This is a genomic window from Bartonella sp. AC70YNML (assembly GCF_042196545.1).
Lineage (GTDB): Bacteria > Pseudomonadota > Alphaproteobacteria > Rhizobiales > Rhizobiaceae > Bartonella.
In genome coordinates this window covers 141,124-181,808 of record NZ_JBHIQK010000003.1, presented here as the reverse complement: position 1 = coordinate 181,808, position 40,685 = coordinate 141,124, and the positions used below count along the sequence as shown (strand labels likewise).

38 protein-coding genes, 1 tRNA gene and 4 pseudogenes are annotated in these 40,685 nt (G+C 39.1%); 34 read left to right on the top strand and 9 right to left on the bottom strand.

Annotated elements, in window-relative coordinates; genetic code table 11:
• Positions 1-919: 919 nt before the first annotated feature.
• From ACFIMU_RS04240 to ACFIMU_RS04230, 3 genes are all read left to right on the top strand, one after another.
• Positions 920-1,864 (top strand): YopJ/AvrA family T3SS effector serine/threonine acetyltransferase, encoded by a 945-nt coding sequence (locus ACFIMU_RS04240; RefSeq protein ID WP_375696847.1) that lies wholly within the window; start codon positions 920-922, stop codon positions 1,862-1,864.
• A 336-nt stretch (positions 1,865-2,200) separates the two neighbouring features.
• Positions 2,201-3,127: a YopJ/AvrA family T3SS effector serine/threonine acetyltransferase gene (locus tag ACFIMU_RS04235; RefSeq protein WP_375614474.1), complete on the top strand. Its 927-nt coding sequence runs from the start codon at positions 2,201-2,203 to the stop codon at positions 3,125-3,127.
• A 334-nt stretch (positions 3,128-3,461) separates the two neighbouring features.
• A complete protein-coding gene (locus ACFIMU_RS04230; protein WP_375606486.1) occupies positions 3,462-4,388 on the top strand; it encodes a YopJ/AvrA family T3SS effector serine/threonine acetyltransferase in 927 nt (308 codons plus the stop codon).
• Positions 4,389-5,055: 667 nt separating this feature from the next.
• Here the strand turns inward: ACFIMU_RS04230 and ACFIMU_RS04225 are convergent.
• Positions 5,056-5,403 (bottom strand): hypothetical protein, encoded by a 348-nt coding sequence (locus ACFIMU_RS04225; protein ID WP_375696846.1) that lies wholly within the window; start codon positions 5,401-5,403, stop codon positions 5,056-5,058.
• Positions 5,404-5,545: 142 nt separating this feature from the next.
• Between ACFIMU_RS04225 and ACFIMU_RS04220 the strand changes: the two genes are divergently transcribed.
• The 5 genes and pseudogenes from ACFIMU_RS04220 to ACFIMU_RS04200 all read left to right on the top strand — a co-directional run.
• Positions 5,546-6,208 (top strand): lysozyme, encoded by a 663-nt coding sequence (locus ACFIMU_RS04220; protein WP_375606488.1) that lies wholly within the window; start codon positions 5,546-5,548, stop codon positions 6,206-6,208.
• Positions 6,205-6,441 carry a hypothetical protein gene (locus tag ACFIMU_RS04215; protein ID WP_375606489.1) on the top strand — a complete coding sequence of 79 codons (237 nt, stop codon included), beginning with the start codon at positions 6,205-6,207 and terminating at the stop codon, positions 6,439-6,441. The genes ACFIMU_RS04220 and ACFIMU_RS04215 overlap by 4 nt, the downstream gene beginning before the upstream one ends.
• Complete coding sequence (locus ACFIMU_RS04210; RefSeq protein WP_375606490.1) at positions 6,365-6,577, top strand: hypothetical protein; 213 nt, start codon at positions 6,365-6,367, stop codon at positions 6,575-6,577. The genes ACFIMU_RS04215 and ACFIMU_RS04210 overlap by 77 nt, the downstream gene beginning before the upstream one ends.
• Positions 6,570-6,782, top strand: a complete 213-nt coding sequence (locus tag ACFIMU_RS04205) for a hypothetical protein (RefSeq protein ID WP_375606491.1) — start codon at positions 6,570-6,572, stop codon at positions 6,780-6,782. The genes ACFIMU_RS04210 and ACFIMU_RS04205 overlap by 8 nt, the downstream gene beginning before the upstream one ends.
• 528 nt (positions 6,783-7,310) lie before the next feature.
• A pseudogene (locus tag ACFIMU_RS04200) lies at positions 7,311-7,441 on the top strand (integrase); the annotation flags it as partial.
• A 758-nt stretch (positions 7,442-8,199) separates the two neighbouring features.
• Here ACFIMU_RS04200 and groL read toward each other — a convergent pair.
• Both groL and groES read right to left on the bottom strand, forming a co-directional pair.
• Positions 8,200-9,843 carry a chaperonin GroEL gene (gene groL, locus ACFIMU_RS04195; RefSeq protein ID WP_375606493.1) on the bottom strand — a complete coding sequence of 548 codons (1,644 nt, stop codon included), beginning with the start codon at positions 9,841-9,843 and terminating at the stop codon, positions 8,200-8,202.
• A 58-nt stretch (positions 9,844-9,901) separates the two neighbouring features.
• On the bottom strand, positions 9,902-10,198 hold the full coding sequence (gene groES / locus ACFIMU_RS04190; protein ID WP_005774667.1) for a co-chaperone GroES: 297 nt from the start codon (positions 10,196-10,198) through the stop codon (positions 9,902-9,904).
• Positions 10,199-10,425: 227 nt separating this feature from the next.
• Between groES and fumC the strand changes: the two genes are divergently transcribed.
• From fumC to ACFIMU_RS04175, 3 genes and pseudogenes are all read left to right on the top strand, one after another.
• Positions 10,426-11,814, top strand: a complete 1,389-nt coding sequence (fumC, locus tag ACFIMU_RS04185) for a class II fumarate hydratase (RefSeq protein ID WP_375606494.1) — start codon at positions 10,426-10,428, stop codon at positions 11,812-11,814.
• Positions 11,815-12,707: 893 nt separating this feature from the next.
• Positions 12,708-12,926 (top strand): annotated as a pseudogene (locus ACFIMU_RS04180) (lyase family protein); the annotation flags it as partial.
• A 650-nt stretch (positions 12,927-13,576) separates the two neighbouring features.
• Positions 13,577-14,464: an outer membrane protein gene (locus ACFIMU_RS04175; RefSeq protein ID WP_375606495.1), complete on the top strand. Its 888-nt coding sequence runs from the start codon at positions 13,577-13,579 to the stop codon at positions 14,462-14,464.
• Between the two features lie 1,327 nt (positions 14,465-15,791).
• Here ACFIMU_RS04175 and ACFIMU_RS04170 read toward each other — a convergent pair.
• Positions 15,792-15,876, bottom strand: a tRNA-Leu gene (locus ACFIMU_RS04170).
• Between the two features lie 221 nt (positions 15,877-16,097).
• Between ACFIMU_RS04170 and ACFIMU_RS04165 the strand changes: the two genes are divergently transcribed.
• The 3 genes from ACFIMU_RS04165 to ACFIMU_RS04155 all read left to right on the top strand — a co-directional run bounded on the left by ACFIMU_RS04165 (position 16,098) and on the right by ACFIMU_RS04155 (position 18,111).
• Entirely contained in the window at positions 16,098-16,703 is a 606-nt protein-coding gene (locus ACFIMU_RS04165) for a YqaA family protein (RefSeq protein ID WP_375606496.1), read from the top strand.
• 12 nt (positions 16,704-16,715) lie between these two features.
• Positions 16,716-17,288, top strand: a complete 573-nt coding sequence (locus ACFIMU_RS04160) for a disulfide bond formation protein B (protein ID WP_375614478.1) — start codon at positions 16,716-16,718, stop codon at positions 17,286-17,288.
• Positions 17,289-17,586: 298 nt separating this feature from the next.
• Positions 17,587-18,111 carry a type II toxin-antitoxin system PemK/MazF family toxin gene (locus tag ACFIMU_RS04155; protein WP_375608131.1) on the top strand — a complete coding sequence of 175 codons (525 nt, stop codon included), beginning with the start codon at positions 17,587-17,589 and terminating at the stop codon, positions 18,109-18,111.
• A 1,383-nt stretch (positions 18,112-19,494) separates the two neighbouring features.
• Here the strand turns inward: ACFIMU_RS04155 and ACFIMU_RS04150 are convergent.
• Entirely contained in the window at positions 19,495-19,695 is a 201-nt protein-coding gene (locus tag ACFIMU_RS04150) for a hypothetical protein (protein WP_375615054.1), read from the bottom strand.
• Between the two features lie 293 nt (positions 19,696-19,988).
• Entirely contained in the window at positions 19,989-20,633 is a 645-nt protein-coding gene (locus ACFIMU_RS04145) for a hypothetical protein (RefSeq protein WP_375687644.1), read from the bottom strand.
• Positions 20,634-21,978: 1,345 nt separating this feature from the next.
• On the opposite strand from ACFIMU_RS04145, the gene ACFIMU_RS04140 reads away from it, so the two are divergent.
• From ACFIMU_RS04140 to dut, 3 genes and pseudogenes are all read left to right on the top strand, one after another.
• Entirely contained in the window at positions 21,979-22,788 is an 810-nt protein-coding gene (locus ACFIMU_RS04140; protein WP_375610240.1) for a VIT1/CCC1 transporter family protein, read from the top strand.
• 79 nt (positions 22,789-22,867) lie between these two features.
• A pseudogene (locus ACFIMU_RS04135) lies at positions 22,868-22,987 on the top strand (integrase); the annotation flags it as partial.
• A 446-nt stretch (positions 22,988-23,433) separates the two neighbouring features.
• Positions 23,434-23,970, top strand: coding sequence for a dUTP diphosphatase (dut, locus tag ACFIMU_RS04130; protein ID WP_375696845.1), 537 nt, complete (start codon positions 23,434-23,436; stop codon positions 23,968-23,970).
• A gap of 840 nt (positions 23,971-24,810) precedes the next feature.
• Here the strand turns inward: dut and ACFIMU_RS04125 are convergent.
• Both ACFIMU_RS04125 and ACFIMU_RS04120 read right to left on the bottom strand, forming a co-directional pair.
• The gene (locus tag ACFIMU_RS04125) at positions 24,811-25,389 is read right to left on the bottom strand and encodes a biopolymer transporter ExbD (protein ID WP_375615049.1); all 579 of its coding nucleotides are present in this window, start codon (positions 25,387-25,389) and stop codon (positions 24,811-24,813) included.
• Entirely contained in the window at positions 25,386-26,288 is a 903-nt protein-coding gene (locus ACFIMU_RS04120; RefSeq protein ID WP_375615048.1) for a MotA/TolQ/ExbB proton channel family protein, read from the bottom strand. Before ACFIMU_RS04120 ends, ACFIMU_RS04125 begins: the two co-directional genes overlap by 4 nt.
• Positions 26,289-27,305: 1,017 nt before the next feature.
• Between ACFIMU_RS04120 and ACFIMU_RS04115 the strand changes: the two genes are divergently transcribed.
• Complete coding sequence (locus ACFIMU_RS04115; RefSeq protein WP_375606507.1) at positions 27,306-27,632, top strand: YqjD family protein; 327 nt, start codon at positions 27,306-27,308, stop codon at positions 27,630-27,632.
• Between the two features lie 3 nt (positions 27,633-27,635).
• Complete coding sequence (locus ACFIMU_RS04110) at positions 27,636-28,079, top strand: hypothetical protein (RefSeq protein WP_375610244.1); 444 nt, start codon at positions 27,636-27,638, stop codon at positions 28,077-28,079.
• A gap of 579 nt (positions 28,080-28,658) precedes the next feature.
• Here ACFIMU_RS04110 and ACFIMU_RS04105 read toward each other — a convergent pair.
• Positions 28,659-29,405 (bottom strand): nuclease, encoded by a 747-nt coding sequence (locus tag ACFIMU_RS04105; protein WP_375615047.1) that lies wholly within the window; start codon positions 29,403-29,405, stop codon positions 28,659-28,661.
• Between the two features lie 159 nt (positions 29,406-29,564).
• Here ACFIMU_RS04105 and ACFIMU_RS04100 point away from each other — a divergent pair, with 159 nt between their 5' ends.
• The 15 genes and pseudogenes from ACFIMU_RS04100 (at position 29,565) to virB11 (ending at position 40,204) form a co-directional block, all read left to right on the top strand.
• Positions 29,565-29,915 carry a TrbC/VirB2 family protein gene (locus ACFIMU_RS04100; RefSeq protein WP_375615046.1) on the top strand — a complete coding sequence of 117 codons (351 nt, stop codon included), beginning with the start codon at positions 29,565-29,567 and terminating at the stop codon, positions 29,913-29,915.
• A gap of 18 nt (positions 29,916-29,933) precedes the next feature.
• Complete coding sequence (locus ACFIMU_RS04095) at positions 29,934-30,257, top strand: type IV secretion system protein VirB3 (protein WP_375696844.1); 324 nt, start codon at positions 29,934-29,936, stop codon at positions 30,255-30,257.
• Positions 30,257-32,617 (top strand): VirB4 family type IV secretion/conjugal transfer ATPase, encoded by a 2,361-nt coding sequence (locus tag ACFIMU_RS04090; RefSeq protein WP_375614488.1) that lies wholly within the window; start codon positions 30,257-30,259, stop codon positions 32,615-32,617. Before ACFIMU_RS04095 ends, ACFIMU_RS04090 begins: the two co-directional genes overlap by 1 nt.
• Entirely contained in the window at positions 32,614-33,357 is a 744-nt protein-coding gene (locus ACFIMU_RS04085; protein ID WP_375696843.1) for a type IV secretion system protein, read from the top strand. Before ACFIMU_RS04090 ends, ACFIMU_RS04085 begins: the two co-directional genes overlap by 4 nt.
• A gap of 24 nt (positions 33,358-33,381) precedes the next feature.
• A complete protein-coding gene (locus ACFIMU_RS04080) occupies positions 33,382-33,687 on the top strand; it encodes an EexN family lipoprotein (RefSeq protein ID WP_375606514.1) in 306 nt (101 codons plus the stop codon).
• A gap of 2 nt (positions 33,688-33,689) precedes the next feature.
• Complete coding sequence (locus ACFIMU_RS04075) at positions 33,690-34,109, top strand: EexN family lipoprotein (protein ID WP_375696842.1); 420 nt, start codon at positions 33,690-33,692, stop codon at positions 34,107-34,109.
• A 26-nt stretch (positions 34,110-34,135) separates the two neighbouring features.
• Entirely contained in the window at positions 34,136-34,303 is a 168-nt protein-coding gene (locus ACFIMU_RS04070) for a hypothetical protein (RefSeq protein WP_375696841.1), read from the top strand.
• Between the two features lie 97 nt (positions 34,304-34,400).
• The gene (locus tag ACFIMU_RS04065) at positions 34,401-34,817 is read left to right on the top strand and encodes an EexN family lipoprotein (RefSeq protein WP_375696840.1); all 417 of its coding nucleotides are present in this window, start codon (positions 34,401-34,403) and stop codon (positions 34,815-34,817) included.
• Positions 34,818-34,863: 46 nt separating this feature from the next.
• Positions 34,864-35,760: a type IV secretion system protein gene (locus ACFIMU_RS04060; RefSeq protein WP_375696839.1), complete on the top strand. Its 897-nt coding sequence runs from the start codon at positions 34,864-34,866 to the stop codon at positions 35,758-35,760.
• A 6-nt stretch (positions 35,761-35,766) separates the two neighbouring features.
• Positions 35,767-36,054 (top strand): type IV secretion protein VblB7, encoded by a 288-nt coding sequence (locus ACFIMU_RS04055; protein WP_375696838.1) that lies wholly within the window; start codon positions 35,767-35,769, stop codon positions 36,052-36,054.
• Entirely contained in the window at positions 36,051-36,722 is a 672-nt protein-coding gene (locus ACFIMU_RS04050) for a virB8 family protein (protein WP_375606522.1), read from the top strand. Before ACFIMU_RS04055 ends, ACFIMU_RS04050 begins: the two co-directional genes overlap by 4 nt.
• Before the next feature lie 2 nt (positions 36,723-36,724).
• Positions 36,725-37,579 carry a P-type conjugative transfer protein VirB9 gene (gene virB9, locus ACFIMU_RS04045; protein WP_375696837.1) on the top strand — a complete coding sequence of 285 codons (855 nt, stop codon included), beginning with the start codon at positions 36,725-36,727 and terminating at the stop codon, positions 37,577-37,579.
• Positions 37,580-37,654: 75 nt separating this feature from the next.
• A pseudogene (locus tag ACFIMU_RS04040) lies at positions 37,655-37,915 on the top strand (TrbG/VirB9 family P-type conjugative transfer protein); the annotation flags it as partial.
• 27 nt (positions 37,916-37,942) lie between these two features.
• Positions 37,943-39,130 (top strand): type IV secretion system protein VirB10, encoded by a 1,188-nt coding sequence (gene virB10 / locus ACFIMU_RS04035; RefSeq protein ID WP_375696836.1) that lies wholly within the window; start codon positions 37,943-37,945, stop codon positions 39,128-39,130.
• A 21-nt stretch (positions 39,131-39,151) separates the two neighbouring features.
• On the top strand, positions 39,152-40,204 hold the full coding sequence (virB11, locus tag ACFIMU_RS04030; RefSeq protein ID WP_375606526.1) for a P-type DNA transfer ATPase VirB11: 1,053 nt from the start codon (positions 39,152-39,154) through the stop codon (positions 40,202-40,204).
• Positions 40,205-40,685 lie beyond the last annotated feature (481 nt).

The window sequence follows — 40,685 nt, the reverse complement described above, 5'->3', positions numbered from 1 at the left end:
TTTCATCAATAAAATACCACGGATTTCAAAACCACAATTCTCCCTTCACCTTTCCCCTCCTTTCTCAAAGGAGAAAAAGCATTTACTCAATAAATCTTTATACAGAAACCTTTAGAGACCCCAACAGCCACTCGAAGAGCCATCACGCCTCTAAGCACCCACGAGTCCCCCACCTCGTCATCCCCTCGGAACACCCCCTGCGCAATACCTAAAGCTTTGCCCCCGCAACACCTTCCAACCACCGCCTTCCCAATTTCATCAATAAAATACCACGGATTTCAAAACCACAATTCTCCCTTCACCTTTCCCCTCCTTTCTCAAAGGAGAAAATGTTTTTTGCCACATCAAAAACTTTTCCATTAAAACAAGATATTTTGCTGCATAGCTAATGAATGAGATTTTTTCTGTAGATTTTTTCCCGCGATAAAAAAGGAAAAATAATCGTTTTGCGGTTGACAGAATATGAAAAATCGTATTTAATGGTAGATGCGGTAAGGGGTTTTCTGCGTCCAGATTTCATCATAAAATTTTCGCATTACCATAGACTGTTATAAAACAGTGTGTTTCGCGGCAATGTTTAAAACTTTACGGTTTGAAGGTATCTTTCGTCCTTTTCTGACTGTTTTCTTTTGCATTACACAATTTGCATCACCAACAGCCCCATAATTTTGAGATTTTCAAAACAAGTGGTATTCAATAAGGGCTCCCAATAGAACGCCCTAATAATCCCCTTATAAAATACCAATATAATACATCACAGCAATGATGAGCACTACACGCATAAAAATATGAAAACGGCATTATTATGCTCTCATCGCCTCACCTTTCAAGATGCAAAGGCTTGTTTTTCAAAACATTGTTTAGCCAGAATTGAAGAAGATAATATTACCTATCGATAATCAATATGGAGGCTAATAGTATGAAGCCACAAGATTCCCCCCCACCTCATTCCTCACAAACCCCAGAAGGTGCAAGTGCACCTGAAGGGGCGCGTGCAAATGCATCATTAGACACTCTTACTGCACATTTAGAACGGCTTAACATTGAAAAAATAAAAAACACCCCTTTTAATCGTGCGGAATTAAAAGATATTATTGCCGGTTTAGAAAAGCATAATGCCGATGGCAGTTGGATCAAAAATTATTATGATATTCTAGATCTGTACATGATGCCAGCCTTGGTCGATCAAGCAAATCGTAAATATCCAGAGATGAATCTCAAACTTACAAGCCCCCCAGACGGCTTTGCCCTTGCACTCAAAGAAACGCTCGAAAAGGGCATAAAATCTTCTAGGCTGATCGTTAACGCACAAGATAGGGGAATTCATTTTGCGGTTGTCGATCATCAAACCATTGATAATAAAACATCTTTGATCTTTTTTGAACCGACCTTACTGCGTGACACGCTTCCCGCATTACTGGCATTAAGGACGCGACAATCCATTGAACATCACCAATTTCCGAATATTCATTTTGCCATGGTAGAAATGGATATTCAACGAAGCTCCTCTGAATGTGGGATGTTCAGCTTAAGCCTTGCCAAAAAGCTTTATCTCGAAGCTCAAAAATTAGAAAGACTACACAAAGATAATATTAAGGGTGTGTTATGTGAACCAGACACGCCTTTACCTGCTGAAAAATTAGATCCATATCTTCCAGCTCGTTTATACAAACACGTGCAAGGCAGAAGACGTCTTGGGGAATATCTAAAAGCCAACCCAGAAGCAGCACAGGAGAAAGTAAACAAAAAAGGCGAAACCCTAACCGAAAGATTTGAGAGAAGCTTGGTAGCAACAGAGACAAAAACTGTTTCTGTTTCACAACACAGAAAAAGAGCTACAGAATACAAATCTCTAATGATGTAATAAGCGTTTTGGCCATAGCCATATTCCACATCCACAAAGAATGAAGCTCTGCGGCTTTACGGTAAGGCATAAATTGCTGTTAGCAAATCTTCTTTTCCCTTTGAAGGAGGTAAAGATGCAAACAGTAAGCAACGTGATCTCTTAAAAGATAAAAAGATACCTTACCTTTGACTCTGAAAAGCGTGCGATTTTGTCTTTGGTAACAAAATTTTTTAAAATAAAGATGATTTCATCTCTTTGTTTTTTTTAGATAAAAATCTTTCCTGCAAAACATTGTTTAGCCAGAATTGAAGAAGATAATATCACCTATCGATTATCAATATGGAGGCTAATAGCATGAAGCCACAAGATTCTTCCCTCCCTCATTCCTCACAAACACCAGAAGGAGCAAGTGCAAATGCATCGTTAGACACTCTTGCTGCACATTTAGAACAACCCAGTAGCGAAAAAGGCAAAGATATCCCATTCAATCGTGAGGAATTAAAAGATATTGTTGCCCGTTTAGAGGATGATATCTCAACGGGTCGTTGGTTCACAGCTGATTATGCAAGTACAGACCTTAAACTAATGCCAGCCTTGATAGATCAGGCAAATCGTAAATATCCCGACATGCGTCTTCAATTGGCAGCGTCATCTCACGACTTTGCCCTTGCACTCAAAGAAGCCATCGAAAACGGCGTTCAATCTTCTAGATTTATTATTCACACAAAGGACAGGGGAATCCATTTTTCAGTGATTGATCATCAAACCATCGATGACAAAACCTCCGTGATATTTTTTGAACCTACAACACTCAACAATATGAAACCAGCAGTGCTGGCATTAAGAACACAATTGGCTCTTAAAGCGCATGAGTTGCCCAATTGTTCTTTTGCCATGGTAGAAATGGATATTCAGCGAAGCTCTTCTGAATGTGGAATGTTCAGCTTAGCCCTTGCTAAAAAGCTTCATACCGAATCTCAAAAATTAGAAAGACTGCATAAGGATAATGTTAAGGGTGTATTATGTGAACCAGATACACCTCTATCTCCTGAAAAGTTAGATACATATCTTCCAACCTCTTTTTACAAACACGTGCAAGGAAGAAGACGTCTTGGGGAATATCTAAAAGCCAATCCAGAAGCAGCACAGGAGAAAGTAAACAAAAAAGGCGAAACCCTAACCGAAAGATTTGAGAGAAGCTTGGTAGCAACAGAGACAAAAACTGTTTCTGTTTCACAACACAGAAAAAGAGCTACAGAATACAAATCTCTAATGATGTAATAAGCGTTTTGGCCATAGCCATATTCCACATCCACAAAGAATGAAGCTCTGCGGCTTTACGGTAAGGCATAAATTGCTGTTAGCAAATCTTCTTTTCCCTTTGAAGGAGGTAAAGATGCAAACAGTAAGCAACGTGATCTCTTAAAAGATAAAAAGATACCTTACCTTTGACTCTGAAAAGCGTGCGATTTTGTCTTTGGTAACAAAATTTTTTAAAATAAAGATGATTTCATCTCTTTGTTTTTTTTAGATAAAAATCTTTCCTGCAAACATTGTTTAGCCAAAATTGAAGAAATAATACCATTTATCGATCATCAATATAGAGGCTAAGATTATGAAGCCACAAGATTCTTCCCTCCCTCATTCCTCACAAACACCAGAAGGAGCAAGTGCAAATGAATCTTTAGAAGACCTTATTGCACGTTTAATGCAAAGTTCCATCCAAAAAGAAGAAGAACATACTGCACCGAATTCTGACGAATTAAAAGATATTATTACAGGCTTAGAGAGAGATCTTGTAACCGGCCGTTGGATTAACTCTTATTATGAAAACACAGATATTAGATTGATGCCAGCTCTCGTAGAAAAAGCAAACAGCAAATATCCAGACATGAATCTCAAATTGGCTCTTACAGCAGAAGAGTTTTCGCACGCCCTAAAAGAAGTCGTTGAGAGCGGCGCAAATTCTGCCCAATTTATAGTCAATTCGGGAAGCAAAATCCACTTTGCCGTCCTTGATTATCAAAAAGTTGATGAGAAAATCTCTTTGATTATGCTTGAACCTACAACATTTCAGAATATCGCGGCTTGCAAACTAGGGATAAAAATAAATCAAACCCTTCAACGTCTTCAACTGCCTCCTTATTCTTTTACCACAGCAGAAATGGATATTCAGCGAAGCTCTTCTGAATGTGGAATGTTCAGCTTAAGCCTTGCCAAAAAGCTTCATCTTGAATCTGATAAATTAGCAAGATTGCACAAAGATAATGTTAAGGGTGTATTATGTGAACCCAATTCATCTGTATCTGCTGAAAAGTTAGATTCCTATCTTCCAACCACTTTTTATAAACATGCGCAAGGAAAAAGACGTCTAGAACACTATTTAAAAGTCCATCCGGAAGCTGAACATGAAACAGTCAACAAAAAAGGGGAAACTCTGAGAGAGAGGTTTGAAAAAAACTTAAGAACAACAGAAGGAAAAACTGTTTCTGTTTCCTCCCACCAAAAAAGGATTACTGAATACAAATCTTTAACGATGTAATTAAGGCTTTTTCCATATTCCTATTCATCAAAGAACGAAGAGAGGCTGCTTTACGGTTAAGATTTCTCTAAGCAAACCAGCTTTTGCTCTCTTAAAACAAAAATAGCCAACAACTTTCCTCTTAAAGAAAAACACCATTGTCCTATAAAACCAGCCCCTCTTAAAATTGTATCAAAATTCCACAGCTCTTGTTAGCCCAAAGCTCTGTGTAACAATGAGGCTCTTTGGATAAGCAAAACGCTTGATACATAAAATATTTAATGCTTTCGTCTTCAGTAAAAGCATATGTCTTGTTTTTCTAAGAGTATCCACTTCGTATCTCAAACACCCCCACATCAATGCCATGCTCTCAAACCACCACGAACAGCCGCTCTCTGTCCCCACAATCACACACCATCCGTTCTCTCCATCTCTCACTCCTCACAACCACTGCCAACACAAATAATTGTACACCTCTCCCAATCCCTGCCGCGCCAACAGTGCCCTTCTAAGAGTTCCACTCACCATACCATACATGTCACCCCTCCAACCTCACCCGTATCATGCCACCACTAACACAATCGCCAACAAAACCGCCAGCGCAATGGCAATGACCCGTGTGCACCACATCAACACCGCCCGCGCCAATAAGACGCGATCAACAAACCACACCCCATGGGAACGGATCTCAAAACCAACAACAACGCTCTCCATCCCCACAAACAAACCCTTTCCCCTTGCAAAAACTCTTTCTCACAAGAGAAAAAGAATTTATGTGACCAGAATGCACCTCTATACGGAATTTTTTATAGAACCCTCTCCCCCTCACAACCAGCTTAACCGGGGGGAGCCCATCGTCCTTTCCCCACCATGCTACCCCCGCGCCAACAAAACCGCCAGCACAATGGCAATGACCCCGTGTGCACCACATCAACACCGCCCGCACCAATAAGACGCGATCAACAAACCACCCCATGGGAACGGGTCTCAAAACCAACAACAACGCTCTCCCAACGGAAAATATGACCACATCCAACCATGCCCCCTAGAATTACACAGGTAACATTTTGATTTAATTAATTTTTTCTTCTTTTCTGTTTTTGAAGCGTGAAAAAATTCATTTTTAATCTGTCAACCAGCCTCACGTTAACGTGAGGCTTTATTTTATGGAGAAGTAAATGAGAAAAATATCATCAGCAGGGCTTGCACTCATTAAACAATGGGAAGGATTGCGTTTACAAGCCTATAAAGATTCCATCGGGGTGTGGACAATCGGCTATGGCCATACCACCACGGCTGGCCAACCGTTCGTTCACAAGGGCATGATCATTACTGAAAAACAAGCAGAAGAAATTCTTTCTCAAGATTTAAGACAATTTGAAAATACCGTTGAAAAACATGTGACAGTTTCTTTAACGGATGAACAATTCGCCGCGCTCGTATCGTTTTGCTATAATATAGGAACATCGGCTTTTTGTAATTCGACCCTTCTAAAAAAGCTCAATAATGGCGAATATGAGGCTGTCCCTGCTGAGTTACAAAAGTGGACTAAAGCAGGAGGAAAACGTCTTCACGGTTTAGTGCACCGTCGTGCAGCAGAATCGGGATTATGGGCAAAAGGGGCTTATGTTTCTTCCAACTATCAAACTGTAGAAACGCAAGCACCAACAGGATTTTTCAAAGCAGAAGCGCTTACACCGATTATTGGTTCTTTTTCTGGACTTGGAGGCTTATTGGCAGGCAATGGTCCCATCCAATGGGCATTAGCAACCATTATGGTTTTAGCCGCCTGCGTTGGCATTTTCTTTGTGGCAAAACGGTTTCGGGAGCAGCGCTTATGATGTGGTGGTTGAAAAAAAATCTAATGATAACAGGAGCGGCTCTGACCGCTTTTTTTATCGCTTTAGCAAAAGCTTTCACTCTTGGAAAGAAGGTTGAACAACAAAAGCAAATAGAAAAAACGCTAAAGTCATCAACAACACGGCTAGAGGTGGAAAATGAAATTAATCAAAAAAGTGATGCTGATGTACGCGCTTCTCTTACTCACTGGTTGCGCGATAAAAACAATCAATGAGCATTTTTCTTGCGTTGGTTGGATGCCCATTTATTTAGACAACAAAGATCTCAATATCATCAGTTCAAATCTCGCAAGAGATATTTTAAAGCATAACAAACAAGGGGAACACATGTGTGGGTGGAAACATGGCTAGAAAAAAAACGGAAAAACAAACAGAGCTTACAGAAAAGGAAAAAGAAGTCCTACAAGAAATCATCACAACGTATAAAAGTGTAAAAATGATGTCACGCTATACGAAGTGGATTATCTTCATCATTTTCTTATTAGCGCTTGATTTTTCACGAATCATAGATGTGCTGGGAAGTATTTTTACACAAAAATCGAATATTCAGCTCTAAAATAAATAAAAAACGTGAGACGTTTTAAATCTTTTAAATATAAAAAGCCATTCGTTATTTTTTGAACACATGGAGTTTTATTGATGATTTTTCACGTCTCACGAGAAATTTTTATACACTCTTCACAAACACTTTCATGAAATGAATTTAGGAGCATGAAGAGAGATTTTTAACCAACGCGTAAGTCAATAACTTTGGTAACATAAGAAAAGGATCATACCAACGTACATTTTTTAAATAATCTATTGATATCCAAATGATTTTATACTCTTCATAAATAGCATAGCCAAGAATTTTGTATTACAAAATATTTCTTTTAAAGAAGCGCATAAACAAGCAATGTAATGGGAGCCTTACATAAAACCTCTTATCTTTACGTTTAATAAAAAAGCAAGCTGGCTCCTCCCTGCCTCTCAATGCCCCCCAATTCCCTGCCCCCCAATTCCCTGCCTCTCAATTCCCACCCTCTCAATTCCCACCCTCTCAATGCCCTTATGTCCTATGCATAAAGGTCAAGTTGAAGAGAATATATGGAAAATCCTTGGCTCGAAAATATGAAAAGAAAGCATGAAGCTACAACAGAATTTCGCGTGCCTTTATCATCAGAAGCATTAAAAATTCTAACACAAGCACGCCTATTGTCTCGTCATGATTTTTTTGGCTACCTGTCATGGTCCCCTTAGCTCAAAAATTGCTCCCTACTCAAGAATTTTCTGTAACAATATAGGCAACAAACAGAACTTGAGTATAACAACATGGGTTTGGCTCCAGTTTAGGTGATGAGCTTACCGAAAAAAAGATGAGAGCAAGGCGAAAAATTAGCTTTTATCTTTAAGCTTCTCAAATGGAGCAGTCTCCCCATTTCAGAGATCAACTAAACAGAGAGATGCTTATTCCTCTATGCAAAAGCTTGAAATACCAGCATCTTATTCATAAAAAACAAACCAGCCCCATCATTCTCTTTTCAATTCTGTCTTTCCAACGCTCAATAGGTACTAACTCTTAACTACTGACTTTTAATGATTGCGTTGGTTCATAAAAACCGTAGTGACCTCTCACCTTATGAAGCACAAACCCAGGATTTTTTAACGGTGCAGGCATAAATCTGAAATGAAAAAACAGAACTGTATTAGGAATAACTGACTATAAATCAAAGAATTGTATTTTTATTAGCAAAATATTTTCAAAGGAAACCACGATCCCCGCACAATAGAAACATTTCATAAAAACAAGAGAAAAAGCTATGGATTAAGAGTGAGATTCATTCACAATGACGGTAGATAAACCAGTGGAGAATAGAACAATCCTATAAGATAAAGGAACTGTCATAAAAGGAAAAACTGTATGAAACGTGAAAAAGCATAAAAAAAAACGGGCCCAGAAGACCCGTTTCTTTATTATTTCTATGGAAAAAAGCTTAGAAATCCATTCCGCCCATTCCACCCATTCCGCCAGCAGGCATCGGAGGCATTGGTGTATCTTTCTTTGGAACTTCAGCAACCATTGCTTCTGTTGTGATCAGAAGGCTCGCAATTGAAGCCGCATTCTGAAGAGCAGAACGCACAACTTTCACAGGATCAACAATTCCCAAAGCAATCAAATCACCGAATTCACCAGTTGCGGTATTGTAACCATAAGTGTCAGCATTATTTTCCAGCACTTTGCCCACAATAATAGCGGCTTCTTCACCAGCATTGCTTGCAATCTGGCGCGCTGGTGCTTGTAGAGCACGACGAACGATACTAATACCAGCTTCTTGGTCAGGATTACTTCCCTTAACGGTCAACGCATTTGCTGCACGCAACAATGCGGTACCACCTCCAGCAACAATACCTTCTTCAACAGCAGCACGTGTTGCATTCAAAGCATCATCAACACGGTCTTTCTTTTCTTTCACTTCAACTTCTGTTGCACCACCCACACGGATAACAGCAACACCACCAGCGAGTTTAGCAAGTCTTTCTTGCAATTTTTCACGGTCATAGTCAGAAGTTGTTTCTTCAATCTGAGCCTTGATTTGATTGACGCGAGCAGTAATTTCAGCCTTTTGTCCAGCACCATCAATAATGGTGGTGTTTTCTTTAGAAATATTCACTTTCTTTGCACGTCCAAGCATATCCAAAGTGACATTTTCAAGTTTAATGCCCACATCTTCAGAAATAACCTGTCCGGATGTCAAGATAGCGATATCCTCTAACATTGCTTTACGGCGATCACCAAATCCAGGAGCTTTTACAGCAGCAATTTTCAAACCACCACGCAACTTGTTGACCACGAGCGTTGCCAAAGCTTCACCTTCCACATCTTCAGCAATGATAAGAAGTGGTTTTCCAGACTGAACAACAGCTTCAAGCACAGGAAGAAGAGATTGCAAATTAGACAATTTCTTTTCGTGAATGAGAATGTAAGGATCATCAAGATCAGCGACCATTTTCTCAGCATTTGTGACAAAATAAGGGGAAAGATACCCACGGTCAAATTGCATTCCTTCAACGACTTCTAATTCCGTTTCAGCAGTTTTAGCTTCTTCCACGGTAATGACGCCTTCATTGCCCACTTTTTCCATAGCATCAGCGATCATTTTACCGATTTCAGCAGCGCCATTAGCGGAAATTGTTCCCACCTGTGCAATTTCTGCTGAAGTTTGGATTTTTTTTGCTTTTTTGAAGAGGTTTGCCACCACTTCTTCAACAGCAGCATCAATCCCACGTTTAAGATCCATTGGGTTCATGCCCGCCGCAACAGCTTTAACACCTTCTTGCACAATAGCTTGTCCTAAAACAGTTGCTGTTGTTGTTCCATCACCAGCGATATCATTGGTTTTAGAAGCAACTTCGCGCAACATTTGTGCACCCATATTTTCGAACTTATCTTCCAGTTCGATTTCCTTTGCAACGGATACACCATCTTTTGTGATACGAGGCGCACCGAATGATTTATCAATCACCACATTGCGACCTTTAGGGCCGAGTGTCACCTTAACAGCATTAGCAAGGATGTCGACACCGCGCAACAAACGCTCACGCGCTTCACGGCCAAATTTGACTTCTTTAGCAGCCATTTAATTTCTCCTTGGAGTTTTCTCAAAATAGTACACAATGAAAAATTAAGCGCTTCAATTAGCCCATAATTCCCATAATGTCAGATTCTTTCATGATGAGGAGATCTTCCCCATTAATCTTGACTTCAGTTCCAGACCATTTTCCAAACAAAATACGGTCTCCTGTTTTGACTTCTAACGGCACGCGCTTTCCGTTATCATCGAGAGCGCCATTGCCAACAGCAATCACTTCGCCTTCTTGGGGTTTTTCTTTTGCTGTATCAGGGATGATAATCCCACCAGCCGTTTTATTTTCAGATTCAACCCGACGGACAACGACACGGTCGTGAAGTGGGCGGAATTGTATATTAGCCATGTTTTAAATCCTTAAAACTGAACATAATTGCATTAATCTTAAAAGTTCTTGCTAGCACTCTCAAGCTACGAGTGCTAGCATGTATTAGATATAAAATCGGCATCTCTTAATGTCAAGAATAGCCATAAAAATAATTTCTCTAAATGAAGCTTCAAAGTCTTGCCTCTTATTGCACTTTCGCGTTATCTATCTTTTTTGAGAACCCGTGAACAAAAAAGGATCTTATCATGGTTGAAACACGTCAGGAAACGGATAGCTTTGGAACGATTTCGGTACGTCAAGATCGTTATTGGGGCGCACAAACTGAACGTTCTCTGCATAATTTTAATATTGGCAGTGAAAAGCAGCCTCTTGCCATCATCTATGCCTTAGTCCTTGTCAAAAAAGCAGCAGCGATTGTAAATATGGGCAAAGGAAAACTACCAGAAAATATTGGAAAAGCAATTATTGCCGCCGCTGATGAAGTGCTTGCCGGCGATTTTGATACGCATTTTCCACTGTCCGTCTGGCAAACAGGTTCTGGCACACAAAGCAATATGAATGTCAATGAAGTCATTGCTAATCGTGCTAGTAAGATTTTGGGAGGAAAACTTGGAAGCAAAAAACCAGTTCATCCCAATGACCATGTCAATATGAGCCAATCATCGAACGATTCCTTTCCCACGGCGCTTCACATTGCCACCACGTTGCAAACACGCCAACACTTACTGCCAATCCTTGAAGCTCTTATTGCGACATTAAAACAAAAAGAGCAAGAATTTGCAGATATCATTAAAATCGGCCGCACCCATACGCAAGATGCAACCCCTTTAACCTTAGGGCAAGAATTTTCAGGCTATCGTGCCGCATTAGAAGCCAATTTTCAGCGTATTAAAAATGCTCTAACCGATGTCCAAATGCTTGCTCAAGGTGGTACGGCTGTTGGCACAGGACTGAATGCACCCAAAGGTTTTGACGTTGCTTTTGCGCAAACAGTGAGCACTCTCACAGAAATAACGTTCCAAACTGCCCGCAATAAATTTGAAGCACTTGCCCATCATGGCGCCCTTGCGCATTTCCACGGGAGCTTGAATGCCTTAGCTGCTGATCTGTTTAAAATTGCCAATGACATTCGGTTTTTAGGCTCTGGTCCACGTTCCGGTTTAGGGGAACTCAGTCTTCCTGAAAATGAACCCGGATCTTCTATTATGCCCGGCAAAGTCAACCCCACGCAATGTGAAGCCTTAACCATGGTCGCATGCCAAGTTTTTGGTAATCACACCAGCGTAACCTTTGCCGCAAGCCAAGGACATTTTGAACTCAACGTTTATAAACCTGTTATTGGCTATAACGTTTTACAATCAATTACCCTTCTTGGTGATTGCATGCGTTCTTTTGATATGCATTGTATTCAAGGATTACGGGCCAATCGTGTTCATATTCACTCGCTCATGGAGCGCTCACTCATGTTAGTCACAGCTCTTGCACCAGAAATTGGCTATGAAAAAGCTGCTGAAATTGCCAAAGCAGCGCATAAAAATGATACAACTTTGCGCACCGAAGCATTAAAAGCAGGGGTTTTTGTAGAGGATTATGACCGATTAGTTGATCCCAAAAAGATGATTGCTCCCCAATAAACAACTCACTAAAAAAGATACAAACGTCTTAAAACAAATCTTTCTGTCAAAAGATCGGGGTGTTTTACACCCCGATGATGACCGATAACAATTACCCACAGCGTTCATTTTAGGCTCTGAGCCGCATTTATGCTATGGGTGTTTTTGTTGCTTATATTGTACTTAAAAGGCACAACGATTTTGGAAAGGAATGGATAGTCATAGCTCAACACCCAATAGCTATACTGGCAAAAAGTGATTTAAAGGGATATGACCTTAAGGTGTTTTTCATTCTAGCTTCGCGTCTTGATTTTGAAAATCTATTAGCTATCAACCAAACAAAATTAGCTCAAAAAAATCGGTATTAATAGACATAATTTCAATCGAAGTATAAAAAGATTAATGAATTCATCGTAGTTACGCTTTACAATGTTATCATTATTGATAACATTGGGTAAATAACTCTTATCTCAATGAGATAATGTGTTTATTTATAATAATAATCTAGCGTTATCCATATTGAACGAGAATCCTAAATACCGTAAGATTTTCTCATTTTAAATCTGTCCCATGTTGCATCAATCAAAATCACTTACTTGCACATCACAAACGCAATGAATGTATGAATAGAAATTGTATCCGATAAGGACTACAAACGCCTCTAATGAACCACCTCAAGTGCCAAGGACTGTCACAACGGACAAAGGGGCCTATCACAACATTGTGGAGAGGACTGTCACAACACCCTACGAACTGGCAAATATAGTAATGGTACCGACTTTCTCCTTTATGAAGCGTAAAAGAGGTGCTCAATAGATTTATCATTATATCATTCACAATCGCCGTCGTGAAATGGGTTTAGGAACATTGAGAAATGTCTCCTTTATGAAGCGTGAAAATGGGTGCTCAATAGAGGAACAGCTGTTGGAACAAAATTCGATGCACTGAAAGGTTTTGACCTTTGCTGAAACAATCTACTCTTTGACGGGATATCCTTGACAGCTCGCAAGAAATTGGAGGCATTTGCCCATTATGGCGCCCTCACCCATTTCCACAAAAACCTGAATGCACGCGCTAATCTCTTTAAAATAGCCAACGACATTCAGTTTTTAGGCTCTCATCCACGTTCCGGCTTTAAGCGAACGGAACGGAGAGTTTATCCGTTTTACATGGCGCATAAGAAACCTCATGAGACTTGAGATTCTCGCACTTTACTCCTTCTGATTCTTCGTATTCTATTCAATCAATCAAAACTATTCGCTTAGATTATTATAAGCAAAAGTGGCATATAGATAAAAAAGAAATAAAGTCGCTCATCCCCTCGAGTGCTCAAAAGGCTACCGCAATACAAAGCTATGCAATATCAAAAACGAGCAACGAATATGACGGTACCAACGAGCAACGAATATGACGGTACCAATATGCATTTTTACGATAAATTGAATATTTAAGCACATTGGTGTCAATCATAATGGATAATACATTTAACAACAAAAAGTGTTTTAATATATATAAAGTAATATTTTTTTAATAAATAGAAAGCTTGTTTACTATACTATAATTTTTTCTAAAACACAGAGAACACTGAAAGAGTATATAAAAATACTGAAAAATCAATATAAACGTGGGATAATAGCATGAAAACAAGTTTCAAGAACGCTTAAATATGGATAATTATAGAGTTTTTGAATGTTTTAGTTTTCATAATGATATTAAATATAGATTTTTTTAACCAATTCGTATATAATACGATTTGTATCTGAAATAAATTGGGGACGTTTTTATGAAAACAAAATGTTTAGTTGCACTATCTATTTTCACCTTCATTACCGCTTCAACAGCGCAAGCAGCAGATACAGTAATCTTTAAGCAATCAGAACCGAAGGTTTCATTGCAAGATGTTTCGTCATCACGTATTTCACCGGTTACTGTTTCTGCGCCTTTTTCTTGGTCTGGTTTTTATTTTGGAGGACAAATTGGATATTTTTCCAATAAAAATACTCTAAATTATGCACAAGAAGCTAGGGACGGAAAGTGGGCTTGGGTTGATAGAGATTTATCACCGAAACTATCAGGATTGAGAGCAGGTTTGTATGCAGGTTCTAATATTGATCTGGGAGATCTTGTTTTCAGTTTTGATACCGACATGGTCTGGTCTGGGAGGAAAAGCACCCAAACAGACAATGGAAAGAAAATTCTAGATGAATCAAACTCCATTAACATTGCCTTTAAAAAAGCTGGGATTCCTATCATAAAACCTGCAGCTCAGGGTGAAACGATATCCAACTATGGTGACATTGTTGTTAGCAGTGTAACATTGAAAGAAACGTGGTCTGGTGCCACGCGCGCGCGTATTGGTTTTGCTTCCCATCGTCTTATGCCTTATATTGCAGGGGGTATAGCCTATACACAGATGCAATATATCATGTCACTTTTATCAAAATCGCAAGAAGATTCGACAATTTTTGCTTCTGGCAATGTGTTAGATGAGACAAAAACAATGTTTGGTTACACTGTTGGTGGTGGTTTTGATCTTGCAATGACAGATAATATCATTATGCGTACAGAATATCGTTATTCAGATTTTTTTAAAAAGAAATTTGCAAACGATAACCTTAAAATCTCTTCTCAAACGCATGATGTTCGCTTTGGTATCGCTTATAAATTCTAAGTTTTGTAGAAAAATTGAACAATTAAAAAACCCTGTTAAAAACGGGGTTTTTTAATGCCCCTTTACCCCTAAAAAGACGTAGATTCTAAAAGCCTGTACTAAACTTTAAACAAATAGTCACGAAACAATAAAGCCTCTCCCTCTCTTAAAGCAAATTTCTATCCTCTCAGCCTTTCATGTAATGCATTTGGAATATAAGAGCTTTACCATCATACCACTAGGCGCCATCGTAAAATAAATGAGAGCCGCTATGTAAGAGATATTTCTTTAAAATAAATATGGATATTGTGCATCAATTGCAGTTTTATAAGATGATGTTGACTTGCCTCCCCGCTCTCAAAGGATAAAGATTCTAAAAATCCATTTTTAAACACCATGTCCGTTTATAAAAACACAAAAACTCTTGGGGGATATCGGGGGACTCTTGGGCGGGCTTCTTTGGGCTCCTCCGCATGGAATGCTCTTAAACCTACAGCAAGATAAACACATTTAAGAATATCCAACACACACCGAAAAAATACTGTAACGTTTCAAGGAAGGATGCCCTATATTACCACACTTCAAACGACAGTATTTTACCGCTATTGTATGCCAGAATGGAGAGAGGATATTGCGGTTCTCTGTTTATGTAATTTCTGTAACGGGAAGACAACTTCATTTAGGGAGCACATGAAGTTGTCAAGGTAAAAACCAATTTCCAATCTTACCATTTCCCTCTGCTTTACGACTTTCAAAAGCCTTTAAAGCACAATCTTTTAAGCCTCTGCTCCTGTCTTTTAAAGAGAGGAAATTACACATTGCCCCATGTTTTTGTTTCTCACATATCTTTTTTGGATCACACCCTTCATATCATACGGCAGCGCTTCAAACCAAACACACTCAAATTCAAGATACTTGGGTTGCCAATTCACATGCGTGTTTTAAAGAAACATCTCTCAAAACCCTCAAGCTCATTTTGCGACAACACCCACAGGAATATAAAATCTATAGAGCACCATCTCTACACTTCATAAAAATGCAAGCTGGCACCATCCATCATATACTTTACCTCCAATGATGCCCTTGAAACGGCATAAGAGGCATTTTTATTCATTTTTTGTAAAATTTCACTCCACGCGAGCTCATCTAGCTTGTAACGTACAAGCGACATGATTTTGGTTGATTTACTACAAACAGACTTGAAATGAAAGAATCCTAGGGTATTAGAGGTTTTTCATTCAACATGCCAAACATTGAACACGGTCTATAAATCCCACGTTTTATACCCCCCATGTTTTATAAAACAACGTGATGCGCCGTAACAGGATAAAGGAAAATATTTATGAAGTGGTGCGGGTGGTCGGACTCGAACCGACACTCCTCTCGGAACCAGATTTTGAGTCTGGCGCGTCTACCAGTTCCACCACACCCGCACACTGCTATAAAAGACAGGACTATAAAAGACAGACTTGTCGATTATTCCTTTGCACTATATGAAGAAGAACAGATTCGTCAACAGAAGACTTCTCATTTTTTAAGAATTCATATCATTTTCTTATCTATTTTATGGAATATTTTCTTTATTGGATTTCTCTACCGGATTTATAGCAATCTCATTTGTAAAGTCTTTACCTCTTAAACTTATAAAAGCCTCATGATATTAAACAAATTAAAGCTTTGGACGATTTCTTTAGCAAATCGGCGTACAGCACCACACTGGCTTGGTTTCATTGCCTTTATTGAAAGTTCTATTTTTCCAATTCCCATAGATGTTTTATATATTCCGATGCTGCTTATCCATCAAAAGCGGGTTTATCGTTATGCTTTGATTGCGACGATCTGTTCTGTATTAGGAGGCATTGCCGGTTGGTTTATCGGACATTTTGCCTATGATACCCTTGCCAAACCCATTTTAGAAATTTATGGTAAGGTTGAAAGTTTTGAATCTCTGAAAAATAGTACAACCCTGCAATTTCTCATCATTTTACTGATAACATCAGGTTTTTTTCATCTTCCCCCCATCAAGATTGTCACAATTTTGGCCGGTGTTATGAGTGTGCGTCTTGAATTTTTCATTCTTATTTGTATTTTTTCCAGAGGCGCTCGTTTTTATCTTCTTGCGTGGCTGATTAAACATTTTGGGCAAAAAGCAATGAATTTTCTAGTACAGCATTTTAAATGGATTGTTCTCATTGGTTGTGTTAGCCTCCTTTTAATTTATGGGATTTTCATAGCTTTTTTAAACAAGAAGCTTTTATAAGGAACAGACTTAATGGCATGCGTTTTGTCTTCTCATCCACTTTTACACAAGCACCTTCATGTTGAACCCAGCAGAAAAGAACAATGTTTATGGGCTTTTTTTCTCGCTTTTTGCTTATCCACTACAATAGGTCTCGCCCTTAGTTTTGAATATCTTGGCGGATATCTTCCTTGCGATTTATGTCTCATAGAGCGTTTTCCCTATTATGGTGCCATACCATTTTTGCTCTTAGCAGGTTTTGGGGCATGTTTTTTTCGCACAACGGCTTGGATACAACTTTTATTTTTGTGTGTTTTTGTCTTAATGTGCATCAGCCTTGTTTTAGCCGTTTATCATGCGGGTGTTGAATATGGCTTTTGGGAAGCTCCCCTCAGCTGTGGTTTAAGCGCAGTCAGAAAAACCTCAGACATTAACCAGCTTCTTAACCAATTAAATAGCATTCATCCCCCTTCTTGTTCTGAAGCATCCGTACGCTTTCTTTTTCTCTCATTTGCCGGTTGGAATGTCGTCTCAAGCCTATTTTTCTCCCTTATAAGCCTCTATATCGCTTCAAAAGGAATTCTTTCAGTCCATAAAAAACTCTAACCATAAAATAGAAACGAAACCGCGTGCACTCGTTCTCTCCAATAGCTTCCCCTCTAACCAACCAACCCTCCAGTCACCAATCCCCACCCAAAACCACCCACCGCCAAACCAACCCACCAACACCAACGAGTTACCAACATCCCTCCTCTAACGTTGTACTCAAAAGACAAAAATAAGCAGAGACATCCATTTTATGGTTTCACCTCTCTGTACTTATGGGCAACATTTTGATAAAAACTCGTGATAGAAAAGCCGTAAAATAATAAGTGAGGGGACCAATAAATATAAATGGTCTGCTATGGCTGAAGATAAGAACACAGCGCCTTCTACCCTATCACCTATTTCCTTAGATATAACCAAACTTGAAGAACCATGTGTTATGATGGAACATGATCATAATGCATGGCGCGAGCATATAAAAGAAAGGGATTTAAATGCTCCTTACGAAAAACCACCTCATATAAAACCACGAATCAAATCGGCACCACGCATCAGGCAAGTTTTTTGGTGCGATTTTCCTCATGATTCAATACTCCCTGAATTTTGGAAAAAGCGGCCTGTTTTAGTGCTTTCTAAGAATGCAAAATTATATGGAAATGTAACAGTTTTGCCTTTTTCAACGAAATCACAACCCAATAATCCCGCTGCGTATCCAATACAATCTCCCATAGAGAATAAAAAAGCATGGATTATCTGCAATTATGTCACAACAGTTTCTGTAAGTCGTTTAAGTTGCTCACGTACCGTTCCAAGATTATCCTGCGAAGATTTTCATAAAGTTGTAGCTCTAATGCTCAAATATTTACCGCATTTACACTATTGACTTTTGAAAAAAATAAGCGTATATATACCGCCATACACGGCATCAGTAATGGTGGCCGCTTCCCCGCAAGGGGAGATAGGAACGAAGGAGTGGGAAACCGCTCCTTTCGTCATTTTTGGTATTTTTTTGAGAACTTTTTAGGCATTTTTTGCAACCTTCCCTAAAACATATCCACATTCATTCTCCACCGTTGTTGTTTTGAAATATTTGCGATTTGGGGATAAGCAGAAGACAATATCCGTACTGTTGATCCGGTAAAGTTTCCCATGGAGATTACCGAGATGTTGTACATACTTATCATTTCATTGCACAAAAAATCGTGCTGGCGTTTCTTAAACTTTATATGATTTACCGCAATGGGAATATCTTTCCAAGATTGAAAAAAGCTTCGCTTTATATGACCACACCTCAAACGATAGTATTTGACGAGAGAACAAAGAAAATTCTCTAATGAACCAGAAATCAACACCCAATCGATTTCTATCTCTTCACCAATAACAATTGTTTATCGCCCTAACCACATTATTTCACCGGTCACATGACCTAACATAGCTTTTGCAGATAGATTTTCTTCCCCTTTTCCGAGAAACGATCTATGTTAAGCTATTTTGGGATTTACTGCTAAATTGCGTATGCTTGCGCTTTTAAAGCCTTTTTTCTCACCATATAAAAGGTAGATAAAAAAAATAATTTCGTTTATCAGCTTTATTTTAAAGACATACCTATTTTTTACAGGATACGTTCTCCTTTCTATCAGCCCTATCGCATTTAATACACTTGTCGTTTCTAAACATGAACAACCAAGCATCACAATGGAACAATAGACACCCATTGTAGCTTGTCATCAAGTTTTGTATATTTTGACACTAGGTTTTGTACCAATTAATTTTTTTTCAAAGAGTTTTTAAAAGGCTCTCAAAGGGGGGTCAAAGACCTCTCAAAGCCTTCTCTCATTTTTAGCATGAAAATGCACTTTTTTCTGATTTTCACTCTTTTTAGCTCTTTTTTACAATTTTAAATGTCAAAATCTATTTTGACAAAACGCGCATTGAATGCTAAATTTTATACATAAAAACAACAAATTACCATCTAATCCCACTGAGTATAAAGCCTAGTGTCAAACTACATCCATCACTTTCATTGGCACTTGCATTGACAAGAGATAAACAAGAGCATTGATCATCACACACGGAGCAAAAATCTATAGCGACTACGCCATAGACTTTCGCCACGCAAGGGTTATTCTTAGAGCATATTGATGATGAGATAATCATTTATGACATCCTTTTTGTTGCGCCATAGAACAGGTTTTGCTAACTAGTTTTACTATTATGCAAATTTTTCAAGAGAAATCCTCACTCGCTCATAGATGACAAGATTTCTTTATGGAGAGCGCACATGACGCTCAGCTTTGACCTTTTCCATAACAAGGGTAAGTTCAAACTTTAACCAACACGACAATACACCTATTCTAAACGATTTACGCACCACCTCATCGGCAACAGGCTGCTCCAATATCGGTGCATTGACTTGAGAATTTTTTGCACTTCCACGCACCGTAAAAAAAGACTTTCTTTTTTTCATATTTAAATCCATTTCAGTTGATTTGGATTTTAAAAGTGCCCAAAAAAATCAAACAAAAATAGAGAGGTAAGTTACGAAAACTACAGGGTAAATTTTACTGCCCCAAAATGTCTATTTTTCCCCGCCTGAACAGTCAGAGGAACACTATAAAAATTATTTTCATTAAAAAACAATTACTTATAATCTAGGGAAGAAAAGTAAAAATCTCCCCCAGAAAAAGAGATTATCTTCAAAATTATCAAAAAAAGCAGCACAATTTTAGTGATCTTTTTATTTTTTTTCTTTTGATAAAATTAATTGGCAGGTGTCTTAGGCGCCCCTCCGGTAGGTTCCCAATTGGCAATACTTGCAAGCTGCTCAATAACATCCTCTTTTAACTTACCATTTTTCTTATTGCGTAAATCATATTGATCAGCATTCTGTTGCAGCCACTTTATAAGCGTTCCTTTAACAGTTTTACCACCCTCAGCCTCACTCACCGCTTCCCAAGCCGCAACAATAGCAGCAAGCTTTGGGGCATAGCGTGGATGCGTTGGATCTTGAAACGCATATTTTTGGTCCTTAACGTCACGAGAATCATCCTCAGGGAAAAAAAATGGAGGGTACAGACCACGCGATGAAAGCCATTCTTTTAAATCATCAACGCGAACATATGAGGAATCTGCATCTATAAAATCCGAAAAATTATAGTACGACCATTCTATCTCTAATCGATTGCTTTTTCCCGCTTGAACGATAGCATGATAGGCTGCACGGAAATTAGCAGTTTTCTCTGATGATACGGAAAGGTTATCTTCGTAAATATCACTTTTTTCTGGTTCTAATTTGTTGACAAACAAATACTTTCCTGGATTTAATCCAACTATTAAAAGCGCTGCCTGCAGTATTGTTAGTTTTTCAGAAAGCCGCCAAAATTTCAAACCATCACTATTTTCCATATATGCTCCCTTTTTTCTGCACAATTTCGCTCTTTTTTAAAAACATCAAAAACGTTTGTTAACGCGTAGAGATTATGCACTTCTCACATTTCAACTCATCCCATACTTTAAATAAAACACAGCACCCACACCCCTCCTTGTGATACACAAGAAAATGATTTGAATTGCTTCAATATAAGAAGTTTTAAAGTGAGAGAATCTTACTGAATTTTGGGCTTTCATACAAGATATCAGGCAAGTTACAAGGCGATAAATGCCCCTTCATAAAGTATCAATTTTCATGCGTGATCAAACAATTGGATATGATAATATCTCTTTCATTTATGCACTCCCACCCTTAAACCTGCCCCTGCAATTACAGCACAAAAGATAATTCGTTACATCAAATCCACCTCTAAATGCAAAAGCTGTAACAACGCTCAATGCGCGTAAATATCATAAGAATACTGTCTTACACCTCCACAAGCGGGATGCGTGACGTCAAACTGTACAATAAAATGCCATACCTATAATGAACCGAGCTAAAAGCTGTCGCAACACTGGGAGCTAAGGTGTATGACGATGCCGGCTTGCTCTTTATGAAGTAACAAGCCAGCACTATCTATTTGCCAGCCCCCAATATTGCGACAGCCCTTGGCTCTTAAGACGGTTCATAAGAGCCATTTTTAGTTCTTTCTTCTATAGTTTTTACCCACACGCCAACCCCGCTTGTAGTGTGCAAGCAAGTGATTTTGATTGATTCAAGATAAACAGATTTGAAATGAGAGAATCCCACGTTATTCGGGAGGCTAATTCAATATGAATAACGCTAGATTATCATTATAAATCAATATCTTTTATGCAGCGTAAAGATGGAAAGACTCAATGGAGTTTATATTATTTAGTGTATATTATTATATGAAGGCTTTACTGTTTTACTCTTTTATACTCTTCACGGACGCCCTCATGAAATAGGCATTTGTCCCTTGAAAAAAGTCTCTTTTAAAGAATTATTTCAAATTCCAAAGATTATTATCGTCTTTTGAATCCGTCAAATGAATGATCGTGCCCGCTTATTTCCATATATTCAAAATACATTAGAATGCTCCATTGAAAACGTCCCTTTAGCATAATAAAGCATATTTTCTCTCAATGCTTTCACGCCCCCCTCTCGACCCCACTTAATAAATCTCCCACTTAATAAATCTTCCTGTACTTGAATTTATTTGCCAGCTTTACTTTCATAGCACCCCAGCATTTTTTTACTGCAACCTTTTTGCAATTTTTCAGTTTTGAACTTTTAGATTGACTTTCGGTTTATTTTTCTTATGTTTTAGAATTATTCTAAAGTGCACAGGAACAGAAAATGTTGAAATTGTTTTTTTCATTTGTACAACGTAAAGCTCTGTCCTTTCGTTCAGCACAAAACGTGATACTTAAAGCGCTCAAAATAAAAGAGCAACATGCGGCGCTCTATTTAAAATATGCAAAAGCTCTAGAACCTTATTCCTCTAAGGAAGCCGCGGTTTTTACCGCCATGGGGCTTCAAGAGCTTAAAAATTATAAGCAACTTTTGTGCCTTTCTTGCCATAATCGTGCAAACACTATCGGTTCATTATGTGACAAAACTTCTCTTGTGAAAGACAAGAGCCGCCATCCCTCCCAAAAAACAACAGCGGCAAATCACACCATAAAAAAACCTTCGAAAACGCAAAGACAAACACTTTTGACTTGGATTCAACCAGGTCTAGCAGGGTTAATGGATGGCTCTGTTTCCACCCTTGCCCCCATTTTTGCCGCAGCTTTTGCCACGGGAGACACGCATCAAACTTTTTTGATAGGACTCTCAGCTTCAATTGGTGCAGGACTTTCGATGGGTTTCACAGAAGCAGCCCATGATGACGGCAAATTATCAGGACGTGGTTCGCCATTAAAAAGAGGCCTTGCCAGCGGCATTATGACCACATTAGGAGGATTAGGCCATACGCTTCCCTATTTAATCAACTCTTTTTATGTAGCGACAATTATTGCTTTTATCATTGTTTTTTTCGAACTAGGCGCCATCGTCTGGATTCAGAACAAATTCATGTCAACTCCCTTTTGGCGCGCTTCTTTACAGGTCATCATTGGAGGTGCCTTGGTTTTTGCCACGGGTATACTTATCGGTAGTATCTAAAAAAATCTTATCCACAACCCATGATTTAGATCTCTAACGTGTCATTCCTTTTAGTGACAACACATTGATTTATAGAACTCTTAATCTTTGTCTCAAACATACGGCTGCCTTAGAGTTGGATGTTGATTTACAGGCAACAACAAAAGCACGCGTTCTTTTAGGCAAACAACGCCATAAAACGCAAAACTTTCCAGCAATAGGTTGAAGAGATATACCAGCACCATCACACACTTTGCTAACCCTGAATATTACGGACAAAAGCTTTTGACCCTTGAGACGATTCATGAGAAGCACTTTTAGTCCTTATCTCATATAAATTCACTCCACACGGGCTCTCTCGGCGTGTAACGCGCAAGCGACATGGTTCTGATTGCTTCAAAAAAGAGAAAAATTTATACCATTAGGGACTCTCATTCAACATACAAAAATAGTGAATTATCATTATTAATCAATATATTAGCATTCTTGGGAATTCTATTGATAGTATTTTTGGATAATGCTGTAGAGTATTCTGGATTAGCAAGAGATGATAACCAAGCTCTGGGGACAACCTCCATAAACAAACCTTCATCGACTTGTTTTATGGGTATCTTTTGTTAAAGTATCATTTTCTTCTAGACCTCATATTTTGGAAATGCCTTGATCATGCCGCACACTAAAACCAACGCACCTCTCAACAACCAAGAAAATCCTGTTTCTTCTCAACCTTCACACCCTGTAACTTTATTCGTTGAACGTCTTGCACATGGACAAGATTTAGAACTTCCTTGCTACGCGACAGCGGGTTCTGCTGGCCTTGATCTACGCGCCGCCATTGGAGAAGAAGAAACGCTTGTTCTTAGCCCTGGGCAGCGTGCCCTTATTCCAACAGGTCTCATTTTTCATTTATCCCTTGGGTTTGAAGCACAAATACGTCCACGCTCTGGCTTAGCCTTAAAACACGGCATCACATGCCTCAACACTCCAGGAACGATTGATAGTGACTACCGTGGTGAAGTCAAAGTTCTTCTTATCAATTTGGGCCAAGAAGACTTTTCAATCCAACGGGGCATGCGCATTGCGCAAACAGTCATCTCACCGGTTATTCAAGTCAATGTTTGCGCCATTGAACCAGAGCAAAATACCCAAAGCCATAACGAGAGCCGTGGAACAGGAGGTTTTGGTTCAACGGGACACACTTAAGAGGCTCTGAAAGATCGCTACTCTCAAAATAACACCTACCCAACCACTCTTTCACTGGAAATTCTTTGGGCTTTTAAAGTGCAGAGGGAATGCGCATTTGCTTTCAAAGTTTTTTCACTAAACGCACCTCTAAATAAGTATCTCTCAATTACGTCTCGTACGCTATACAAAACTTCATTATCACCCGATACCCCTCCCCCATAACAAAAACATTGGCACTAACCATTGAGAGTTCACACACCACTGGTAATGTCAACAATCTATACATCATATTGATTTATAATAATAATGAATTGTCTTGCAACTTAAATAAGAAATCTCAATATTGTAAGATTGTTTCATGGCAAGCCTATTTATATTAAATCAATCAAAAGCATGTTTCTCACGTTCCAAACGTGGCTAGCATGCAGATAACAACTGGAAAAATGCCTACAATGAATACTTATACTAAACACTGTCGCAACATTGGGAAAAAAATATAAATACGATAATGGTGCTCGCTTACTCTTTTGTTAAGCATAAAGATGGTGATGTTTGATAGATTTTTTATTATTTTACAGGAGGCTTGACCGTTATACCATTTATAAACACCGCCGCAAAAAGAGCTTTAAGATTATTAAGACACACAACTATCGCCTCTGCTGTTTTCTTGATTATACCTTTTGCGGCAAGATGAGTAGAGTTTAATCCTAAAAAAACCGATTCAATATATGAACCCCCTGCGTAATATCAAACCCATACGTATTTGGTTTAACAAAACCACGACAAAACCCTCATCAATTTCACTCTATGGCTTTGAATAATATTCTTTTCTTCCCGCAACAAAGGCTGTTTTTATCACTAATCAGAGACATCGGCTGGAATATTAGCGTTTCCCGCAGTGCCCGTTGTTACGGTATCCACATGTCCTACAACGTTACCACCCGCTCCATCGACAGCAGCGTCCTCTACCCCTGTTGTTTTATTATTGATCTCACCTCTTGAGACAAGATTGGTAGAGTTTTGCAATCCTACAAGACCAATTTTATTATATCCAGCCATACGTATTTGATTGAGTAAATCGATGACAGTACCATAATCAATTTCGCTATCCGCTTTGATTAAAATTTTTGCCTCTAAATTTTGCGTAGTTTCCCTCAACAAAGCTTCTCTCAAAGCTGCTTGTTCTACAAGATGATCACCAATGTAAAGAGAACGATCTTTTTGCAACGTAACATAAAGAGGTTCATCAGACTGAACCACTGAAGGTGCTTGAGTTATAGAAGGAAGCTGAACGGAAATGACAGACGTTGCCAAAGGCGCTGCAACCATAAAAACAATAAGCAACACCAATACAACATCAATAAAAGGGGTCACATTGATTTCGCTTTGCAACCCACTCTCGTCTATATCCCAATCATTATTAAGGCTTGCTTTCATTTTTTATGACTTTTCTGTTGTCTTTGTCTATCAAGTTCACGGCTCAAGAGCCTTTCAAGAGCAGCAGCGATATCGCCTAAATCACTGCGATAACCACTCAAAGCACGCATAAGGCTATTATACATAACAACGGCGGGAATAGCTACAAAAAGCCCAACAGCCGTTGCGAATAAGGCTTCAGCAATTCCAGGCGCCACCACATCAAGTCGCGTTGTTTGAGACTGAGCAATCCCAATAAAAGAATTCATAATTCCCCAAACAGTTGCAAAAAGACCAACAAAAGGAGCAATTGCGCCAATAGTTGCAAGAACAGCGCTTCCACATGCAACACGGCGTGTAGCAGCCAGCAAGCAGCGTGACAAAAGTGAATGAACCCTTTCTTTTAAACCTTCATGAACATCACGAGCCTTAGCATCGCGAACATCGCGGGAAACATCTTCATATTGATTGCTCTCCTCATAAAAGAGAATATCTTCAATCGTTTGTGCACTTTCCCCTGTACTGTTTTTTTCACCAGAGCTTTCGTTTATCCCTTCAGGAGCAGAAAAATGAACCTGTTGTGCAGAAAGATACACCTCTTTAAGAACTTCTTTGAGAAAAAACACACCAGCTCCTTTACTTTCTTTCAAGCTAGCTGCCAAACGCGTAAGAGTCTGAGCATTTAGAACCAATTGAAGTTCATGACGTACTCTTCGTTTTACCAAAGTGATCTCAACAATTTTCACAAAAGCAATTGTCCAAGACATAAGTGAAGCAAGTAACAAAATAATGATAACGGCTTTCACCACCCAATCAGCAGCCATAAACATAGAAAAAGGAGAAAAATCATGCACTGTCAATACAGAAGACATATTATCTAAAGGGACTGTTTTATCTAAAGGGACTGTTTCAGATTCCATTTTTATCTCACATTCTTGTGCTCTTATCTTTATTTATGAGCTGGATCGTCACCCCGCATAGCATCACTGTTCCACAATGCCACGACCCTTTTAACGTCACTTTTGTATTTCTCTTAAAAAATAAAACTTGATAAATCAAGTATAGTTTTATTTCATAAGCTCTCTCTTAATTCTAAAGAAATTACTCAAGAAATTTTTCTCTAACAATTCAACAAGTTTATCTTACCCAATCAATTTATTGCATAAATTAGGCAAAATGATAAATTTACAAGAAGTATCGCATATAATATTTTAATTTATAAGAATAATTTATCATCGTTCCTGTTAAATAAATCTCTCATATCGCAAAGCTTTTCTCATTTCAGCAGCTCTTTTAAAGCCAACAAAATATTTGCTTACATGAAACAAGCAGCAAAAATATCATAAAACTCTTGAAGAAAAGGATATGCACATCTCTAACAACCCGCGCACTGAAGTCCCTCTCCTATCCTAAAATAAAAATATACCTTACGTTTAAAAAAAGAACTATCGCAATATCTTAAACTGACCAAAAGTATCATGGGGAGCGGGTGTTGCCCCCAAATACATAGAGAGCAAAAAGCCGCAATATTATTTTCTTTTTCTTCTTCAAAAGCATAAAAATGACATTACTTCTGCCGCAAAATCGCAACAACGATGTTTTTTACCTGTCACAAGCTTAAAAAATAAACCTCAACACGCTTTTTAAAAAACTATTATAAAAAAAACTGCGCCACGAGAAACTGAAGAATGGTGCTAAATTCCTGCAAAAGCATAAAAGCATATAAGACAATTCTCAACAAATACGCCCCCTTTACAGACAAAGCATATCGTATAGGAAAGATTTATTTTATCAAAAACAGTTTTAAATTCGACAAAATGAAAGGAACCAAAAAAAGCTTTTGGCGTTACTCAAGCAGTGAAAATTTTCACTCCAATGCAAATGATCACTATGAACACATCAATACAAATATAATGAATCAAGAGGGATAAAATATCATGGCCCATAATAAAACAACACAGCACGATAAAACAGCCGTAGAAAAAGACCTACAAGGACAATTAGAAAAGTTACGCACTGAAATTTCAGGGATTACCTCAACCCTAACAGATCTTGGTGCAAACAAATTCAACGCCGCCAAAGACAAAGCGGAAAAACTATATCACTCAGCGAAAGAAAGTGGTGAAGACATGATGTCTCAAGCAAAAGACAAAATCAGTGATCTTGAACAAACCATGAATCAATGCGTTCGCAAAAATCCTGGCAAAAGCGTTTTGTTTGCCGCAGGGGTTGGTTTTATTCTTTCTCAATTACTACGTCGTTAAGCAATGCACAAGTTTATCGCTCCTCTTTTAAACCATCTTGTCGGTGGAGGGCTTAAAAGCACAGTCAAGCAAGTACGCCTTCAAGCAATTTTTTATGGGTTTATTGGCATTTCATTCTTCATGTCTTTGCTTTTTTTATGTACCATCGGTTTTATTGCGTTATGTTCTGTTATGAAGCCTCTTGCTGCCGCTAGTATCATGTTTTTAATTTGTCTTTCTCTTGCGGGATTAGGTCTTATTATCAGTCGCGTTCTCAAAACTTATCAACGCTATGACCAACAAAAAAAGACAGAAGAACAACGCCACAAACTGATGACAGATGCAACTGTTTCCAGCCTTGCAGCTCTCAGTCAACATCTCCCTTTTGCCAAATTGAGTGTTCCCATTCTCGGACTTGCAACTTATTTTTTGTGGAAAAAAGATAAAAAAGACCGCTTTTCCGAGTAAAATATGTAAAACTGTCACTCTAAATCCCCCCCTCAATGTGCTTTCTTTTATAACAAAAGAAAGCACATTTTTTTCCTCATAGTCTCTTTAGCTTCTTCAAGTGCCTGAAAAGAAATCCCCTTCATTTTGAATAAAAATTCCATAGAACCGCTTCCCTTTCAGATGTCCCCATTTTTCATAAACATGGCAACATGAGGCAAAGCTTGCATTAAAAGTTCTGGTTTGATTTGAAGCAATTGGTTGCTTTTTGAAGGCAAGGTATTTTCAGTTTTACCTTTTCTCTATTTTTTCATAAGCCTTTTTTCATGACCATAGGTCACATCAGTAGTTTGCGTGTGTTCAGATTTTACTGAACACTCATTTTTGTTACAATGACTATTTTGTTTAGGGGAAAAAACACGCTCCCACATAGTGCTGTAGTAAGCAACCTATCAAAAAGCAAGCTTTAAACCCAACAAATTTCCATAACGAGCGTTGTCCACCAAGGACCGTGTGGATTATAATTAACTTTTTTCTGATAAGATTCGCAGTAAAGTATTGTCTTCATTAAAATTAAATAGCGCTTAAGAGGACGCTTTTTCAATAATGGTCAATGGGATTATAGCTTCCATGATCTCTTCGCCAATCTTCAGGTGTTTCAAATTTGCTTGACCACAAGCCTCTTTTTGCTTTTTGAGCCGCAGATTGTAAGTTTTTATAGTCTGCGGGTGATGGGAAATTATGCTGATCTTTTGTCAAAACCATCAACCCTTCTGTCAGCCCCAACTGTGCAAGATCAACCCCATCCACAAAACATTGTGCATAATGAACCTGTTGAATGACACGTGCTTGGCGACACGTAACATTTTTATCAATTGTTTTTGAGACAAGCCACGCGGTGACGAAAGCACCACATGGCCACTTAATTCCATTGCGTGAGGCAAACTGTCGTGTTTCACAGGATTCCACACCATATAGTCGAATATTGCGGACGATCTTTTTTCTCCATCCCTCATCTACGAGCGTGATCATTTTAAAGGTAACACCACTCGTTACCTGTATAGCACCGGAATAGACCGGTACATTTTCTTCATAAAATTGTGATGCGAATGGTTCTGGGTGCAAAGCCACATCGTTTTGGTTTACATCGTGTTGGTTTTTGTAATCGGTCAATTTTAACTTTGGATTTTGAACAGTGGTTTCTATTGTTTTTTCTGGTCCTTTAAAAAAAGAAGATTGCATAAATTTTTCAGTATGCTGATTCAAATAAAAGATTACAGCAAAAATAATAATAGACGTTAAGATAAGATATTTAAGCACTGATCGAAAACATTTTGAAAGTATCATTTTGAATATTACTATATTTTATTGTTCATTAACTGAGAAAAGATTAAATATTGTTAATTTATAGATAGAAAAATTTATTTTTTTCATTTATATGATTCCCGATTAATATTTTAATTATTAATTTTATGATTAACTTAAACATAAAGCGGGGGAATTTTCATGAAAAACATGAATTATTCGTTCAGTTGTGAACAAACCTTAGAAAAAGGTCTTTTATCCAATACACAAAAGAAATGGTTAACAACAGCATTGATGCTGTTTATTGCCTTCATTATACTGAGTGAACCAGCATTTGCTGATGGCGGCTTCGGAAAAATTGAAACTGCTCTTGATAAAATAATTGAAGCTTTAACAGGAAAAATTGCAACATCAATTGCCACCATTGCGGTTGCTGGTATTGGGCTTGCCTGGATTGCTGGTTATGTTGAAATGCGTAAAGCTTTCTTTGTTTGTGTTGGCATCGGCATTGTTATGGGTGCATCGCAAATCGTATCAATGTTTTCCCATTAACTTTAGCCTTTCAAAGCCATGAAAGAGCACGAAAAGCTAACAGAAGATACGCTATTTCTTGCTTGCACACGCCCTGCCATGATTGCAGGTGTAACGGTGGAAGCTATGGGATTAAATGGGATAGGAACGATGATGTTGTTTATTATGGCAGGCAATATTTTTCTTCTAACCTTTGGTGTGATGCTGCATTTCATATTCAAGGAAATCCTAAAGCATGACCATAATAAATTTCGTATTCTTCTGACATGGCAAAAGACATCTATTTTTGCCAGAAACTCTAGTCTATGGGATGGGGGAAGTATTTCTCCATTACGATTAATTCGTAATTATGAGGAATTATAATGAAAACAACAGAGCGCAAGCGTGAAAAGCAGCCAGAGGCGATTATCCCTTACGTGCGCCATGTTAACAAGCATATCATTGCGCTGGATTCACGCGCTCTCATGAGCGTTATTAAACTTGAAGGGATTAACTTTGAGACAGCGGATATTATTGATCTGAATGTGCTTCACGAACAGCTCAACAATCTGTTTAAAAACATTGCGGATGAACGGATAGCGCTTTATAGCCATATTATCAGAAAGCGTGAAACGATTTATCCGGATGGCACTTTTAGATCAGCATTTGCCAAGCAATTAGATGATAAATATCGCGAGAGGATGGTTTCTCAGGAGCTTTATCGCAATGATCTTTATCTTTCGATTTTGTGGAATCCACACGTTGATCAAACGGATAAATTAGTGGAGTTTTTCAAACGTTTAGGCAAAGCCAAGCAAGACAAGACAGAAGTTGATGCGGAATCCATTCGCAAACTTGAAGATATTACCACAGATCTTATTCAAAATTTAGAGCGCTATGGTGCAAGAAGATTGAGTCTTTATGAACATGAAGGCAATATTTATTCGCAGCAAAGTGAGTTTATCCACCAATTGGTGGGAGGTCGTCGTGAACGTATCCCTCTCACATGGGGGACGATAGCTTCGACTGTTTACTCAGACCGTCTTATTTTCGGGAAAGAGATCATAGAAATACGCACTGAGTCAGGACAGAGATTTGCGGGCATGTTTGGCTGGAAAGAATATCCAGCAAAAACCAGGGTAGGCATGGCGGATGGTTTGCTCACCCTTCCCTTTGAATTTATTTTCACCCAATCTTTTGTTTTCAAGAGCAAAAATGCTGCCAAACAGATTATGGGGCGCAAACAGAATCAAATGGTCAATGCGGGAGATCGAGCAGGTTCACAAATTATGGAACTGGATGATGCGCTTGATGATCTTGAATCCAATCGTTTTGTTTTAGGGGAGCATCATTTATCATTGGCAGTTTTTGCTGATACGCCGCAAGAGTTAGCGGATAATCTTGCCAAAGCGCGTTCTCGTCTTACAGATGGTGGGGCTGTCATTGCGCGGGAAGATTTAGGGTTAGCGGCGGCTTGGTGGGCACAATTGCCTGGCAATTATGCTTATCGCACGCGTTCTGGTGCGATAACAAGCCGCAATTATGCAGCGCTTTCTCCATTTCATTCCTTTCCGGTTGGGAAAATAGATGGCAATGTATGGGGACCAGCGGTCGCACTAATGAAGACCTCTGCTGGTTCACCATTTTATTTTAACTTTCACTTTGGAGATTTAGGCAATACGTTTGTTTGTGGTCCCTCTGGTTCTGGGAAAACGGTTATTGTTAATTTTCTTTTAGCACAACTTCAAAAGCATGATCCCAATATGGTCTTTTTTGATAAAGATCGCGGAGCAGAACTTTTTGTGAGGGCTGGTGGTGGCACTTATATGCCTTTGAAGAATGGTAAACCAACGGGCATAGCGCCGCTTAAGGGTTTAGATTATAACAATCCAGCAGATAGAGTTTTTTTACGGCAATGGATTATCAAGCTTGTTTCTTCTGAAGATCAAAAGATCAGTGAATCAGAAAGACAAGATATTTCTGCTGCTGTTGACCAACTTGCCTTACTACCCAAAGAACAACGGACGATATCGGCCTTACAAATGTTTTTTGACACCACGCATAGAGAGGGGATAGCGGGTCGTTTAGAGAGATGGTGTAAAGGCAATGCCTTAGGGTGGGTTTTTGACAATCCTGATGATGACATTGGCATTGATGCAAAATTTATTGGTTATGACATGACGGATTTTTTAGACAATAATGAAATTCGTCCCCCATTAATGATGTATCTTTTTCATAGAATTTTGTCTTTGATTGATGGGCGTCGTATTATCATTGTCATTGATGAGTTTTGGAAAGCGCTAGAGGATGATTCCTTTAAAGCCTTTGCGCAAGACAGGCTGAAAACTATTCGTAAACAAAATGGTTTGATGTTGTTTGCAACACAATCTCCCAAAGATGCGATTAATTCAACCATTGCGCACACCATTATAGAGCAATGCCCAACACAGATTTATTTTCCCAACCAAAAGGGCAATCATGGGGATTATGTAGAAGGTTTTAAATTATCGGACAGAGAATTTAACCTGATACAAGCAGAATTAAGCCGTGAGTCACGGCGTTTTCTCATCAAGCAAGGACAAAGTTCAGTTGTCGCAGAACTGAACTTACGGGGCTTTGATGATGAAATAGCCATTTTAAGTGGCACCACCAAGAACATTGAACTTTTAGAGACCATTATGGATGAAGTTGGACAATCTCCAGAAAAATGGCTTCCTATTTTCCAAGAAAGGTCAAAACAATGAAAAAACTTTTATTGGCAACAGCCGTCTATGCAGCTTCATTTGGCTTTCAAACAAATGCCTTTGCCATCGTGGTATTTGATCCCACAGCTGCTGCAAAATTGGCTGATCAATATAAACAAGCATTAAAGCAGTTCGAACAAGGCAAACAACAGCTTGATCAATTGAAAGGTCAGCTTAAACAATTGCAAGATCTCTCTAAATCCTTAAATGTCAAGCCTGACATCTCTGAATTGAAAGACATGTTTAACAAGCAAGGGAGCAGTGGCGCCCTGCCTTCTGACTTTAACCACTTTCAACAATCGATGGGCAGTGGCAGCGGTGGCAGCGGTGGCAGCAAAAACACGCAAAAATGGCAAGAAGAACTCTTATACAAAGAGCCCTCAGGCGGCGCTGGATCAAAAGAGGCAGCAGATGCTTTTTACGCACAGGAAGTGAAAAAAGCCGAACAGAACACGATAGGACAAGCGGCAAAAGGCCAAGATGTCTACGAAGAAGCCAGTGAAACACAAAAAACCATTAACAAGCTCCTTGACGAACTTGGAAGTACTAAAGATGCGGGTAAAATTCAAGGCATTCAAGCACAATTATCAGCGATACAAGCAAAACTCCAAACACAAGTTCTCCAAATGCAAGCCGCCGCGATGATTCAACAAGCGGAGTACAAAGCTGCCGAACAACGAGCTTACGAAGAATTTGCAGCGCGATATGCAGATTATGCCAAAAAACTGCGTGGTCAATAAACGAGAAAAAAGAGGGGCTTGAACATGAACAAGATCATCATAACAACATTGCTACTTTGCACAGGGCTCATCACGGCTGGATGTGAAAAAACCTACAGCGTAGAAGAATTTAAAAAAGATAAAAAATTATTTGAAGAATGGGCTGTGAGATGTGGATGGTCAGGAACTTCAAAAAATTGTGAAAATGTAAGAGTAGCCGATCACGAACTTGCGGCAGAACGCAGGAAAAAGGCTGAAGAAGAATGGGAAGCTGAAAAAAAAGCAAGAGAACAAGCCGAACGAGAAGCAGAAGAGCGCGCTAAAGCAAAACAACAACAGGACAGTCATTAATCATGAATAAAATTCTCATAACAACATTACTGCTTTGCACAGGGCTCATCACCGCTGGATGTGAAAAAACCTACAGCGTCGCAGAATTTAAAAAAGATGAAAAATTACGCTTAGAGTGGGATGCTAGATGTGGATTTGCAGGAACTTCAAAAAATTGTGAAAACCTAAGATTAGCACAACTTGAACTTCAAAAGGAATATGAAGCAAAAGCTGAAGAGAGAATTAGGGAACACAACGAAAACATGCGTAAAGCGCAGGAAGAATTTGAAGCCGAAATGCGAGCTGAACATGAAAGAAGGCAAGCCGAAATAGCAAAAAAAGAAGCTGAACTAGAAAAATGGAAAGCTGAAGAAAAAGCAAAAGAACAAGCCGAAAGAGAAGCAAAAGAGCGCGCAGCAAAAGAACAACAAAATAACCATTAAGACATAATGAAGAGCGGAGCATCTAAATGGCAATAATAACGAAAGGCGTATTTACTGATATAGATGATATGTTAATGAAGCCAATTACAGAGACAATGGATAGCGCCATTACACATCACTATTGCGCTTTAGCTGCTCAACTTAAAAAGCTTCGTGCACTCTATATTTATGGCAAAATTATGTCTGTGCCCTAGATTTATCATCACTGGTTGTAAAACAACCGATAACACAAGCATAATTTAAAGATTGTGCTCAAACTTTAAAAACTGAAAGGAAAAAGGGGAAATATCTATGAATAAAGTTCTCATAACAACATTGCTACTTTGCACAGGGCTCATCACTGCTGGATGTGAAAAAACCTATAGCGTCGCAGAATTTAAAAAAGATAAAAAATTGATGGAAGAGTGGAATGCTAAATGTGGATTCGCAGGAACTGCAAAAAATTGTGAAAACCTAAGATTAGCACAACTTGAACTTGAAAAGGAATATGAAGCAAAAGCTGAAGAAAGAGCACGTGAACGCGAAGAAGAAAACCGTAAAGCGATGGAAAGATTTGACGCCGCAATGGAAGCTCAACATCAAGCAAGGCAAGCTGAAATAAAAAAACTAAAAGCTGAAATGGAAAAAAGAAAGGCTGAAGAAAAAGCAAAAGAACAAGCCGAAAGAGAAGCAGAAGAGCGCGCTAAACAAAACCAAAATAATAATTGAATCAGAAATAATCATATTTGCAAAAATTAGATAGAATGGACGTGCAATGACATTCGAAGAAGTAGCTTACTTTACCATGGTAGAAAATATGTTAACGAAACCTATAATGAAAATAATGAATGATTCCGTTGAACATCTCTCAACAGGTTTAAGTACTCCGCTTAAAGCATCTTGTACAATCTACATTATATTTATAGGGTACAATATCATCTCAGGGCGTTCTTCTATGCCCTTATGGGAATTTATAACGACAGCTTTCAAACTTGGCATCATTGTTTCACTCGCCACAAATACTGCTCTTTATAATGAGTGGGTCGGTAATATATTTTTTGAGGCTCTGCCGAATGCCATTGCACATGCCACACAAGGTACAATACACTCAGATAAAAATGTATGGGATGATCTGATAAATAAAGCTTGTTCACATATTTTAAATTCAACAAAATCTGCATCATGGCTTGCACTGGGGGCATATCTTGTTTCATGGTTTTATGCTTCATTGTGTTACACAATTGCTATGATTTTTTGCCTAATTGGTTTTATCGTCACACTGTTTGCTAAGCTTGGTTTGTTTCTTGTCATATCAGTAGGACCGCTCTTCATAAGCCTCTATATGTTTTCATCAACAAGGCGTTTTACAGAGGCATGGTTAGGACAAGTTGCAAACTTCATCATTTTACAGGTATTAGTCATCTTGCTTGGTAGTATGTATATCGAACTTGCAATGAATGTCTTTTCAAAAGACATTAAAGATTTCGTGTTAGCCTACGGCGAATTCTTCGTGGTTGGCATTGGTGGTATTTTTCTTTTCTTCAATTTACCTAGCATGGCTTCCGCTTTAGCCTCTGGGGGTGCATCCCTTACAGGCTCAGGAGGAGCTAAAACGATAACGAACGGTGCAAAAAAATTAGCATCACTAATAGCACAATTAGCAAAGGTCTAAGTTCAAATGCGGGAATTTAAAAAAATTGGGGTAATCTTACCATTTCTCTTTCTCAGTGGCTGTATGTCTTCACCAAACACGCTGAAGTCGCTGCCAAAATGTGATGGATATTCTAAGCGACCGCTCAACAAATCGATGTGGAATTGGGAAGGGAAAAATCCCACGCCCACGCCCATCATCATCAGTAACAACACCACCCCATCCGTGAAAGAGGGGAAGCTGGAAATGCTTCTGGCACAAAAATTAACGGATGAAGAAATAAAATCCTACAAAGATTGCGGAAAAAAGGCATGAAAGAAAAAGACGTAGAACAATATATTGCCGAAGCGCGCTCGTTTGATCAAGACCGCATGCTCGCCTCACGCCGCACCACCCGCGTCTCCCTTACCATTGCCGGCATCGCGGTTGCTGTTGCAATAATGTCTTCTCTCGCGGTCATCACCCTCACGCCCCTTAAAACCGTGGAACCCTTTGTCATTCGCGTCGACAATTCAACCGGCATTGTTGAAGTCGTAGAAGCCTTAAAAGAAGGTCCAACAAACGTCGACGAAGCCATCACACGCTACTTCGCCGCAAAATACGTCCGCTGCCGTGAAGGTTTCACCACAGAAGAAACACAACATAATTTCCAAACCGTCTCTCTTCTTTCTTCTTCTGAAGAACAGCAAAGATTCGCCAGCTGGTATGGAGCAAGAAACCCCCAAAGCCCTCAAATTCTCTATAAACATGCCGCCGTTACAATAACAATAAAATCAATCTCCTTTATCAATGATGATGTCGCACAGGTACGCTATTACAAAACCGTCCGTGATAACGAGAACAACAAAGAATTTATCACACACTGGGTCTCAACACTTACCTTTGAATATATCAATGCCCCTATCTCTGTCCAAAACCGTTTAATAAATCCTCTAGGGTTTATTGTTAATGAATATAGAACCGATCCGGAAGTGGTCAACTGATCATGAAAAAAAAATTTCTTTTTCTCATTCTCAACATGGCTGTTGCCTTTTCTTTGATGAATATAAGCCATGCCAGTGTTTTTCCCACCCGCGCGCCAAGCGATAGCCGCATTCGCTTTATTAATTATGATGCTTATAATGTCACAAAAATTATTGGCTCCATACGCTCATCCGTACAAATAGAATTTTCTGCCAATGAAGAAATTGCTCATGTAGCGATTGGCAACAGCGTTGCATGGGAAGTTGCACCCGCTGGCAATATTCTTTTCCTCAAAGCGCGAGAAGTCCAACCCATTACCAATCTCCAAGTCGTCACCACAAAGCTTGATGGCTCAAAGCGCTCTTATCAATTTGAACTCATCATTAAAGATGGAGAAATTTCCTCTGGACAAGAAACATATTTCCTTGTGAAATTCCGCTACCCACAAGAGGAAGCAGAACAAAGAAGACTTGCAGCCCTTATGCGACAAGAAAAAAAACAATCCCAACAGATTGATGGTATCTTCAACGCTTCTGAAACCTATGGACCACGCAATTGGGCTTACACCGCTCAAGGCTCTATCACTCTTGAACCCTCCTCTGTTTATGACAATGGCAAAACAACAACATTTACATTTCCCGACAACCAAGAAATCCCTGCCATTTACATTGTCAACAATGATGGTACAGAATCGCTGGTTCCCAAAACCACAAGAGGCAACATGGTGATTGTCCATGCCATTAGCGCACGCTTCACCCTAAGACAGGGAAAAAATGTCCTATGCGTCTTTAATGAAGCCTATCAACCCAAAGGCGTTAATCCAGGAACCGGAACCACCTCACCAGCTGTTGAACGTAAAATTGCATCAGATCTTTAAATAAGCGGGAATTAAAGGGGACAACACATGAGTGATAAATCAATCATCGAAGATCGAGACACTATTAGGGATAGCAGAACAACAACATTGTCTTTTCCCGACAACCAAGAAATCCCTGCCATTTATATTGTAAACAATGACGGTACAGAATCACTAGTTCCCAAAACCACAAGAGGCAACAGGGTAACTGACCATGCCATTAGTGCACGCTTCACCCTAAGACAGGGAAAAAATATCCTATGCGTCTTTAACGAAGCCTATCAACCCAAAGGCGTTAATCCAGGAACCGGAACCACCTCACCAGCTGTTGAGCGTAAAATTGCATCAGATCTTTAAATAAGCGGGAATTGAAGGGGACAACACATGAGTGATAAATCAATCATCGAAGATCGAGGATCTATTGGAGATGGCAAAAACAATAGCGCCAAAACCGCCGGCAAAAAAATAGTTGTCGCAATAGCTTGTATAGGAATCTGCGGCTATGTCCTCTGGAACATCTTATCCACCCCCACAGAACAAAAAGACACCGCAAAAGCTCATAAAAAACAAGAACAAAGCTTTCACAATTCCCTCGCCCCTTTAGAGCTCGCCCCCTCTGACCCGCGTGCAAACATAGCGCCAATAACCTTACCACCCCCACAACCACTTGCAGAAGAACCGAAAAAAGATGATCCCTTACTTGATGCCGCAAGACGCGCCCCCGTTCTTGCTTTTGCCAAAGGCTCTAGGTCTCAATTAAAAGACATTGTCAACACGACTCTCAATCCCTTTGAAAAATTCAATACCCTTGAAAATCTCGCCAATATGAAAAATTCCTCTGCCCTTCAAGACACACAAAATTTTGCGACCCTACTAAAGCCTACCAAAACAGAAGAAGCAAAAGCAAAAGCAAAACTCATCGGCAATAGAAACTTTATCATCGCCATGGGAACCTCTATTCCCTGTATCTTAGAAACGGCATTAAACAGTGAGCAACCAGGCTTTGCAAGCTGCATTATTAACCGTGATATCCTCTCCGACAATGGTCGCGTTGTTTTACTTGATAAAGGAACCCAAGTGATTGGCGAATACCGCGGAGGGATAAAACAAGGTCAATCCCGCCTCTTTGTTCTCTGGACAAGAGCAAAAACTCCAACCGGTGTCATCATCGACCTTGCCTCACCCGCAACAGACAGTTTAGGAAGAGCTGGTTTTGATGGCAACATCAACACCCATTGGTGGGAACGCTTTGGCTCTTCCCTTTTGTTGACCGTTATTGATGGTGCCACAACAGTTTTAACAAATAAAATAGTAGGCAATTCCAATAAAGGAGGTTCAAACAACTCTGGAGGCGGCGGTTTTGAAGGCGCAAACAACACTGGAAAAGAAGCCGCCAGTATTGCCCTTGAAAATCAAATCAATATCCCTCCTACCTTAGAAAAATTTCAAGGCGAACTGGTCAACATTTTCGTAGCAAAAGATCTCGATTTTTCCTCTGTTTATAAATTAACCATCACAGGAAAAAAGAGAAACGCTTTCTCGCGTTCTACGCCAGGCTATTCCTTTTTTTAATTCTCACGTTCAGAGTATATTATGCCAACAGCAAAAAACATAGAACGAGCCTCTATCGTTTTAACAAAATTAAAAATCTTAGATGACTTCCTCAATGATGAGAATTTATTTGAGATTGTTGTCAATCGCCCAGGCGAAGTGATTGTTGAGGGTCCAAATGGTTGGCAAACCCACATCTTAAAAGAGCTAACCTACAGCGAACTAGAAGGGATTGCGAAAGTTGTTGCTGCCTACACAACACAAAAAATTAGTGTAGAAAATCCCGTTCTTTCCGCAACACTGCCCAATAACGAACGCATACAAATTGTCATGCCCCCTGCTGTTGCCCCCAACACCATGAGCATGACAATTCGTAAACCTTCATCACGCACTTTTTCTCTTGAAAGTCTACACGAAAACCAGCTATTTTCTGTCACCAGAAACGTCAGTTTTACCCCCCTTGAACAAATGACAAAACGGGCAAGTGAACTCTCTGATACAGAAAAAGAGCTAACAGATCTCTTTATCGCCAAAGACTTTTGTACATTTTTAGAACGCGCTGTTGTTACACAACAAAATATCTTAATCTCTGGAAAAACCGGTTCTGGTAAAACAACCCTCTCCAAAGCTTTAATTGCAAAAATCCCTGAATATGAACGCATTCTCACCATAGAAGACACGCCCGAGCTTGTCGTTCCACACACAAACAAAGTGCAGCTCTTTTATTCAAAAGATAATCAAGGCTTAGCAAAAGCTGGAGCAAAAGAACTGCTTGAATCTGGATTGCGTATGCGCCCCGACAGAATTCTTTTGCAAGAGCTGCGTGATGGTACAGCCTTTTACTATATCCGTAATGTCAATTCCGGTCACCCAGGTTCTATCACCACCGTTCATGCCTCAACAGCACTCGCCGCCTTTGAACAAATGACCCTTTTAGTCAAAGAAAGTGACGGGGGTGGTAATTTAGCACGCGACGATATCCGCGGCTTATTAATCTCGATGATAGATGTCATCATCCAATGTAAACGTTTGGAAGGAAAATTTCGTGTAACAGAAATTTATTACGACCCTTTCAAGCGCCGTGATGCTTTTTAAAAAAAACGATACCCTCCCCCTCTTATGCCAATAGAGATTTTTTAAGAGCACAATTGATCGCTTCAGGTTCATTTTCAATGATTGAAAGTAACAAACGAGAAAAAGTATCTATAGAATATCGTCCCTGTTTCCAATCACGAATGCGCCTTACAGAAAAACCAAAACATGCCGAAAATGATATCTATAACCCTATATTTTTTCTGATTTTTTTGACATCAATGTTTGCAAGGATATGGCTACCAAATTTATGACCTCCGCTTCACCTTTAGCATAAGAACAAAGTATTGATTTATATAGATAATTTAGCGTTATTCAACTTGAATTAGAACCCTGAATATCGTACAGTTCTCTCATTTCAAACCTGTGTATCTTGAAACAATCAAAATCACTTGCTTGCACACTACAAGCGGATAGTCCATGTGAAAAAACCGTACAAGAAAGAATTAAAAATGGCTCTTATGAACCCTCTCTAATGCCAAGG

Coding starts and splice junctions, on each gene's coding strand:
- ACFIMU_RS04105 (WP_375615047.1), bottom strand. CDS start 29,405: ATGATACTTTCAAAATGTTTTCGATCAGTGCTTAAATATCTTATCTTA.
- ACFIMU_RS04215 (WP_375606489.1), top strand. CDS start 6,205: ATGATGTGGTGGTTGAAAAAAAATCTAATGATAACAGGAGCGGCTCTG.
- ACFIMU_RS04100 (WP_375615046.1), top strand. CDS start 29,565: ATGAAAAACATGAATTATTCGTTCAGTTGTGAACAAACCTTAGAAAAA.
- ACFIMU_RS04205 (WP_375606491.1), top strand. CDS start 6,570: ATGGCTAGAAAAAAAACGGAAAAACAAACAGAGCTTACAGAAAAGGAA.
- ACFIMU_RS04085 (WP_375696843.1), top strand. CDS start 32,614: ATGAAAAAACTTTTATTGGCAACAGCCGTCTATGCAGCTTCATTTGGC.
- groES (WP_005774667.1), bottom strand. CDS start 10,198: ATGGCTAATATACAATTCCGCCCACTTCACGACCGTGTCGTTGTCCGT.
- ACFIMU_RS04220 (WP_375606488.1), top strand. CDS start 5,546: ATGAGAAAAATATCATCAGCAGGGCTTGCACTCATTAAACAATGGGAA.
- fumC (WP_375606494.1), top strand. CDS start 10,426: ATGGTTGAAACACGTCAGGAAACGGATAGCTTTGGAACGATTTCGGTA.
- virB9 (WP_375696837.1), top strand. CDS start 36,725: ATGAAAAAAAAATTTCTTTTTCTCATTCTCAACATGGCTGTTGCCTTT.
- ACFIMU_RS04230 (WP_375606486.1), top strand. CDS start 3,462: ATGAAGCCACAAGATTCTTCCCTCCCTCATTCCTCACAAACACCAGAA.
- ACFIMU_RS04240 (WP_375696847.1), top strand. CDS start 920: ATGAAGCCACAAGATTCCCCCCCACCTCATTCCTCACAAACCCCAGAA.
- ACFIMU_RS04060 (WP_375696839.1), top strand. CDS start 34,864: ATGACATTCGAAGAAGTAGCTTACTTTACCATGGTAGAAAATATGTTA.
- ACFIMU_RS04155 (WP_375608131.1), top strand. CDS start 17,587: ATGGCTGAAGATAAGAACACAGCGCCTTCTACCCTATCACCTATTTCC.
- ACFIMU_RS04235 (WP_375614474.1), top strand. CDS start 2,201: ATGAAGCCACAAGATTCTTCCCTCCCTCATTCCTCACAAACACCAGAA.
- ACFIMU_RS04050 (WP_375606522.1), top strand. CDS start 36,051: ATGAAAGAAAAAGACGTAGAACAATATATTGCCGAAGCGCGCTCGTTT.
- ACFIMU_RS04065 (WP_375696840.1), top strand. CDS start 34,401: ATGAATAAAGTTCTCATAACAACATTGCTACTTTGCACAGGGCTCATC.
- ACFIMU_RS04075 (WP_375696842.1), top strand. CDS start 33,690: ATGAATAAAATTCTCATAACAACATTACTGCTTTGCACAGGGCTCATC.
- ACFIMU_RS04150 (WP_375615054.1), bottom strand. CDS start 19,695: ATGAAAAAAAGAAAGTCTTTTTTTACGGTGCGTGGAAGTGCAAAAAAT.
- ACFIMU_RS04110 (WP_375610244.1), top strand. CDS start 27,636: ATGCACAAGTTTATCGCTCCTCTTTTAAACCATCTTGTCGGTGGAGGG.
- ACFIMU_RS04210 (WP_375606490.1), top strand. CDS start 6,365: ATGAAATTAATCAAAAAAGTGATGCTGATGTACGCGCTTCTCTTACTC.
- ACFIMU_RS04095 (WP_375696844.1), top strand. CDS start 29,934: ATGAAAGAGCACGAAAAGCTAACAGAAGATACGCTATTTCTTGCTTGC.
- ACFIMU_RS04120 (WP_375615048.1), bottom strand. CDS start 26,288: ATGGAATCTGAAACAGTCCCTTTAGATAAAACAGTCCCTTTAGATAAT.
- dut (WP_375696845.1), top strand. CDS start 23,434: ATGCCGCACACTAAAACCAACGCACCTCTCAACAACCAAGAAAATCCT.
- ACFIMU_RS04125 (WP_375615049.1), bottom strand. CDS start 25,389: ATGAAAGCAAGCCTTAATAATGATTGGGATATAGACGAGAGTGGGTTG.
- virB10 (WP_375696836.1), top strand. CDS start 37,943: ATGAGTGATAAATCAATCATCGAAGATCGAGGATCTATTGGAGATGGC.
- ACFIMU_RS04115 (WP_375606507.1), top strand. CDS start 27,306: ATGGCCCATAATAAAACAACACAGCACGATAAAACAGCCGTAGAAAAA.
- ACFIMU_RS04145 (WP_375687644.1), bottom strand. CDS start 20,633: ATGGAAAATAGTGATGGTTTGAAATTTTGGCGGCTTTCTGAAAAACTA.
- ACFIMU_RS04140 (WP_375610240.1), top strand. CDS start 21,979: ATGTTGAAATTGTTTTTTTCATTTGTACAACGTAAAGCTCTGTCCTTT.
- ACFIMU_RS04070 (WP_375696841.1), top strand. CDS start 34,136: ATGGCAATAATAACGAAAGGCGTATTTACTGATATAGATGATATGTTA.
- ACFIMU_RS04080 (WP_375606514.1), top strand. CDS start 33,382: ATGAACAAGATCATCATAACAACATTGCTACTTTGCACAGGGCTCATC.
- groL (WP_375606493.1), bottom strand. CDS start 9,843: ATGGCTGCTAAAGAAGTCAAATTTGGCCGTGAAGCGCGTGAGCGTTTG.
- ACFIMU_RS04090 (WP_375614488.1), top strand. CDS start 30,257: ATGAAAACAACAGAGCGCAAGCGTGAAAAGCAGCCAGAGGCGATTATC.
- ACFIMU_RS04165 (WP_375606496.1), top strand. CDS start 16,098: ATGATATTAAACAAATTAAAGCTTTGGACGATTTCTTTAGCAAATCGG.
- ACFIMU_RS04055 (WP_375696838.1), top strand. CDS start 35,767: ATGCGGGAATTTAAAAAAATTGGGGTAATCTTACCATTTCTCTTTCTC.
- virB11 (WP_375606526.1), top strand. CDS start 39,152: ATGCCAACAGCAAAAAACATAGAACGAGCCTCTATCGTTTTAACAAAA.
- ACFIMU_RS04175 (WP_375606495.1), top strand. CDS start 13,577: ATGAAAACAAAATGTTTAGTTGCACTATCTATTTTCACCTTCATTACC.
- ACFIMU_RS04160 (WP_375614478.1), top strand. CDS start 16,716: ATGGCATGCGTTTTGTCTTCTCATCCACTTTTACACAAGCACCTTCAT.